The organism is Streptomyces mashuensis, from assembly GCF_014654785.1.
Classification (GTDB): domain Bacteria; phylum Actinomycetota; class Actinomycetes; order Streptomycetales; family Streptomycetaceae; genus Streptomyces; species Streptomyces mashuensis.
Window position 1 is genome coordinate 56,053 of sequence record NZ_BNBD01000003.1, and the last position, 55,293, is coordinate 111,345.

General features: G+C 71.3%; 59 protein-coding genes, 2 pseudogenes and 1 riboswitch (2 of these 62 cut by a window edge). Of the genes and pseudogenes, 28 read left to right on the plus strand and 33 right to left on the minus strand.

Annotated elements, in window-relative coordinates:
* Positions 1–2,276, plus strand: partial view of a heavy metal translocating P-type ATPase gene (locus IE305_RS09490; protein WP_190129061.1) — the 3' portion only. It extends 16 nt beyond the left edge of the window; only the last 2,276 of its 2,292 coding nucleotides appear in the window; its start codon lies off the left edge, out of view; it ends in the stop codon at positions 2,274–2,276.
* Positions 2,273–2,749, plus strand: coding sequence for a copper chaperone PCu(A)C (locus IE305_RS09495; protein WP_190129062.1), 477 nt, complete (start codon positions 2,273–2,275; stop codon positions 2,747–2,749). The genes IE305_RS09490 and IE305_RS09495 overlap by 4 nt, the downstream gene beginning before the upstream one ends.
* Before the next feature lie 66 nt (positions 2,750–2,815).
* Here IE305_RS09495 and IE305_RS09500 read toward each other — a convergent pair whose 3' ends face one another.
* The gene (locus IE305_RS09500; RefSeq protein ID WP_190129063.1) at positions 2,816–3,394 is read right to left on the minus strand and encodes a sigma-70 family RNA polymerase sigma factor; all 579 of its coding nucleotides are present in this window, start codon (positions 3,392–3,394) and stop codon (positions 2,816–2,818) included.
* A 61-nt stretch (positions 3,395–3,455) separates the two neighbouring features.
* Here IE305_RS09500 and IE305_RS09505 point away from each other — a divergent pair, with 61 nt between their 5' ends.
* The gene (locus tag IE305_RS09505; protein ID WP_190129064.1) at positions 3,456–3,632 is read left to right on the plus strand and encodes a zf-HC2 domain-containing protein; all 177 of its coding nucleotides are present in this window, start codon (positions 3,456–3,458) and stop codon (positions 3,630–3,632) included.
* A 174-nt stretch (positions 3,633–3,806) separates the two neighbouring features.
* On the opposite strand, the gene IE305_RS09510 is transcribed toward IE305_RS09505, so the two are convergent.
* Together IE305_RS09510 and IE305_RS09515 are read right to left on the minus strand one after the other, a co-directional pair.
* On the minus strand, positions 3,807–4,487 hold the full coding sequence (locus IE305_RS09510; protein WP_190129065.1) for a hypothetical protein: 681 nt from the start codon (positions 4,485–4,487) through the stop codon (positions 3,807–3,809).
* A gap of 278 nt (positions 4,488–4,765) precedes the next feature.
* A complete protein-coding gene (locus tag IE305_RS09515; protein ID WP_190129066.1) occupies positions 4,766–5,080 on the minus strand; it encodes a hypothetical protein in 315 nt (104 codons plus the stop codon).
* A gap of 98 nt (positions 5,081–5,178) precedes the next feature.
* Between IE305_RS09515 and IE305_RS09520 the strand changes: the two genes are divergently transcribed.
* From IE305_RS09520 to IE305_RS09530, 3 genes are all read left to right on the plus strand, one after another.
* Positions 5,179–6,450 carry a GAF domain-containing protein gene (locus IE305_RS09520; protein WP_190129067.1) on the plus strand — a complete coding sequence of 424 codons (1,272 nt, stop codon included), beginning with the start codon at positions 5,179–5,181 and terminating at the stop codon, positions 6,448–6,450.
* Between the two features lie 65 nt (positions 6,451–6,515).
* On the plus strand, positions 6,516–8,039 hold the full coding sequence (gene exaC, locus IE305_RS09525; protein WP_190129068.1) for an acetaldehyde dehydrogenase ExaC: 1,524 nt from the start codon (positions 6,516–6,518) through the stop codon (positions 8,037–8,039).
* 85 nt (positions 8,040–8,124) lie between these two features.
* Positions 8,125–8,445: a hypothetical protein gene (locus tag IE305_RS09530; RefSeq protein ID WP_190129069.1), complete on the plus strand. Its 321-nt coding sequence runs from the start codon at positions 8,125–8,127 to the stop codon at positions 8,443–8,445.
* A gap of 4 nt (positions 8,446–8,449) precedes the next feature.
* Here IE305_RS09530 and IE305_RS09535 read toward each other — a convergent pair whose 3' ends face one another.
* Positions 8,450–9,433, minus strand: coding sequence for a GlxA family transcriptional regulator (locus IE305_RS09535; protein WP_190129070.1), 984 nt, complete (start codon positions 9,431–9,433; stop codon positions 8,450–8,452).
* A 143-nt stretch (positions 9,434–9,576) separates the two neighbouring features.
* On the opposite strand from IE305_RS09535, the gene IE305_RS09540 reads away from it, so the two are divergent.
* The 4 genes from IE305_RS09540 to IE305_RS09555 all read left to right on the plus strand — a co-directional run bounded on the left by IE305_RS09540 (position 9,577) and on the right by IE305_RS09555 (position 12,669).
* Positions 9,577–10,437, plus strand: a complete 861-nt coding sequence (locus IE305_RS09540; RefSeq protein ID WP_373311553.1) for an NAD(P)-dependent oxidoreductase — start codon at positions 9,577–9,579, stop codon at positions 10,435–10,437.
* Complete coding sequence (locus tag IE305_RS09545) at positions 10,434–11,057, plus strand: maleylpyruvate isomerase N-terminal domain-containing protein (RefSeq protein ID WP_190129072.1); 624 nt, start codon at positions 10,434–10,436, stop codon at positions 11,055–11,057. Before IE305_RS09540 ends, IE305_RS09545 begins: the two co-directional genes overlap by 4 nt.
* Positions 11,058–11,282: 225 nt before the next feature.
* The gene (locus IE305_RS09550; protein ID WP_190129073.1) at positions 11,283–11,915 is read left to right on the plus strand and encodes a hypothetical protein; all 633 of its coding nucleotides are present in this window, start codon (positions 11,283–11,285) and stop codon (positions 11,913–11,915) included.
* 19 nt (positions 11,916–11,934) lie between these two features.
* A complete protein-coding gene (locus tag IE305_RS09555; protein ID WP_190129074.1) occupies positions 11,935–12,669 on the plus strand; it encodes a class F sortase in 735 nt (244 codons plus the stop codon).
* A 146-nt stretch (positions 12,670–12,815) separates the two neighbouring features.
* Here IE305_RS09555 and IE305_RS09560 read toward each other — a convergent pair whose 3' ends face one another.
* Positions 12,816–15,023 (minus strand): putative bifunctional diguanylate cyclase/phosphodiesterase, encoded by a 2,208-nt coding sequence (locus IE305_RS09560; RefSeq protein WP_190129075.1) that lies wholly within the window; start codon positions 15,021–15,023, stop codon positions 12,816–12,818.
* A 377-nt stretch (positions 15,024–15,400) separates the two neighbouring features.
* Positions 15,401–16,786, minus strand: coding sequence for a C39 family peptidase (locus IE305_RS09565; RefSeq protein WP_190129076.1), 1,386 nt, complete (start codon positions 16,784–16,786; stop codon positions 15,401–15,403).
* 295 nt (positions 16,787–17,081) lie between these two features.
* On the opposite strand from IE305_RS09565, the gene IE305_RS09570 reads away from it, so the two are divergent.
* Complete coding sequence (locus IE305_RS09570) at positions 17,082–17,648, plus strand: uridine kinase family protein (RefSeq protein ID WP_190129430.1); 567 nt, start codon at positions 17,082–17,084, stop codon at positions 17,646–17,648.
* 550 nt (positions 17,649–18,198) lie between these two features.
* Positions 18,199–20,145, plus strand: a complete 1,947-nt coding sequence (locus IE305_RS09575; RefSeq protein WP_190129077.1) for an AAA family ATPase — start codon at positions 18,199–18,201, stop codon at positions 20,143–20,145.
* A gap of 47 nt (positions 20,146–20,192) precedes the next feature.
* Here IE305_RS09575 and IE305_RS09580 read toward each other — a convergent pair whose 3' ends face one another.
* The 10 genes from IE305_RS09580 to ribD form a co-directional block, all read right to left on the minus strand.
* On the minus strand, positions 20,193–21,263 hold the full coding sequence (locus IE305_RS09580) for a hemolysin family protein (protein ID WP_190129078.1): 1,071 nt from the start codon (positions 21,261–21,263) through the stop codon (positions 20,193–20,195).
* A complete protein-coding gene (locus IE305_RS09585) occupies positions 21,260–22,600 on the minus strand; it encodes a hemolysin family protein (RefSeq protein ID WP_190129431.1) in 1,341 nt (446 codons plus the stop codon). Before IE305_RS09585 ends, IE305_RS09580 begins: the two co-directional genes overlap by 4 nt.
* Before the next feature lie 160 nt (positions 22,601–22,760).
* The gene (locus IE305_RS09590) at positions 22,761–23,225 is read right to left on the minus strand and encodes a PH domain-containing protein (protein ID WP_190129079.1); all 465 of its coding nucleotides are present in this window, start codon (positions 23,223–23,225) and stop codon (positions 22,761–22,763) included.
* Between the two features lie 38 nt (positions 23,226–23,263).
* Positions 23,264–24,112, minus strand: coding sequence for an ATP phosphoribosyltransferase (hisG, locus tag IE305_RS09595; RefSeq protein ID WP_190129080.1), 849 nt, complete (start codon positions 24,110–24,112; stop codon positions 23,264–23,266).
* Positions 24,113–24,175: 63 nt separating this feature from the next.
* Positions 24,176–24,445 (minus strand): phosphoribosyl-ATP diphosphatase, encoded by a 270-nt coding sequence (locus IE305_RS09600; RefSeq protein WP_190129081.1) that lies wholly within the window; start codon positions 24,443–24,445, stop codon positions 24,176–24,178.
* A gap of 32 nt (positions 24,446–24,477) precedes the next feature.
* Positions 24,478–24,963, minus strand: a complete 486-nt coding sequence (gene ribH / locus IE305_RS09605) for a 6,7-dimethyl-8-ribityllumazine synthase (RefSeq protein ID WP_190129082.1) — start codon at positions 24,961–24,963, stop codon at positions 24,478–24,480.
* A gap of 46 nt (positions 24,964–25,009) precedes the next feature.
* The gene (locus IE305_RS09610) at positions 25,010–26,305 is read right to left on the minus strand and encodes a bifunctional 3,4-dihydroxy-2-butanone-4-phosphate synthase/GTP cyclohydrolase II (protein WP_190129083.1); all 1,296 of its coding nucleotides are present in this window, start codon (positions 26,303–26,305) and stop codon (positions 25,010–25,012) included.
* Positions 26,302–26,955, minus strand: coding sequence for a nicotinamide mononucleotide transporter family protein (locus IE305_RS09615; RefSeq protein ID WP_190129084.1), 654 nt, complete (start codon positions 26,953–26,955; stop codon positions 26,302–26,304). The genes IE305_RS09610 and IE305_RS09615 overlap by 4 nt, the downstream gene beginning before the upstream one ends.
* A complete protein-coding gene (locus tag IE305_RS09620) occupies positions 26,952–27,563 on the minus strand; it encodes a riboflavin synthase (RefSeq protein ID WP_190129085.1) in 612 nt (203 codons plus the stop codon). The genes IE305_RS09615 and IE305_RS09620 overlap by 4 nt, the downstream gene beginning before the upstream one ends.
* Position 27,564: 1 nt before the next feature.
* Positions 27,565–28,680, minus strand: a complete 1,116-nt coding sequence (gene ribD / locus IE305_RS09625) for a bifunctional diaminohydroxyphosphoribosylaminopyrimidine deaminase/5-amino-6-(5-phosphoribosylamino)uracil reductase RibD (RefSeq protein WP_373311578.1) — start codon at positions 28,678–28,680, stop codon at positions 27,565–27,567.
* A 204-nt stretch (positions 28,681–28,884) separates the two neighbouring features.
* A riboswitch (FMN riboswitch) is annotated at positions 28,885–29,015 on the minus strand.
* 346 nt (positions 29,016–29,361) lie between these two features.
* Between ribD and IE305_RS09630 the strand changes: the two genes are divergently transcribed.
* Both IE305_RS09630 and IE305_RS09635 read left to right on the plus strand, forming a co-directional pair.
* Complete coding sequence (locus IE305_RS09630) at positions 29,362–31,740, plus strand: chitinase C-terminal domain-containing protein (RefSeq protein ID WP_229890772.1); 2,379 nt, start codon at positions 29,362–29,364, stop codon at positions 31,738–31,740.
* 54 nt (positions 31,741–31,794) lie between these two features.
* The gene (locus tag IE305_RS09635) at positions 31,795–33,018 is read left to right on the plus strand and encodes an MFS transporter (protein ID WP_190129087.1); all 1,224 of its coding nucleotides are present in this window, start codon (positions 31,795–31,797) and stop codon (positions 33,016–33,018) included.
* 91 nt (positions 33,019–33,109) lie between these two features.
* Here IE305_RS09635 and IE305_RS09640 read toward each other — a convergent pair whose 3' ends face one another.
* Entirely contained in the window at positions 33,110–33,856 is a 747-nt protein-coding gene (locus IE305_RS09640; RefSeq protein ID WP_190129088.1) for a hypothetical protein, read from the minus strand.
* A gap of 269 nt (positions 33,857–34,125) precedes the next feature.
* On the opposite strand from IE305_RS09640, the pseudogene IE305_RS09645 reads away from it, so the two are divergent.
* Positions 34,126–34,281 (plus strand): annotated as a pseudogene (locus IE305_RS09645) (nitrate reductase); the annotation flags it as partial.
* A 72-nt stretch (positions 34,282–34,353) separates the two neighbouring features.
* On the plus strand, positions 34,354–36,150 hold the full coding sequence (locus tag IE305_RS09650; RefSeq protein WP_190129089.1) for a recombinase family protein: 1,797 nt from the start codon (positions 34,354–34,356) through the stop codon (positions 36,148–36,150).
* Positions 36,151–36,359: 209 nt separating this feature from the next.
* Here IE305_RS09650 and IE305_RS09655 read toward each other — a convergent pair whose 3' ends face one another.
* The 14 genes and pseudogenes from IE305_RS09655 to IE305_RS09715 all read right to left on the minus strand — a co-directional run bounded on the left by IE305_RS09655 (position 36,360) and on the right by IE305_RS09715 (position 45,439).
* Positions 36,360–36,605 carry a hypothetical protein gene (locus IE305_RS09655; protein WP_190129090.1) on the minus strand — a complete coding sequence of 82 codons (246 nt, stop codon included), beginning with the start codon at positions 36,603–36,605 and terminating at the stop codon, positions 36,360–36,362.
* A gap of 2 nt (positions 36,606–36,607) precedes the next feature.
* On the minus strand, positions 36,608–36,790 hold the full coding sequence (locus IE305_RS09660; RefSeq protein WP_190129091.1) for a hypothetical protein: 183 nt from the start codon (positions 36,788–36,790) through the stop codon (positions 36,608–36,610).
* A gap of 15 nt (positions 36,791–36,805) precedes the next feature.
* Positions 36,806–38,614: a DNA polymerase gene (locus IE305_RS09665; protein ID WP_190129092.1), complete on the minus strand. Its 1,809-nt coding sequence runs from the start codon at positions 38,612–38,614 to the stop codon at positions 36,806–36,808.
* 99 nt (positions 38,615–38,713) lie between these two features.
* Positions 38,714–39,238 carry a hypothetical protein gene (locus IE305_RS09670; RefSeq protein ID WP_190129093.1) on the minus strand — a complete coding sequence of 175 codons (525 nt, stop codon included), beginning with the start codon at positions 39,236–39,238 and terminating at the stop codon, positions 38,714–38,716.
* The gene (locus IE305_RS09675) at positions 39,235–39,804 is read right to left on the minus strand and encodes a hypothetical protein (protein ID WP_190129094.1); all 570 of its coding nucleotides are present in this window, start codon (positions 39,802–39,804) and stop codon (positions 39,235–39,237) included. Before IE305_RS09675 ends, IE305_RS09670 begins: the two co-directional genes overlap by 4 nt.
* Positions 39,794–40,576, minus strand: a complete 783-nt coding sequence (locus IE305_RS09680) for a metallophosphoesterase (RefSeq protein WP_190129095.1) — start codon at positions 40,574–40,576, stop codon at positions 39,794–39,796. The genes IE305_RS09675 and IE305_RS09680 overlap by 11 nt, the downstream gene beginning before the upstream one ends.
* On the minus strand, positions 40,569–41,159 hold the full coding sequence (locus IE305_RS32915) for a DUF3310 domain-containing protein (RefSeq protein WP_229890773.1): 591 nt from the start codon (positions 41,157–41,159) through the stop codon (positions 40,569–40,571). The genes IE305_RS09680 and IE305_RS32915 overlap by 8 nt, the downstream gene beginning before the upstream one ends.
* Positions 41,156–41,836: a toprim domain-containing protein gene (locus IE305_RS09690; protein WP_229890774.1), complete on the minus strand. Its 681-nt coding sequence runs from the start codon at positions 41,834–41,836 to the stop codon at positions 41,156–41,158. The genes IE305_RS32915 and IE305_RS09690 overlap by 4 nt, the downstream gene beginning before the upstream one ends.
* Before the next feature lie 28 nt (positions 41,837–41,864).
* A pseudogene (locus IE305_RS33745) lies at positions 41,865–42,173 on the minus strand (CHC2 zinc finger domain-containing protein); the annotation flags it as partial.
* A 9-nt stretch (positions 42,174–42,182) separates the two neighbouring features.
* The gene (locus IE305_RS09695; protein WP_229890775.1) at positions 42,183–42,545 is read right to left on the minus strand and encodes a hypothetical protein; all 363 of its coding nucleotides are present in this window, start codon (positions 42,543–42,545) and stop codon (positions 42,183–42,185) included.
* A 97-nt stretch (positions 42,546–42,642) separates the two neighbouring features.
* Entirely contained in the window at positions 42,643–43,458 is an 816-nt protein-coding gene (locus IE305_RS09700; protein ID WP_190129096.1) for an AAA family ATPase, read from the minus strand.
* Positions 43,458–44,261: a BRO-N domain-containing protein gene (locus IE305_RS09705; RefSeq protein ID WP_190129097.1), complete on the minus strand. Its 804-nt coding sequence runs from the start codon at positions 44,259–44,261 to the stop codon at positions 43,458–43,460. The genes IE305_RS09700 and IE305_RS09705 overlap by 1 nt, the downstream gene beginning before the upstream one ends.
* A 75-nt stretch (positions 44,262–44,336) precedes the next feature.
* Positions 44,337–45,134, minus strand: coding sequence for a RecB family exonuclease (locus tag IE305_RS09710; RefSeq protein WP_229890776.1), 798 nt, complete (start codon positions 45,132–45,134; stop codon positions 44,337–44,339).
* The gene (locus IE305_RS09715) at positions 45,131–45,439 is read right to left on the minus strand and encodes a hypothetical protein (protein ID WP_190129098.1); all 309 of its coding nucleotides are present in this window, start codon (positions 45,437–45,439) and stop codon (positions 45,131–45,133) included. The genes IE305_RS09710 and IE305_RS09715 overlap by 4 nt, the downstream gene beginning before the upstream one ends.
* 333 nt (positions 45,440–45,772) lie before the next feature.
* Here IE305_RS09715 and IE305_RS09720 point away from each other — a divergent pair, with 333 nt between their 5' ends.
* Positions 45,773–46,786 carry a quinone oxidoreductase family protein gene (locus IE305_RS09720; protein WP_190129099.1) on the plus strand — a complete coding sequence of 338 codons (1,014 nt, stop codon included), beginning with the start codon at positions 45,773–45,775 and terminating at the stop codon, positions 46,784–46,786.
* 58 nt (positions 46,787–46,844) lie between these two features.
* On the opposite strand, the gene IE305_RS09725 is transcribed toward IE305_RS09720, so the two are convergent.
* The gene (locus IE305_RS09725; RefSeq protein WP_190129100.1) at positions 46,845–47,429 is read right to left on the minus strand and encodes a hypothetical protein; all 585 of its coding nucleotides are present in this window, start codon (positions 47,427–47,429) and stop codon (positions 46,845–46,847) included.
* Positions 47,430–47,893: 464 nt separating this feature from the next.
* On the opposite strand from IE305_RS09725, the gene IE305_RS09730 reads away from it, so the two are divergent.
* From IE305_RS09730 to IE305_RS09760, 7 genes are all read left to right on the plus strand, one after another.
* On the plus strand, positions 47,894–48,175 hold the full coding sequence (locus IE305_RS09730) for an HNH endonuclease (RefSeq protein WP_190129101.1): 282 nt from the start codon (positions 47,894–47,896) through the stop codon (positions 48,173–48,175).
* A gap of 39 nt (positions 48,176–48,214) precedes the next feature.
* Positions 48,215–48,388 carry a hypothetical protein gene (locus IE305_RS09735; RefSeq protein WP_190129102.1) on the plus strand — a complete coding sequence of 58 codons (174 nt, stop codon included), beginning with the start codon at positions 48,215–48,217 and terminating at the stop codon, positions 48,386–48,388.
* Positions 48,388–48,825, plus strand: a complete 438-nt coding sequence (locus IE305_RS09740) for a phage terminase small subunit (protein WP_444546159.1) — start codon at positions 48,388–48,390, stop codon at positions 48,823–48,825. The genes IE305_RS09735 and IE305_RS09740 overlap by 1 nt, the downstream gene beginning before the upstream one ends.
* Before the next feature lie 282 nt (positions 48,826–49,107).
* Entirely contained in the window at positions 49,108–50,451 is a 1,344-nt protein-coding gene (locus IE305_RS32920) for a terminase large subunit domain-containing protein (protein WP_229890777.1), read from the plus strand.
* A gap of 29 nt (positions 50,452–50,480) precedes the next feature.
* Complete coding sequence (locus IE305_RS09750) at positions 50,481–51,959, plus strand: phage portal protein (RefSeq protein ID WP_229890778.1); 1,479 nt, start codon at positions 50,481–50,483, stop codon at positions 51,957–51,959.
* A gap of 30 nt (positions 51,960–51,989) precedes the next feature.
* On the plus strand, positions 51,990–52,517 hold the full coding sequence (locus IE305_RS09755) for a hypothetical protein (RefSeq protein ID WP_190129104.1): 528 nt from the start codon (positions 51,990–51,992) through the stop codon (positions 52,515–52,517).
* A gap of 59 nt (positions 52,518–52,576) precedes the next feature.
* A complete protein-coding gene (locus tag IE305_RS09760) occupies positions 52,577–53,686 on the plus strand; it encodes a phage major capsid protein (RefSeq protein ID WP_190129105.1) in 1,110 nt (369 codons plus the stop codon).
* A gap of 80 nt (positions 53,687–53,766) precedes the next feature.
* On the opposite strand, the gene IE305_RS09765 is transcribed toward IE305_RS09760, so the two are convergent.
* The gene (locus IE305_RS09765) at positions 53,767–53,928 is read right to left on the minus strand and encodes a hypothetical protein (protein WP_229890779.1); all 162 of its coding nucleotides are present in this window, start codon (positions 53,926–53,928) and stop codon (positions 53,767–53,769) included.
* Positions 53,929–54,114: 186 nt separating this feature from the next.
* On the opposite strand from IE305_RS09765, the gene IE305_RS09770 reads away from it, so the two are divergent.
* The 4 genes in view from IE305_RS09770 to IE305_RS09785 are tightly spaced (each overlapping or abutting the next) and all read left to right on the plus strand, a layout consistent with a single transcriptional unit that may run on beyond the window.
* Positions 54,115–54,555: a head-tail connector protein gene (locus IE305_RS09770; RefSeq protein ID WP_229890780.1), complete on the plus strand. Its 441-nt coding sequence runs from the start codon at positions 54,115–54,117 to the stop codon at positions 54,553–54,555.
* On the plus strand, positions 54,552–54,884 hold the full coding sequence (locus IE305_RS09775; RefSeq protein WP_190129107.1) for a hypothetical protein: 333 nt from the start codon (positions 54,552–54,554) through the stop codon (positions 54,882–54,884). The genes IE305_RS09770 and IE305_RS09775 overlap by 4 nt, the downstream gene beginning before the upstream one ends.
* Positions 54,884–55,240 (plus strand): hypothetical protein, encoded by a 357-nt coding sequence (locus tag IE305_RS09780; RefSeq protein WP_190129108.1) that lies wholly within the window; start codon positions 54,884–54,886, stop codon positions 55,238–55,240. Before IE305_RS09775 ends, IE305_RS09780 begins: the two co-directional genes overlap by 1 nt.
* A protein-coding gene (locus IE305_RS09785) for a hypothetical protein (protein WP_190129109.1) crosses the window boundary here: on the plus strand, positions 55,237–55,293 show its beginning. It continues 327 nt past the right edge of the window; the window shows 57 of its 384 coding nt (coding positions 1–57); its start codon is at positions 55,237–55,239; its stop codon lies beyond the right edge, outside the window. The genes IE305_RS09780 and IE305_RS09785 overlap by 4 nt, the downstream gene beginning before the upstream one ends.

Below are 55,293 nucleotides of genomic sequence, written 5' to 3' on the forward strand. Positions count from 1 at the left end.
AGCAGCCGCAGCCCGCACTGACGACCACCGAACTGATCGTCGGCGGCATGACGTGCGCGGCCTGTGTGGCCCGCATCGAGAAGAAACTGGGCCGCCTGGACGGGGTGAGCGCGACCGTCAACCTGGCCACCGGCCGGGCCCGCGTCACGCATCCCGCGACGGTCGGCACGGCCGAGCTGGTGGCCGTGATCGAGGGCGCGGGCTTCACCGCGGCCCTGCCGGAGCCCGCCGCCGCGGACCGGCAGGAGGAGGCCGCGGACGCGGCGTCGCGGTCGGCCCTCGGGCGGCTGCTGGTGGTGGCGGTGCTGTCGGTACCGGTGCTGGTGCTGTCCATGGTGCCGGCCCTCCAGTTCCGCAACTGGCAGTGGCTGTGCTTCGTGCTGGCCTCGCCGGTGGCGGCGTGGGGCGCGTGGCCGTTCCACCGCAAGGCGCTGGCCGGCCTGCGGCACGGCGGCGCGACGATGGACACCCTCGTCTCCCTCGGCGTCCTCGCCTCGTACGGGTGGTCGGCGTACGCGCTGTTCCTCGGCGGGGCGGGCGACCCGGACATGAGGATGCCGTTCACGCTCGTGCCGTCGGCGACGGCGGGCGTCGCGGACGTGTACCTGGAGGCCGTCGTCGGCGTGCCCCTGTTCGTGCTGGCCGGGCGGCTGCTGGAGTCCCGCGCCCGGCACGGCACGGGCTCGGCGCTGCGCGCCCTGGCGTCGCTGGCGGCGAAGGACGTGTGCGTCCGGGACGACGACGGCACGGAACGCCGCGTACCGATCGGTGCGTTGAAGGTCGGCGACCGCTTCGTCGTCCGGCCGGGCGAGCGGGTCGCCACCGACGGCGTCGTGGTCTCGGGCAGCTCGGCGCTGGACCTGTCGCTGGTGACGGGCGAGAGCGCGCCCGTGGAGGCCGGGCCGGGCGCGACGGTGGTCGGCGGCGCGGTCAACTCCGGCGGCGTCCTGGTCGTACGGGCCGAGGCGGTCGGCGAGGACACGGCGCTGGCCCGGATCGCCCGGCTGGTCGAGGACGCGCAGGCGGGCAAGGCCCGGTTGCAGCGCGTCGCGGACACGGTGGCGGGCGTCTTCGTGCCCGCGGTGCTGGCGGTGGCGGTCACGGTCCTGGGCTTCTGGCTGGGCGCCGGCGCCTCGCCCCAGGCGGCGGTCACCGCGGCGGTGGCGGTCCTCGTGGTGGCGTGCCCCTGCGCACTGGGCCTGGCCACCCCCACGGCCCTGATCGCGGCCACGGGCCGCGGCGCGGGCCTCGGCATCCTGGTCAGCGGCCCCCGCGCCCTGGAGGGCCTGCGCCGCGTGGACACGGTGGTGCTGGACAAGACGGGCACGCTGACGACGGGCACCCTGACGGTGACCGGCGTGACGACGGCCCCGGACAGCCCCTACGAGGCGGAGGAGGCCCTGCGCCTGGCGGGCGCGGCCGAGTCCGGCTCGGAACACCCGGTGGGCCGCGCCCTCCACGCCCACGCGCTGCGCACGTCCGGCCCGCTGCCGGAGGCGGAGGACTTCACGGCGACGACGGGCGTGGGCGTCCGCGCCCGGGTCGACGGCCACGAGGTGGAGCTGGGCCGCCCGGCGGCGGACGAAACCGCCCTGCCCTCCGCGCTCCCCTCTGCCCTCGTCGACGCCCTCGCCCGGGCCGATGCCGCCGGTCACACCCCCGTCCTCCTCCGCGTCGACGGCCGTCCCTGCGCCGTCATCGCCCTCGGCGACACCCTCCGCACCGGCAGCTACCGCGCCGTCCACCACCTCAAGCGCCTCGGGCTGCGGCCCGTGCTCGCCACCGGTGACACCGACGCGGCCGCCCGGCACGTCGCCCGTGAGCTCGGCATCGCCGACGCCGACGTCCATCCCCGTTCGACGCCCGAGGACAAGGCCGCCCTGGTCCGCTCGCTCCGCGAGCGCGGTCACCGGGTCGCCGTCATCGGCGACGGCGTGAACGACACCGCCGCCCTCGCCGGTGCCGACCTCGGCATCGCCATGGGCGGCGGTACCGATGCGGCCATCGGCGCCGCCGACGTCACGCTCGTCCGCGAGGACATGGGCACCCTGGCCGACGCCGTGCGCCTGGCCCGCCGTACCACCGCGACCGTACGGGCCAATCTGGCCTGGGCCTTCGGCTACAACCTGGTCACCGTGCCGCTCGCGGCCGTCGGGCTGCTCAGCCCCATGGTCGCGGCGGCCGCAATGTCGGCCAGTTCGCTGCTCGTCGTCGGCAACAGCCTGCGGCTGCGCACCTGGCAGCCCCGCCGCGCCCCCCGAGGAGGCACCCGATGACCCCCGTCGCATCCGCGCTCCGCGCCGCTCTCGTCCCGGTCACCGCCGGCGCCGTCGCCCTCGCCGGCCTCACCGCCTGGACGGCCTCCGGCGCCGCCGGCCGCCCCGCGCACGTACGCGTGGACAACGGCCGCATGCTGCTCCCGTTCGGCGTGGACGACACCGCGGCGACGTTCCGGCTGCGCAACGACGGCGACGCCGACGACGAGCTCCTCGGCGTGGACGTGCCGTCCGCCGGCGGCGCCATGCTCAGCCGCACCGTCGTGGCCAACGGCGCCGGCTCGATGCGCATGGTGCACTCCGCGACCGTACCGGCGCACGGCACGCTGGAGATGTCGCCGCACGGCCTGGACGTGATGGTGTACCGGCCGCCGGACGTCCGCGTCGGCGACCGCGTCCCCGTCGTCCTGCGCTTCCGCGAGAGCGGCACGGTGCGCGTCGAGGCGGTCGTGGTGCGGCCGGGCACACGCTGAACCCGTACCGGAACGGCCGAGGGGCCACGGCGGACGTACCGCCGTGGCCCCTCGGCACACGCGTCGCTAGCCGGCCAGCGCCGGCACCCGCGCCGCCGCCCGTTCCGCGATCTCCAGCTGCCCGATCAGGGCCTCGCGCGCCCGCGCCACGCGCGACCGCACCGTCCCCACCGGGCAGCCCGCGACGACGGCGGCCTCCGCGTACGGCAGCCCCAGCATCTGGGTCAGCACGAACGCCTCACGGCGCTCGCACGGCAACCGGTCCAGCAGCTGCGAGAGCGCCACGCCCTCGTCGAAGCCCGGCACCTCGGCCGGCTGGGCCCGTTCGGCCGCCGACTGCCAGTCGTCGGTGTCGGACAGGCGCGGCCGCGCCGCCTGGAAGCGCAGCCGGTCCACGACCGTGCGGCGCGCGATGGCCAGCAGCCAGGTCCGGGCCGAGGAGCGGCCCTCGAAGCGCGGCAGCGAGCGCAGCGCGCGCAGGTACGTCTCCTGCACGAGGTCGTCGGCGCCCTGCGGGTCGCCGCTCAGCCGTGCCACGTACCGCCGCACGTCGTTCTGCGTGGCGCGGATGAATCGTTCCACCGCGTCCGCGTCACCGGTCCGGGCGGCCAGCGCCCAGGCGGTCACCGCCTCGTCGTCACGCACGGCGGCCCCCTCGGCGGGGGGCGGTGTGCCGGGCCGGCCCGGCGCCGGGGACGATGGCGGGGTGGAGTGCAGTGACGTCCGTACCGCCGTGTCCGCCCGCCTGGACGGCGAGGAGCTGCCGCCCGGGGTGCCCGGCGCGGTGCTCGTCGCGCACCTCGCGGGCTGCGGCGGCTGCCGCGACTGGCAGGAACGGGCGCGCCGGCTCAAGGCGCTGGCCGCGGTGCTGGACCTCGGCTGAGCACGGGGGTGTGAGGGCAGGGGTCATCGCCCTGGGTCCTTCCTGAAGTCCGGGACCCGCCGCGCCGCGGTGGCGGCCCGGCGTCCCGGTGACGTGTTCCGGCCTGGGTCGGTCGCCTCGGGCGGACACGTGCGCGGAAGACCCGGCGGAGGACCCGTGGGCGTGCCGGACGTGTCAGCAGAAGGCGACGACGCCGGCGGGCGGACCACGCCGGGCCAGGACGTACCCGTACAGCAGCTGCCGCAGCCGCTGCGCGGCGCGCGCGGCACCGGCGCGCACCCGGGGCGGGCCCCAGGGCGACGGGGCGGCCCGGAAGAGGAGCAGGAGGGGGGCGAACAGGCGGGCCGCGAGGGTCCGGCCGAGCCGGAACGCGGCTTGTTCGCCGCCGGACAGCCAGATGCCGCAGACGACGGCGACGAGGACGTGCGCGGACCACATGCCGAGCGCGCCGTGGCCGGCGTGGCCGGCCACGGACGTCATGCCGCCCATGTCGTGGGGGCCGGCCGCGCCGGGCATGAGCTGGGGTGGTGCGCCGCAGACGGCCGTGGACGGGGCGGACACCGGCGGAACACCGGGTGCCGCCGAGGCGACGGCCTGGGCGACCGAGAAGAAGAAGTGCAGCGCCGTCTGGGCGCCGACCGTGGCCAGCGTGACGAGCAGCGGCCCGCGCTCGCGGCCCGCCAGGAACCACGCACAGCTCGCCGTACCGCTCAGCGCCACCCCGACGGCCCACCACGGGACGTGGCTGCCGGACATCACGGCGTGGCCCAGGGCGGCGAGCAGCACGCACACCGCTGCGAACACTCCGGCTCGCAGCGCACGCGGTGCCTGACCGGCGGGCTGCCCTGTTCTCATGACGTGCACATCGTCGCACCCGCCCCGGGCGGGTCCACGACGGGGGCACCGGTGTGCTCGTACGACCGCCCACTCGGCGCACGGCTCCGCCCCGTACCGTCCGCCCGGCGGTACGGGGCGGCGGGTCGCCGGCTCGGGGGGAGTGACCGGCGACCCGGTCCCGTCGCGCCAGTGGGACTCGCATCACCGAGTCAAGCGCGCACGGCGGCCGGACGGGAGCGTGTGCGGGCCACGACCGCGGGTGCTCCGCTCACACCCCGTGTGAACCGGTTGCCCGCTTACTTCGCGGGGCGGGCGCGCCACCGTGCCGGGAGCCAGCCGGCGCTCGTCCGGTCGCCGAACCGGCTGCCGATGGCTCCCTTCACGACGGAGAGGGCGGCGGGTAAGGCGGCGATGGCGGCGGCCTTGATCGCGGAGATGCTGGTGAGGTCGAAGCCGTCGGCGAGAAGGAGGCCGACGAAGGTGGTGATGTAGGCGGCGAGGGTGCGCTCGGCGATGTCGAGCAGGATGTCGGTGCGGCGGGAGGGGCTGGAGGGCTTGGCGGCGCGCGCGGACTTGGAGGACCGGGAGGACCGGGACGAGCTGGTGGCCATGACGTCGATTCCGTTCGGGAGTTCCGGGAGAGACTGTGGGTGGCAGATTCGCGCGCATGTCGTATCCACCGCAAGCATGTGCGGTCCGGGAGGGTCACGTGGTCAATCCCTGGCTGGCGCTGACGGCCGGTGCCGACCCGGTCGCGCGTTCCCGCGCCGTCCGCGGGGCGCACGCGGAGTTCGTCGCGCGGCCGGGCCGCGACGTCAGCCCGCGCGTACGGGCCGTGGTCGCCGACTCGTGGCGGCGGTCGGCGGCGGTGCTGCCGGGCGCGGAGTTCACCGCGCCGGTCGAGCTGGCCGACGCCGAGCTGGACGGCTACCGCCGCGCCCACCCGCTGGCGCGCGCGTTGCCGCTCTTCCGCGAGCTGCTCGGGTCGATCGCGGACGACGGGGCGCACCTGCTGGCGGTGTGCGACGCGGCGGGCCGGCTGCTGTGGGTGGAGGGGCACGCGGGCATGCGGGGCCGGGCCGAGCACATGAACTTCGTGCCGGGCGCCCGCTGGGACGAGCGGCACGCGGGCACCAACGCACCCGGCACCGCACTGGCCCTGGACCACGCCGTGCAGATCTTCGCCACCGAGCACTACAACCGGCTGGCGCAGCGCTGGACGTGCGCGGCGGCGCCGGTGCACGACCCGTTCACGGGCCGGTTGCTGGGCGCCGTCGACATCACCGGCGGCGACCACCTGGCGGGCCCGCACAGCCTGGCGCTGGTGCAGGCGACGGCGCGGGCGGCCGAGGCGCAGCTGGCCGCGGAGCCGCCGGTACCCCCGGCCGTCCGGACGCTGACGGCGCTGGGGCGGGACGAGGCGGTGCTGGCGGCCGACGGACGGCGGCTGCGCCTGGGCCGGCGGCACAGCGAGATCGTGCTGCTGCTGGCCGGCCATCCGGACGGGCTGACCGGGGACCAGCTGGCGACGGCGCTGTACGGGGAGCGGTCGCTGCCGCCGGTGACGTTGCGGGCGGAGTTGTCGCGGCTGCGGCGGCTGGCAGGCGGGCTGCTGGCCTCGCGCCCGTACCGGCTGGCGGTGCCGGTGGAGACGGACGCAACGGCGGTGGAGCGGCTGCTGGCGGAGGGCGAGGTGCGGGAGGCGGTGCGCGCGTACGCGGGGCCGCTGCTGCCGTCCTCGGAGGCGCCGGGGGTGTGCCGGATGCGCCGGCTGCTGGAGGACCGGCTGCGCCGGGCCGTGCTGGGCAGCGGTGACGCGGGCGCGCTGCAACTGTGGGTGGACGCGCCGTGGGGCGAGGACGACCTGGAGGTGTGGGAGCGGCTGCTGGTGGTACTGCCGCGGGGCGCGGCGCACCGCGGGCGGGTGGCGGCGCGCACCGGGGAGCTGCGGGCAACGTTCGCGCAACCTGCGCGGGGCTAGCGTCCTGCCGTCGTGGCCGTCCCGCGCCGGAGGCGGGCGGCACTGGAGTGGACGGAAGGCCCGCCATGACCCGCTACGCCAGCCCCGGTTCGGCCGGGGCGATCGTCGGCTACCGGCCCCGGTACGACCACTGGATCGGCGGCGAGTACGTACCGCCCAAGCAGGGCCGGTACTTCGAGGACGTGAGCCCGGTGAACGGGCAGCCGTTCACGGAGGTCGCCCGGGGCACGGAGGAGGACGTGGAACGCGCCCTGGACGCGGCCCACGCGGCGGCGCCGGCGTGGGGCCGCACCTCGCCCGCCGAACGGGCGGCGGTGCTGGGCCGCATCGCGGACCGCATGGAGCAGAACCTGGAGGCGCTGGCGGTCGCCGAGTCCTGGGAGAACGGCAAACCGGTGCGGGAGACGCTGGCCGCGGACATCCCGCTGGCCGTCGACCACTTCCGCTACTTCGCGGCGGCCATCCGCGCCCAGGAGGGCGGCCTGGCGGAGCTGGACGAGGACACGGTCGCGTACCACTTCCACGAGCCGCTGGGCGTGGTGGCCCAGATCATCCCGTGGAACTTCCCGCTGCTGCTGGCGGCGTGGAAACTGGCACCGGCGCTGGCGGCCGGCAACGCGGTGGTCCTCAAACCGGCCGAGCAGACGCCGGCGTCGCTGCACGTGTGGCTGGACCTGGTGGCGGACCTGCTGCCGCCGGGCGTCCTCAACGTCGTCAACGGCTTCGGCCCGGAGGCCGGCCGCCCGCTGGCGCAGAGCCCGCGGGTGGCGAAGGTCTCGTTCACGGGCGAGACGACGACGGGCAAGCTGATCCTCGGGTACGCGGCGGAGACCCTGAAGCCGGTCACCCTGGAACTGGGCGGCAAGAGCCCGAACATCTTCTTCGACGACGTCTCGGCGGCCGACGACGACTTCCGCGACAAGGCCCTGGAGGGCTTCACCCTCTTCGCCCTCAACCAGGGCGAGGTCTGCACCTGCCCCTCCCGCGCCCTGATCCAGCGCGGCCACTACGACGCGTTCCTGGAAGCGGCGGTGGCCCGCACGGAGGCCATCGTCCCGGGCCACCCCCTGGACACCACCACCATGATCGGCGCACAGGCGTCGGCCGAACAACTCGACAAGATTCTCTCCTACTTCGGCATCGCCCGCAGCGAAGGAGCCCGCACCCTCACCGGCGGCACCCGGGCCCACCTCGGCGGCGAACTCGCCGACGGCTACTACATCGAGCCCACCATCCTCGAGGGCCACAACCGCATGCGGGTCTTCCAGGAGGAAATCTTCGGCCCGGTCGTCTCGGTCACCCCCTTCACCGACCTCGCCGACGCCATCGCCATCGCCAACGACACCCCGTACGGCCTCGGCGCCGGCGTCTGGACCCGCAACACCACCACCGCCTACCGAGCCGCCCGCTCCCTCCACGCCGGCCGCGTCTGGACGAACTGCTACCACACCTACCCGGCCCACGCCGCCTTCGGCGGCTACAAGGCCTCGGGCTTCGGCCGCGAGGGCCACAGCATGACGCTGAACCACTACCAGCAGACGAAGAACGTGCTGGTGAGTTATTCGGCTAAGAAGCTGGGGTTCTTCTAGGGGCGAGTGAGGGGCGCCGCCCGTTCCGGACGAGGACGCTCCCCTCAAGGGTTTCCAGGAACGCCCGATCGCCTGCACCGAGGCCATGTACGCCCTCGGCTGGGTGCTGCCCGAGCATGCGAGCGACCCACGGTGCACCGAACTCAGCGGTGGTCTTGCCGGCCACACCGAGTCGGGCACCTTCCGCATGCCGCGCGCCGAGGTCCGCCCCTGGCTCGCTTCGCTTTCCGGGGAGCGGAACAAGCCGGGCGGCTTGGACACCGACGGCGTGGTGGAACGGAAGGAAGGGCTCAGCCTCAGCGTCCTCCGGCCGCCGGGCAGTCTTGAGGCCGGCGAGGTGAGGGTGGATGTCCGCTGGGAAGGCGAGGACACCGCAGTCGTCACCTGCGAGACCTCCGGCCGCTGAGGACTCACCCGAACGCCCTCCGGTATTCCGTAGGTGTCACCCCCACCCGGGCCGTGAAGTGACGGCGGAGGTTGGCTCCTGTGCCCAGGCCGCTGCGTTCGGCGATCTGGTCCACGGGGAGGTCCGTGGCTTCCAGGAGTGACTGGGCGCGGGTGAGGCGTTGGTTGAGGAGCCATTGGAGGGGGGTGGTGCCGGTGGAGGCGTGGAGGCGGCGGAAGAAGGTGCGGGGGCTGAGGCCGGCGCGGCGGGCCAGGTCGGCGACTGTGAGGGGTTCGTCGAGGTGGGCCGTGGCCCAGGCGAGGACCGGGGCCAGGCCGTCGTCGTCGCGGACCGGGACCGTGAGGTCGACGAACTGGGCCTGGCCGCCCGGGCGGTGGGCCGGGACGACCATGCGGCGGGCCAGCTGGTTGGCCACATGCGCGCCCAGGTCGCGGCGGACGATGTGGAGGCACAGGTCCAGGCCGGCGGCCACGCCCGCGCTGGTGAGCACGGTGCCGTCGTCCACGTACAGCACGCTGTCGTCCACCTTGACCCGCGGGTAGCGGCGGGCCAGGTCGGCGGTGTGCTCCCAGTGCGCCGCCGCCCGGCGGCCGTCCAGGATGCCCGCCGCCGCCAGCGCGAACGCCCCGGTGCACAGGGACACCATGCGCGCCCCCGCGTCGGCCGCGCGCCGGAGTTCGCGCACCAGGGCCGGTGGCACCTCCTCCTCGCCCGTCACGCACGCGTCCGGCACCGACGTGACGATCACCGTGTCCGCGTCCGCCAGCGCGTCCCAGCCGTGCCGGGCCCGCAGCGCGAAGCCGTGGCCGGCCGGCACCGCGTCCGCGCCCGGGTGTTCCACGCACAGCCGCAGGTCGTACCAGCGATCGACCGGAAGCGGGTGCGGGATGCCGAACACCGCGCAGGCGATGCCCAGTTCGTACACGTCCCAGAGAGGTAAGTCCTGGTGGCCGAGGACGGCCACGGCCACGGTGCCCGGAGTGGTCATGCGCCGCAGCCTATCCGGCACCCATGGCAGGAATCGTTCGTGGATGGGCAATCCTGCCGGTGTTGGCTTGTCGTGGGCGGTGGAAGGGTGGGTCCTGTTCAGTCCGGACCTTCCTCCAACCTCCGCCAAGGAATATGCCTTTCATGTCGCACGTCACCGTTCTCGGCCTCGGCTCCATGGGGTCCGCCCTCGCCGGCTCCTTCCTCTCCGCCGGGCACCAGGTCACCGTCTGGAACCGCACCGCCGCCCGCGCCGAACCGCTCGTCGCGCGCGGCGCCGCAGCGGCCGCGACGGCCGGCGAGGCCGTCGCCGCCGCGCCGCTCGTCGTCGCCTGCGTGCTCGACTACGACGCGCTGCGCACCCTCCTGGCCGGCCACGAGGCCGCCCTCGCCGGGCGGACCCTGGTCAACCTCACCTCCGGCTCGCCGGAACAGGCCCGCGAGACGGCCGCCTGGGCGGCCGGGCACGGCATCGCGTACCTGGACGGCGCCATCATGAACACCCCGCCCCACATCGGCGCCCCCGGCACGATGCTGCTCTACAGCGGCGACCCCGCCGCGCTCGCCCGGCACCACGACACCCTCGCCGCCCTCGGCGACCCCGTCGACCTGGGCGAGGACGCCGGCCGTGCCGGTCTCTACGACACCGCGCTGCTCGGGCTGATGTGGGCCACGCTCGGCGGCTGGCTGCACGGCGTGGCGCTCGCCGCGGCGGACGGCGTGCCGGCGACGGAGTTCACGCCCGTCGCCAACCGCTGGCTGTCCGGCGCGGTCGCCGGGTTCCTCAGCGCGTACGCGCCGCAGACGGACGCCCGCAGCTACCCCGGCGACGACGCGACCCTCGACGTCCACCTCGCCGCCATGCAGCACCTGCTGCACGCCAGCCGCGACCGGGGGGTCGACACCGCGCTGCCGGAGCTGTTCGCCCGGCAGACGGAGCGGGCCATCGCCGCCGGGCACGGCGCGGACAGCTACGCCCGCCTCATCGAGGTCATCGCCAAGTGACCGCCCTCCGCACCACCACCGACTGGCCCCGGCTCGTCACCGAGGCCGCCGCCACGACGACCGCGCTGCTGGAACGGGCCGCCGGCGCCGACTGGACGGTCCGCCCGCAGGACAGCGAGTGGACCGCCCGGGACACGCTCGACCACCTCGCCCTCGGCGTGCTCGGCTACGCGGGCCTCCTCGTCGCCCGCCCCACCGACCGCTACATCACGCTGTTCGGCTCGCTCGACCCCGCCGCGCCCGTCCCGCACCGCCTGGAGGGGCTGCGGATCGCCGCGGCGCTGCTCGCGAGCACGGTGCGGGACGCGCCCGCGGACGTACGGGCGTGGCACCCGTGGGGGCACTCGGACGGCCCCGGCTTCGCCGCGATGGGCGTGGTCGAGCTGCTGGTGCACACCCACGACCTCGCCGGCACGTTCGGACTGCGGTGGTCGCCGCCCGACGCCCTGGCCGCCCCGGCCGTCGCCCGGCTCTTCCCGGACGCGCCGCAGGGGCACGCGCCCGGCACCACCTTGCTCTGGTGCACGGGACGCGTGGCGCTCCCCGGCCACCCGCGGCGCCCCGCGGGCGCCTGGTCCTGGGACGGGCGCGTCCGCCCGGAGCCACCGGCCGGCCACTGACGATTTGTCGGCAATTGCGGGGGCCACGGGGGTGCTCCCGCACCAGTCGGCAGGCAGGCCGACGGGCAGCGTGGCGGGCAGTGCGCGGACCGGCCGGCGGGGCCGTCGGACGGAGTGCGGATCATCCGTGTGGCGCAGGCCGGTTACCGAATGGAGCAATACGGCTACCCACCGGATGCTCCGTCCGGAGCGCGGGGTGAACCTCGGAGCAAGGAGGTACATCCAATGAAGTCAATTCGTACCGCACTGTGCGGCACGCTGACGGCCGTTGCCGTCTGCGCGGCTCCGGCCGCGTACGCCCTCGACAGCTCCGTCGTTCCCGTCAAGGCCGAGAGCCGTCTGGTCCCCATGTCGGGCAGCTGCGACGGCTGGGACCACGACGACTGCGACGACCACGGCCGCGACCACGGCCGGGAGCACGGGCGCGACCACGACCGCGACCACGGCGACCGGGACCACGGCGACCGTGACCACGGGCGCGAGCACGGCCGCGACCACGGCGACCGCGACCGCGACCACGGCCGGGAGCACGGGCGCGACCACGACCGGGACCACGACCACGGGCGCGAGCACGGCCGTGACCACGACCGCGACCGCGACCACGGCCGCGAGCACGGGCGCGACCACGACCGCGACCACGGTGGCTGGGACCGCGACCGCGACCACGGCCGGGAGCACGGTCGTGAGCACGGCCGCCCGCACGGTCCGGCACACGCCGGTGGTGGCGCCACCTCGCAGGCCGCTGCGGGTGACGCCGCTTCCCTGGAGACCCCCGCGCTCGCCGTCGCCGGCGCCACGCTGGGTCTCGCCGGTGGCCTGATCTGGTACCGCCGCCGCGCCGCTGCGGCCAAGCAGTGACGGGAAGCGAACCGGCGACATGTCAGAAGAGCGCACAGGCGGTGTCAACCGTCTGCTGACAGGGGCGGCCTGGGTGGCGATGCTGCTGGCCCTCTGGCTGTGGGGCCACGACATCACGGTGGACGAGCCGATATCCGCGGCTCCGAAGACCGGTGACGTCGCCGCCGCGCGCCGACCCCCTGCGCCCGGCCTGCCCCCGGCGATCGAACCGTTGCCGGGGGCCGGCCCCAAGACCCTGATCATCAAGTCGATGGGGCTGGAGGCGCCGGTCGAGGCGCACGGCCTCGACGCGCAGGGCGGCCCCGAGCCGCCGCCGTACGAGCGGCCCAACAGCGTCGCCTGGTGGCAGGACGGGCCCGCGCCCGGCAGCACCGGCGCGGCCGTGCTCACCGGGCACGTGGACACCAAGCAGTCGCCCGCCGTCTTCGTCGAGCTGCGCACCATCAAGCGCGGCGCGACCATCAGCGTCGTCCGGACGGACGGCTCCACGGCCGACTTCACCGTCGAGGACGTGTCGCTCGTCGACCGCAAGCACTTCGACGACCAGAAGGTGTACGCGCCCCGCGAGGAGGACCGCGCGGAGCTGCGTCTCATCACGTGCGGCGGCGACTACGACCGTGCCAAGCACCTGTACACCGCGAACGTGGTGGTCTCCGCCTACCTCACGGGCGCGCGCCAGGTGCCCGTCCCCGCGCCTGCGCCCACCCCGGCCGACGGCGGCTCCGGGGGCGGCGGGTCCGACGCGGACGCCTGACCCCGCGCGGCCCGGTGGCCCGAACTCCTGACCGACCGGTCCGCAGGTGACGTCCCGGCGCCCTTCCGGCGCCATGGTTGGCCGGAATCCACCCGGGAAGCCCGACATCCCGGTCGGTTTGTTTTCCTCACCCGTTCACGGCGTCTTCACGGCGCCGGCGACGCCGCGTCCGCCAGGGAGAGGGCATGCAGCCGCTCCGGCGGGCCGGGGCGCGCGTAGTACCAGCCCTGCGCCGTGTCGCAGCCGAGTAAACGCAAGTGGTCGGCCTGGGCGCCGGTTTCCACGCCCTCCACCGTGACCGACAGGTCCAGGGTGTGGGCGAGCGAGACGATCCCCTCCACGATCTTCACGTCCACCGGGTCGGCGGGCGCGCACTGCATGCCGCGGGTGAAGGAGCGGTCGAGCTTGAGCGTGCTGACCGGCATCCGGCGCAGGTAGGAGAGGTTGGAGTAGCCGGTGCCGAAGTCGTCGAGGGCTATGTCGACGCCCAGGTCGGCCAGTTGCCGCAGGGGCCGCAGCTCGGCCTCGTCCGCGCCGATGAGGGCGTTCTCGGTGACCTCCAGGCAGAGCGCCGACGGGTCGAGACCGGCGTTGTCCAGGACGGCGACGATGTCGGCGACCAGCGAGGGGTGGCGCAGCTGGGACGGCGAGAGGTTGACGTTCACGCGCATCGGGCCGTCGTGCGCCGCCGCCCCCTCGCACCGCCAGGAACGGGCCTGCCGGGCGGCCTCCTCCAGCACCCAGCGGCCGAGCGGCACGATGAGGCCGGTGCTCTCGGCGAGCGGGATGAACTGGTCGGGGCCCAGCACCCCGTGGGCCGGGTGCAGCCAGCGGACCAGCGCCTCGGCGCCCCGCACCGTGCCGTCGGAGAGCCGCACCAGGGGCTGGTACTCGATGAAGAACTCGCCGTTGTCCAGGGCCGTGGGCAGGCAGTTGGTGAGGCTGTGGCGGGCGATGACGCGGGCGTCGGTGTCGGCGTCGGCGAGCTCGTAGCGGTTCCCGCCGGCGGCCTTGGCCCGGTACATGGTGATGTCGGCGCTGCGCAGCACCTCCGCCGCGCCCAGTTCGCCGCGCGCGCCCTCGACGACGCCGATGCTGGCCCGTACGGACAGGTCGCGGCCGTCCAGCCGGACGGGTTCGGCGAGGGCGGCGAGCATCCGGCGGGCCAGGGCCGTGACGTGGGCCTGGGCGGAGGGGCCGGTGATGCCGGTGACGAGGGCCACGAACTCGTCGCCGCCGAGGCGGGCGACGAGTTCACCGGGGGCGGTGGCGCAGCCGCGCAGCCGGTCCGCGACGGCGACGAGCAGCTGGTCGCCGACGGTGTGGCCCAGGCTGTCGTTGACGGACTTGAAGCCGTCGAGGTCCAGGTAGACCAGCCCGAACCGGCCACCGGCGGACTCCTCCGGGCCCCCCTCCTCCCCGCCGTCCGGCGCCAGCGCCCGGTCGAGCCGTTCGAAGAACAGGGCCCGGTTGGGCAGGCCGGTGAGGGCGTCGTGAGTGGCCTCGTAGCGGAGCCGCTCGTGCAGCCGGCGCCGCTCGGTGATGTCCTCCATCATCGCGAGCTGGTACCGCGGTTCGCCGGAGGCGTCGCGCAGCAGGGAGACGGACATGTCGGTCCACAGGACGCTGCCGTCGCTGCGGTAGTAGGGCTTCTCGACGCGGTAGCGGTCGCGTTCGCCGCGGACGAGCTCCCGGTACAGGACCCAGAAGTCGGCGGAGTCGTCGGGGTGCACGAGTTCGCCGACGTTGCGGCCGGCGAGCATGCTGCCGGGGTCGCCGAACATGCGCTTGAGGGCATCGTTGACGCGCAGGATGCGGCCCTCGACGTCGGCGATGCCCACGCCGACGCTGGTGCTGCCGAAGACCGCGCGGAAGCGCTGCTCGCTGTGGTGCAGGGCCTCTTCGCACTCGGCGTGCGCGGCCAGCGCGGCGCCGGCCACGGCCTCCTGCTCGGCGAGGGTGTACGCGCGCAGGGCGCGGGCGAACCCGGAGGCGACGGCGTGCTGGAGCCGGGCGCACCGGGCGCGGCTCTCCTCGGCGGGCAGGGCGGGTTCGGGCGGGCAGTAGAGCACGAGGTAGGACTCGATGACGCCGAGGGTCTGGGCCAGCGCCTCGGGGTCGGTGCACTGCGCGCGGACGAGCGCCTCGCCGACGCGGGCGCCGGGCTTGGGGTCGAAGGGGCGGGCGCGGAGGGCGTCGCGGAGCGTCCGGGCCAGAGGTATGAGGTACCGCTCGAACTCGGCCCGCGTCATCGTCGTGGCCGGCATCGCCGGGTGGACCGCGCGGCTCCAGATGGCGGCGAAGCGCCGCAGCCGGTCGTCCCCCGGGGCGGTGCCGGGGGTGGTTGCCGCCATGGCGGCATACGAAACCGGGATGGCGGTTTGATTCACAGGCAGCATTCTGCCACCGAACCGCGCGGTCACGGCTGCCGCCCCACCCCGGCCGGACGGGCCGCGCGCACGGTGCCCTCGGGGCCGCCCCGGTCTGGACGCTCCATCAAGACTGTGTCTCCAGCTCATCGCAGGGGTGTTGAGCAGAGGCTACTGATCGTTCGTTCGAAGGGAAGCGGCAAGCGGAGATGGATGATCCGCATTCGGCCACCGCTGCCCCACCCTCCCCCTCCGCCCCGGACAAATGATCACATGATTCCCCATGTAACGACACGCAGATACCGGGTGCAGTGGCGCGCACGCCCGGCGCACCGCCGTCGCGCGCGCCACCTGTCACACGGTCAGCGCACGCCCACCGAGGCGAGCGCCCGGGCCTGGCGGAGCGTCGGACGCACGGGGAAGTACAGGTAGCAGACGCCCCCGCTGCCGCTGCTCACCTTCCCCTGGGCGTTGTACCGCTTGGTCCGCAGCCAGACGTTCTCGAACTGGCGCCGCCGGTAGACCCGTTCGACCGCCGCGTCCGAGGGGCTCGCCGGGTCGTGCACCACCACGTCGCCGCCGTCCGTGAAGCCGGTGACGCACATGAGGTGCCCGGCCGTGCCGTAGCCGGCCCCCTCCAGTTCGGAGGCGAGGAAGGACTGCGAGGTGATGACGGGGATGCCGGCCCGCACCAGCCGCTCCGCGTCGTTCAGCGAGCGCAGCCGCGTGACCACGCCCTGGAGGTCGTGGTACGTGGCGGCGTACGCGGCGTTGAAGGGCCAGTTGCCGCAGCCCTGGTACTGGTGGTCGTACGTGTACCGGGCCGCGTGGCACACCTGCGGGTCGGCGTACGCGGGGTTCACCCAGGCCAGGTCCTCGGCGGTGGGCCTGCGGCCCCAGTACTCGACGGCCATCTGCGAGGAGGTCGGGCTGCACCACGCCTCTCCCCCGTTGTCGTACTCGGGGTACTGGCCCTTGTGGATCTCCTGCGAGTAGCGGGGCACCCGCAGCCGGTGGCCGGCGCCCTCCCCCGGCCGGGAGGCGGGCACCTCGAAGCGGTCGGGGATGTCGGAGGCCATCGCGCCCAGCCGCCACACGGTGGGCGTGAGCCCGCTGCCGGGCCGCCGGTACAGGGTGAGCCGCAGCTCGTACGCCGTGATGCGGAGCCCGCTCGCGCGGTCGTCGACGGCGAGGGTGTCGGTGGAGACGCTGCTCCTGCCGTCGCCCTGTCCGTCGACGGAGGTGCGCCGGATGTCGCCGGGCGCGTCGCCCGAGGTCCAGCGCCCCATCACGTACCAGGGGCTGGAGGCGCCGTCGCCGTACCGGACGCGCACCTCGGCCTGGAGCCAGGTGCCGGCGGGGGTGCGGGCGTTCCAGGAGACGACCACCTCCGTGGCGGGCGCGGGCAGGGTGTGGACGGGCGACCGCCAGGTGGCGTACTCCCACACGGCCGTGACGTGGGAGTGCGGGTCGGCGTACGTGTACGTGCCGATGGGCTCGCCGACGACCAGGCCGGGCCGGGCGCCGCCGACCACCCGGGTGCCGGCGCCCTTCCCGCCGGACCACTGCGGGAACGTGGTCCAGGCCCGGTGGTCGACGCTGCCGCCGCCGGCCGGCGCGCCGCCGCGGTTGCCTCGGCCGGGGGACGCCGCGGCGGGCGAGGCGGCGGAGACGAGGGGCGAGGCCGCCGCCGTGACGGCGAGGGCGGCGGTCAGCACGGTGCGGCGCGGTGTGGGTCTGCTGGACATGACGGGGATCCCCCAGTCGTGGTGGACGGTGCGTGGGGTACGGCCCGGCGGGGACCGGGCCGGCGGGACCACTCTCGCGGCTGCGGACGGCCCACGGCCAGTGATGCCCGCGCGGCGCGCCCGCGATACCGCCGGGAGCACCTTCCAGGGGCACGTACGGCCCGGCGCGCCCGGCCGCCGGCGGTCTGCCTAGGGTGGTCCGGTGACCGACCCCTCGACCGACCCCTCGACCGACCCCCCGCACGACACCCCCTCCCCCGGCGGCCCCTCCCCCGGCCCGTCCGGGCTCGGCGGCCTGGCGCGGCGGCTGCGGGCACTGCCGCCGTCGCTGGGCCCGGTGCGGCTGGTGGCCGTGGACGGGCACGCCGGCTCGGGCAAGAGCACGTTCGCCGGACGGCTGGCCGCCGCGCTGGGCGGCGCGCCGGTGCTGCACCTGGACGACCTGGCCACCCACGAGGAGCTGTTCGCCTGGACGGACCGGCTGCGCACGTGGGTGCTGGAGCCGCTCGCGCAGGGGACGACCGCCCGCTACCGCGTCTACGACTGGGTGGCGCGGGCGTTCGCGACGACGGAGACCGCGCTGCCGCCGGCGCCGGTGGTGATCGTGGAGGGCGTGGGTGCCGGCCGCCGGGAGCTGCGGCCGCATCTGGCGTGCCTGCTGTGGATGGAGGTGACGCCGGAGGACTCCTGGGACAGGGGTCAACTCCGCGACGGCCCGGGCCTGGCGGATTTCTGGGACGGCTGGAAGCGTGCGGAGCGCGCCCACTTCGCCGCTAACCCCTCCCGTCCGTTCGCGGAACTCCTGGTACGGCAGTGCCCCGAGGGGTACGAGTTGCTTCCGGGGCCCGGGAAGAAGGGCTGACCGGCCCCTGGCACTCACCCTGCGTGAACGCCGCGCCGGCGACGGCCCGGGCGGCGGGGTACGTTCCCCGCCGAGTGCCCCAACTCGGCTTGACCGATGGGCGGTACAGGACTTACGTTCTCAATGCGCGGCCGGAGAAGGCCGCTTGCAGTCGCGAAGCCCCCGGTTGTTCCCCCGTGATCGGGGGCTTCGTACTGCCCGCCCCGGACCCCTTCGGGCGCTTTGTCCCCCGGCCGGACGGAGCGCGCGCCGAGCCGTCGTCACCCACCGTCACCGCTCTCCGGATCGCTTTCCGTTCCGCCCCCGGCGCACGTCACGGCCGCGCTCTGCGCCCCCGCACCCTTCGGCCGACACCGATGACGCCGGTACGATGCGAGACGGTGCACCGTCGGCGCGGGAGGGCCCACCCCGCGGCAGGCGCGCCGGTACGGCACCACCGCACTGGTTCACTGCTCAACTCCCGTCCACAGCACATCAGTTCGTAAAGGGAGCGGCCGACGCGCCGCCCGGCGGCACGGCACGCTACGGGGGCAGGTTTGTGGGGGACGTGATGGATCTCGGCATGCAGGGCCCACCCGCCCCGGCCGATCTCGCCTGGCTGCGCGCCGTCGACGCCTACACCATGGGCGCGTACACCGAGGCCGAGAAGGAGTTCCGCGCCGCCGTCCGGGCCGACCCCGGCATGGCCGACGCCTGGCTCGGCCTGCACGCGCTGCGCGCCGAGACCACCACCGCGCTGCTGCGCATGTACCGGCACCGCGACCGCTTCGGCGAGCAGCGCGCCCGCCACCGGCGCCCCCTCAACTCCTGGTACTGGCTGGGCTGGTGGGTCCAGCCGGTCCTGGAGACCGGGCGCGACCTGCTGCTCGCCCACGCCTCCCACTGGCTGGACGGCCGGCACGTCCCCGAGCTCGACCGCGCCCTCGCCGGCTGCCCGCCGGCCGAGACCGACCCCCAGGTCCGCTTCCTGCACGCCTGCCGCGCCTACCTGGTCAAGGACTGGGAGCTGCTGGTCCGGCACACCGACCCGCTCCTGGACGACCCCCTGCTGGGCATCGAGGCGGGCCTGTTCGGCGGCATGGCCCGGGTCCGCCTGGAGATGTACGGGCAGGCCGAACCACTGCTGGCCACCGCGCTGATGCGGTGCCGCAGCGAGCAGCCGCAGCGCAAGGAGCTGCGCTACTGGCTGGCCCGCGCGCACGAGGGCACCGGGCGCAGCGCCGCCGCCCTGCCGCTGTACCGCGCGGTGCACCGGGTCGACCCCACGTTCATGGACACCTCGGCGCGGCTGACCGCCATCGCCGACGGCGACGTGCTGGGCGAGGAGCCGCCCGACCTGGCGTCCGTGCCGCTGGGCGGCGCGGCCGCCCCCGAGCCGCCGGCCGCGCCGCCGCCCGCCCCGGCCTCCTCCGCCGCCCCCGACCCGGAGCCGGACGGCGGCCGGGCCGGCAGCGAGTCCCTCGACGTCCTCACCGGCACCGAGCCCGAGGCGGCGGGCAGCTCGCCCGTGGAGGCGGACGGGGTGCGGGAGAAGCACCGGGTGCCGGCGCAGGGCGGCCCGCCGCCGCTGCCCGGCCGCTCCGACCCCGTCCTGCTGGCCGAGGCACTGGCGGAGCTGGAGCGCATGGTGGGCCTGGAGCCCGTGAAGCGGCAGGTCCGGGCGCTGTCGGCACAGCTGCACATGGCCCGGCTGCGCGCCGGCCAGGGGCTGCCCGTCCAGCCCCCCAAGCGCCACTTCGTCTTCTCCGGCCCCTCCGGCACCGGCAAGACCACCGTGGCCCGCATCCTGGGCCGGGTGTTCTACGCCCTGGGCCTGCTCGGCGGCGACCACCTGGTGGAGGCCCAGCGGGCCGACCTGGTGGGCGAGTTCCTCGGCCAGACGGCCGTCAAGGCGAACGAGCTGATCGACTCGGCGCTGGGCGGCGTGCTCTTCGTCGACGAGGCGTACTCGCTCTCCAACTCCGGCTACAGCAAGGGCGACGCGTACGGCGACGAGGCGCTCCAGGTGCTCCTCAAGCGCGCCGAGGACAACCGCGACCGGCTCGTGGTCATTCTCGCCGGCTACCCCGAGGGCATGGACCGGCTGCTGGCCGCCAACCCCGGCCTGCACTCGCGCTTCACGACGCGGGTCGACTTCCCCAGCTACCGGCCCGCCGAGCTGACCAGCATCGGCGAGGTGCTGGCGGCGGAGAACGGGGACGTGTGGGACGAGGAGGCGCTGGAGGAGCTGCGCAGCATCAGCGACCACGTGGTGGAGCAGGGCTGGATCGACGAGCTGGGCAACGGGCGGTTCCTGCGGACGCTGTACGAGAAGAGTTGTGCGTACCGGGACCTGCGGTTGTCGCAGTACGCGGCGGTGCCGACGCGGGAGGACCTGGCCACGTTGCGGCTGCCGGACCTCATGCAGGCGTACGGCGAGGTCCTCTCCGGCCCGGGCTGGACGACGCCGCGCCGCCCCCAGGGCGAGACGCGGGACCCGCAGGACCCGGCGCCGTAGGAGAGGCCGCACGAAGGAGGGGCCCGGTGTCCGGGCCCCTCCGCGGTTCAGCTCGCGACCGTCTCCCGCTCGCGCGGGACCGGGACCACCCGGTGGGACGGGTCGCGCACCTCGCCGACCAGCATCTCCAGGACGTCCTCCAGGGCCACGAGGCCCAGGACGCGGCCCGAGCGGTCGGCGACGGCCGCCAGGTGGGCGGCGGCGCGGCGCATCACCGTCAGCGCGTCGTCCAGCGGCAGCTCGGCCCGGACGGTCTGGACGCGGCGCCACACCCGCTGCGGCACCGCACGGTCCCGCTCCTCCAGGTCCAGGACGTCCTTGACGTGCAGGTAGCCCATGAACGCACCGGTGCCCGGGGCGCATATGGGGAAGCGGGAGTAGCCGGTGCGCACGGTGAGCTCCTCGACCTGCCGGGGCGTCACCGACGGGTCGACGGTCACCAGCGTCGCCGGGTCGAGCAGGACCTCCGTGACCGGGCGGCTGCCCAGGCCCAGCGCGTCCTCCAGCCGCTCCTGCTCCTCCGGCTCCAGGAGGCCCGCCTGGCGGGAGTCCTCGACCAGGCGGTTGAGCTGCTCGCTGGTGAAGACGGACTCCACCTCGTCCTTGGGCTCGACGTGGAAGAGCCGCAGCACGCCCGCGGCGCAGGCGCCCAGCAGCCGGGTGACCGGCCGGCACAGCCGGGCGAAGGTCACCAGGCCGGGGCCCAGCCACAGCGCGGCCCGGTCGGGCGCCGACATGGCCAGGTTCTTGGGCACCATCTCGCCGATGACCAGGTGCAGGAAGACCACGAGGGCCAGCGCGACGACGTAGCCCAGCGGGTGCACGAGCCCCTCGGGCAGCCGTACGGCGTGGAAGACGGGCTCCAGGAGCGCGGCCACGGTGGGCTCGGCGACGGCGCCCAGGGTCAGCGAGCAGACGGTGATGCCGAACTGGGCCGCCGCCATCATCTGCGGCAGGTTCTCCAGTCCGGTCAGGACGGTACGGGCGCGCGCCGAGCCCTCGGCCGCCCGGGGCTCGATCTGGCTGCGGCGTACGGAGACGAGCGCGAACTCGGCGCCCACGAAGAAGCCGTTGGCCAGCACCAGCAGCACGGCGAACAGCAGCTGCACCAGGCTCATCGGGCCTCCACCGCCCCCACCGGGACGGCGGCGGTCCGGACGATGCGGACCCGCTCGGCGCGGTGGTGCCCCACCTGGCGCACCGAGAGCCGCCAGCCGGGCAGCTCCGCGGCGTCGCCGGCGGCGGGGATGCGGCCCAGCAGGTCGGCGACGAGGCCGGCCACGGTCTCGTAGGGCCCGTCGGGCACCTCCAGGCCGATGCGGCGCAGCGCGTCGACGCGGCAGCCGCCGTCGGCCTCCCACGCCGGCCGGCCGTCCTCCGGTGCCACCGGGGCGAGCTCGGGGCGGGCGGCGTCGGCGTCGTCGTGCTCGTCGCGGACCTCGCCGACGAGTTCCTCGACGATGTCCTCCAGGGTGACGACCCCGGCCGTGCCGCCGTACTCGTCGACGACGACGGCCATCGGCTGCTCGCTGCGCAGCCGCTCCAGGAGCGGGCGCACGGGCAGGCTGCCCGGGACGAGCAGCGGGGCGACCGCGATGCGGCCGACGGGGGTGCGCAGCCGGTCGGCGACGGGCACGGCCAGTGCGTCCTTGAGGTGGACCATGCCGATGACCTCGTCCAGGCGCTCCCGGTAGACGGGGAAGCGGGAGAGGCCGGTGGCGCGGGTGAGGTTGAGGACGTCCTCGGCGGTGGCCGTGGACTGCAGGGCGCTGACCTTGACCCGGGGGGTCATCACGTGCTGGGCGGTCAGGTCGCCGAGGGAGAGGGTGCGGACGAAGAGGTCGGCCGTGTCGGGTTCCAGGGCGCCGGCCCGGGCGGAGTGCCGGGCGAGGGACACCAGTTCGCCGGGGGTGCGGGCGGAGGCCAGCTCCTCGGCCGGCTCCACGCCCAGGGCGCGGACGAGCCGGTTGGCGACGGTGTTGAGCAGCGTGATCACGGGCCGGAAGAAGTGGGCGAACCGGCTCTGCGCGCCGGCCACGAACCGGGCCACCTGGAGCGGCCGGGAGACCGCCCAGTTCTTCGGCACGAGCTCGCCGACGACCATCTGGACGGCCGAGGCCAGCAGCATGCCGGTGATCACGGCGACGCCGGGGGCAGCACCGGCGGGCAGCCCGGCGAAGGTCAGCGGCCCGGTCAGCAGCCGGCCCAGGGCGGGCTCGGCGAGCATGCCGACCACCAAGGAGGTGATGGTGATGCCCAGTTGGGTGCCGGAGAGCTGGAACGACAGCTCACGCAGGGAGGCGACGACGGTGCGGGCCCGGCGGTCGCCCTCGGCGGCGGCCCGCTCGGCGTCCGGCTTGTCGACGGTCACCAGGCCGAACTCGGCGGCGACGAAGAAGCCGTTCGCCAGGATGAGGAGGAAGGCTGCCGCGAGCAGCAGCAGGGACACGGTGATGGTCATGACGCCGCCTCGCACACGGGGGCGGCGCAGGTACTACAGGACGGTCCGTCCATTGCCGGAGTACGTCACTCCTCGGTTCGCAGGTGCCCCTGGGGGGGCCGGGCACGGGTGTGTCCGTGGCACCAGGGTAATCAAGGAACCGTGAAGACCGCCGTCAGGTGGCCGACCGCCCGGTGCCGTGCGCGTCGACCAGGGCCCGCAGGGCGCGGGCGTCGGCGATGGCGCGCTGCTTGGCGATGCCGGTCTGGATGCCCATGGCGGCCAGCGTGGTGCCGTCCGAGAGGTCGAGGTACACCCAGGCGTCGCCGGCCCGCAGGTTGACCCGGACGATCTGGGCCCAGGCCAGGCGGCGCTTGGTCGTCAGGTTCACCACCGTCACCCCGTCCGGGGCGGCGACCACCTTGGGGCGGCTGAGCAGGGCGAGGACGCCCAGGCCCAGCAGCCCGGTGCTGATGAAGCTGATCCGGTCCCCCGTGGTGAACGACTCCAGCAGCAGCGACAGGGCGGTGAGCACGACCAGCAGTACGGTGCCGATGGTCAGCAGCACCACGCGGGTGCCGGTCGGCCGGAAGGTGACGGGCAGCTCGGGCAGGCCGGTCGCCGGCACGGGGGCGGACACGTGCGTCTCTCCAGGTGGTTCGGGCGGCGGGGCGCCGGTCAGAGGCGGCAGGCGTGGATGCCGGTGGTGAGGATGGCGCGGGCGCCGAGGTCGTACAGCTCGTCCATGATGCGCTGGGCGTCCTGCGCCGGCACCATGGAGCGGACCGCGACCCAGCCCTCGTGGTGCAGCGGGGAGACGGTGGGCGACTCCAGGCCGGGGGTGAGGGCGACGGCGCGCTCCACGTGCTCGACCCGGATGTCGTAGTCCATCATCACGTACCGGCGGGCCACCAGGACGCCCTGCATACGGCGGAGGAACTGCCGCACCTTGGGGTCGTCGGCGGGGGCGCCCTCGCGGCGGATGACGACGGCCTCGGAGCGCAGGATCGGCTCGCCGAAGATCTCCAGGCCGGCGTTGCGCAGGGTGGTGCCGGTCTCGACGACGTCGGCGATGACCTCGGCGACGCCCAGCTGGATGGCGGTCTCCACCGCGCCGTCGAGGCGGACGACGGAGGCGTCCACGCCGTTGTCGGCGAGGTGCTGGGTGACCAGGCCGGCGAAGGAGGTGGCGATGGTCATGCCGGTGAGGTCGCCGACGTCCTTGGCGGTGCCGGGCCGGGCGGCGTAGCGGAAGGTGGAGCCGGCGAACCCCAGCTGCATGATCTCCTCGGCCTCGGAGCCGGAGTCGAGCAGCAGGTCGCGGCCGGTGATGCCGATGTCGAGCCGGCCGGAGCCCACGTAGACGGCGATGTCGCGGGGGCGGAGGAAGAAGAACTCCACCTCGTTCTCGGCGTCCACCAGGACCAGTTCCCTGCGGTCCTTGCGCTGGCGGTAGCCGGCCTCATGGAGCATCGCCGACGCAGGCTCGGAGAGAGAACCCTTGTTGGGAACGGCGATGCGCAGCATGAGGCGGTGTCCTTCGTGCGGTATGTACGGTTTTTAGGGGATTGAACTGACGGAGGCGTTCCGTCAGAGATGAGCGTATACGTCGTCGAGGGAGATCCCCCGGGCCACCATCATCACCTGAAGGTGGTACAGCAGCTGGGAGATCTCCTCGGCGGTGGCCTCGGCGCCCTCGTACTCGGCGGCCATCCAGACCTCCGCCGCCTCCTCGACGACCTTCTTGCCGATGGCATGGACGCCCTTGCCCACCAGCTCGGCCGTACGGGAGGTGGCGGGGTCGCCGGTTGCCTTCTGCTGGAGCTCGGCGAAGAGCTCCTCGAACGTCTTCCTGTCCATGGTGGTCCTACCCTACGGGGTCGGACCGCCCGTCACTGCCCGGGATGGGTCACCGAACGGAGGAGGACGGCCGTGGAGACGGCTGCGGTGACGGCCTCGTGGCCCTTGTCCTCGGCCGAGCCCTCCAGGCCGGCGCGGTCCAGGGCCTGCTCCTCGGTGTCGCAGGTGAGCACGCCGAAGCCGACCGGCACGCCCGTGTCGACGGAGACCTGGGTGAGGCCCTGGGTGACGCCCTGGCAGACGTAGTCGAAGTGCGGGGTGCCGCCGCGGATGACGACGCCCAGGGCGACGACCGCGTGGTAGCCGCGGCCGGCCAGCACCCGGGCGGCGACCGGCAGCTCCCAGCTGCCGGGGACGCGCAGCAGGGTGGGCTCGTCGATGCCCAGCTCGTGCAGGGCGCGCAGGGCGCCGTCGACGAGGCCGTCCATGACCTTCTCGTGCCACTGGGCGGCGATCACGGCCACCCGCAGGTCCTGGCAGTTCTTCACACTCAGCTGGGGCGCGCCCTTGCCGCTCACGTCGTCGTCTCCTCGGTGGTTTCCGTAGCTCTGGTGCTCACTGGTGTCACTGGTTGCCGCAGGCCGAGACGCGCTCGGTGTCCAGCCAGGGCAGGTCGTGGCCCATGCGGTCGCGCTTGGTCCGCAGGTAGCGCAGGTTGTGCTCGCCGGCCTGGACGGGCATGGGCTCGCGGCCGGTGACCGTCAGGCCGTGCCGGACCAGCGCGGCGGTCTTGTCGGGGTTGTTGGTCATCAGCCGCAGCGAGCGGACCCCCAGGTCGGTGAGGATCTGCGCGCCGGCGGCGTAGTCCCGGGCGTCGGCCGGCAGGCCCAGTTCCAGGTTGGCGTCCAGCGTGTCGCGGCCGTCCTCCTGGAGCTCGTAGGCGCGCAGCTTGGGCAGCAGCCCGATGCCGCGGCCCTCGTGGCCGCGCAGGTAGAGGACGACGCCACGGCCCTCGGTGCTGATCCGGTCGAGGGACGCGCGCAGCTGGGGGCCGCAGTCGCAGCGCAGCGAGCCGAACACGTCGCCGGTCAGGCACTCGGAGTGGACGCGGACGAGGACGTCCTCGCCGTCGCCGAGGTCGCCGGCGACCAGGGCGATGTGCTCGACGCCGTCGACGGTGGAGCGGTAGCCGAAGGCCCGGAACTCGCCGGTGGCGGTGGGCAGCCGGGTCTCGGCCTCGCGCCGGACGGTGGGCTCGGCGGAGCGGCGGTAGGCGATGAGGTCCTCGATGGAGATGATCGACAGGCCGTGCTTACGGGCGAAGGGCACCAGTTCGGGCAGGCGCAGCATGGCGCCGTCCTCGCCGGCGATCTCCACGATGGCGGCGGCCGGGTGCAGCCCGGCCAGCCGGGCGAGGTCGACACCGGCCTCGGTGTGGCCGTTGCGGGTCAGGACGCCGCCGGGCCGGGCGCGCAGCGGGAAGACGTGGCCGGGGCGGACGAAGTCGCCGGGCGCGGCGGCCGGGTCGGCGAGCAGCCGGATGGTGGTGGCGCGGTCGGCGGCGGAGATGCCGGTGTCGACGCCGTGCGCGCCGGTGGCGTCCACGGAGATCGTGAAGGCGGTGCGCATGGACTCGGTGTTGCGGTCGACCATCTGCGGCAGGTCCAGCCGGGTGAGGTCGGCGTCCTCCATGGGGACGCAGATGAGGCCGCGGCACTCGCTCATCATGAACGCCACGATCTCGGTGGTGATCTTCTCGGCGGCGACGACGAGGTCGCCCTCGTTCTCGCGGTCCGCGTCGTCGACGACGACCACGGGGCGGCCGGCGGCGATGTCGGCGACGGCCCGCTCGACGGGGTCGAGCGCCAGCACCCCGGCGTCGGCGCCGTCCGTCTCGTACCAGCTCTGCACAGCGGTCATGCCGCCACTCCTTCCGGGACGGCCGCAGTCCCCGTACGGGAACGCAGCCACCAGTCGCGCATGCCCCACAGGACGAGGGCGAAGTAGATCACGTAGACGAGGCCGGAGAACGCCAGGCCGCTGCTGAACGCGAGGGGCACGCCCACCACGTCGACGAGCAGCCAGGCGAACCAGAACTCCACCAGCCCGCGGGCCTGGGCGACCATCGCGGCGAGGGTGCCGACGAAGATGTACGCGTCCGGCCAGGGGTTCCAGGACAGCTGGGGCACGGCGGTGAAGAGCAGGCCGACCGCGAGGGTGCCGGCGGCGGTGCCGGCCACCAGCAGGCCGCGTTCGGTCCAGGTGGCGAACCGGACGGCGAGGGAGCCGTCCTGGGCCTCCCGGCGGCCGCGGTTCCACTGCCGCCAGCCCCATGCGGCGACGACCACGACCAGCAGCTGCTTGCCGACGCCGCCGCTGAGGTGGGCGGAGGCGTAGGCGGCGATGAGGACGAGGCCGGAGAGCAGCTGGGCCGGCCAGGTGAGGATGGAGCGGCGCCAGCCGAGGGCGAGGGCCGCCAGGCCGATGGTGTTGCCCACCATGTCGGACCATATGACGTGCTGGCCGAGGACGGAGAACGCCTCGCCGTTGAGCCACTGGAGGGCGTTCATGCGGCCTTCTCCTCGCCGCCGCGGGCGCCGAGCAGCCGCTCGACGTACTTGGCGAGGACGTCCACCTCGAGGTTGACCGGGTCGCCGGCCTGCTTGAGGCCGAGGGTGGTCAGCGCCAGGGTGGTGGGGATGAGGCTGACGGTGAAGCTGTCGTCCGCGGCCTCGACGACGGTGAGGCTGACGCCGTCGACGGTGATGGAGCCCTTCTCCACGACGTAGCGGGCCAGCCCGTCGGGGAGGGCGATGCGGACGATCTCCCAGTGCTCGCCGGGCACGCGTTCGACGATGGTGCCGGTGCCGTCGACGTGGCCCTGGACGAGGTGGCCGCCGAGGCGTCCGCCCAGCGCCATGGGGCGTTCGAGGTTGACGCGGGAGCCGGGGACGAGCGCGCCGAGGCCGGAGCGCTTCAGGGTCTCGGCCATGACGTCGGCGGTGAACTCGCCGTCGGCGGTGTCCACGACGGTGAGGCAGACGCCGTTGACGGCGATGGAGTCGCCGTGCTTGGCGTCCTGGGTGACGACAGGGCCGCGGAGCCGGAAGCGAGCGGAGTCGCCGAGGTCGTCGATGGTGACGACCTCTCCCAGTTCTTCGACGATTCCGGTGAACACGTCAGTTCTCCTTGGCGGTGGCGAGGGCGGGCGCGGTCGCGGGGACGGGCCGGGGGACGGTGGGCAGGGGCGTGGCGGTGACGCGGAGGTCGGGGCCGAGCCGGGTGACGTCAGTGACGTCGAGGCGGAGGGCGCCGGCGATGGTGCCGATGCCGGCGTCGCCGAGGGCGGCGGGCCCGGCGCCCAGCAGGGCGGGGGCGAGGTAGCCGACGACGCGGTCGACGACGCCGGCCGCGAGGAAGGCGCCGGCGAGGGTGGGGCCGCCCTCCAGGAGGAGGGACCGCACGTCGCGGGCGTGCAGGGCGTCGAGCAGGGCGGGGATCGACAGGCCCGCCGCGGTCCGGGGCAGCCGGAGCACGTCGGTGCCGGGCAGGTGCGTGGTGTCGGCGTCCTCGGCGACGGCCACCAGGGTGGGGGCCGCGTCGTCCAGGACGCGGGCGCCGGGACGGACGGTCGCGTGGGTGTCGACGACGACCCGCAGCGGCTGGACGGCTCCGTCCCGGCCGCGGACGGCCAGGTGCGGGTCGTCGGCGCGCAGGGTGCCGGAGCCGACGACGACGGCGTCGGCCTCGGCGCGCAGCCGGTGGACGTCGGCGCGGGACTCGGCGGAGGTGATCCAGCGGCTGGTGCCGTCGGCGGCGGCGCTGCGGCCGTCGAGGGTGGCGGCGTACTTCCACACCACGAAGGGGCGGCGGCGCAGCACCGAGGTGAGCCAGGCGGCGTTGCCGGCGGCGGCCTCGTCGGCGAGCAGTCCGCCCTCGGCGTGGACGCCGGCGGCGGCGAGGGTGCCGGCGCCGCCGCCGGCGACGGGGTTGGGGTCGGCCACGGCGTACACGACGCGGGCGATGCCGGCGTCGATGAGCGCGCGGGCGCAGGGGCCCGTGCGGCCGGTGTGGTTGCAGGGTTCGAGGGTGACGACGGCGGTGCCGCCGCGCACGTCGTGGCCGGCCTCCGCGGCGGCGCGCAGGGCGGCGATCTCGGCGTGCGGGCCGCCGGCACGCAGGTGCCAGCCCTCGCCGGCGGTGCGGCCGTGTGCGTCGAGGACGACGCAGCCGACGACGGGGTTGGGGCTGGTCGAGCCGAGGCCGCGGGCGGCGAGCGCAATGGCTCGGCGCATCGCGTCGGCTTCGGTCGCGGTGGCCACCGGGGTCCTCCTGCCTGGTCGGGCATGGACTCCGGGGCGGTCGTACGGGACGACGACGAGAGCGGGTGCGCCGTCGCGGCGGCACCGGGACGGGTGGGTCGAGGGGGCGGCCGGCCGGCGGGGTCGCCGGGGCCGCCGCTCCGGGACCACCCCTCGGGGTGTGCCGGTACGGGCCCGCCGCGCACTGCCTCCCATCCGGACTTTAACCGTCGGTCCAGGAATTTCACCTGGTCAACCGGCCGCTGGCTGCGGCCGGGTCGCGGACTGTAACCGCCGGTTCGGACTTTCACCGACCCCGGAGTGCGCTTGCGTGTACTGGTGTCCTGCGCGGGCTCGCGCAGGGCGTCTGGTGCCTGACCTGCGCTTTTCTCGGAAATGCGCTGGTCCGGCCTGTCCGAGCGTACGCCGGGGCGCGCCGCGGTGTCCATGGGGGCTTGACAGAGTGCGCCGTCTCACACCCGTGCCGCCCGGGGCCGGGGAGGCGAGGGGCGCCCCGTCACCGTATTGGTCCGGACTATTGACGCACTGGTCTAGTCCTCTTAACCTCTGCCACACCTCCGAGGAGCACGGCCCGCCGGAACGCGCGAACCGCGGGCCACAGCACGACGCACACCCCCCACCGCTCGCACGAGCCCCCACTGGAGGACCCCGATCGTGTTGTTCCGCATACCCTCACGCACCCCCTCCCCCAGACCGTCCCGCAGACGGGCCGCCGTCCTCGCCTCGGCCGGCGCCGCCGTGGCCGGGCTGGTCGCCGGCACCCTCTCGGCGACCGCCGCGCCCGCGCAGGCCGAGGACCACGCCGCCTGCCGGCCCGACGGCCTCTACACCACCCCGGGCGTCGACGTCCCCTACTGTTCGGTCTACGACACCGCCGGCCGCGAGAAGATGGGCGACGGCCACCAGCGACGCGTCATCGGCTACTTCACCGGCTGGCGCACCGGCAAGGACGGCACCCCCGCCTACCTCGCCCCGGACATCCCCTGGGACAAGGTCACCCACCTCAACTACGCCTTCGCGCACGTCGGCCCCGACGACCGCATGTCCGTCGGCAAGGACGGCCCGGACAACCCCGCCACCGGCATGACGTGGCCGGGCGTCAAGGGCGCCGAAATGGACCCGGCCCTGCCCTACAAGGGCCACTTCAACCTGCTCACGAAGTACAAGAAGCAGCACCCCTCCGTGAAGACGCTGATCTCGGTCGGCGGCTGGGCCGAGACCGGCGGCTACCTCGACGAGAACGGCAAGCGCGTCGACTCCGGCGGCTTCTACAGGACGGCGACCAACGCCGACGGCTCCGTCAACCAGGCCGGCATCGACACCTTCGCCGACTCGGCCGTCGCCTTCCTGCGCACCTACGGCTTCAACGGCGTCGACATCGACTACGAGTACCCGACGTCGATGAAGGACGCCGGCAACCCCAAGGACTGGGCGCTCGCCAACGCCCGCCGAGGCGGCCTCAACCAGGGCTACGCGGCCCTGCTGAAGACCCTGCGCGAGAAGCTCGACCGGGCCGGTGCCGCCGACGGCACCCACTACCTGCTGTCGGTGGCCGCGCCCTCCTCCGGCTACCTGCTGCGCGGCATGGAGACGTACCAGAGCACCCGCTACCTCGACTACGTCAACGTCATGTCGTACGACCTGCACGGCGCCTGGAACGAGTTCGTCGGGCCCAACGCCGCGCTCTACGACGACGGCAAGGACGCCGAGCTCGCCAAGTGGGGCGTCTACACCGCGCCCCAGTACGGCGGCATCGGCTACCTCAACGGCGACTGGGCGTACCACTACTTCCGCGGTGCCCTGCCCGCCGGGCGGATCAACCTCGGCCTGCCGTACTACACGCGCGGCTGGAAGAACGTGACGGGCGGCACCGACGGGCTGTGGGGCACCGCGAAGGCCACGTCCTGCCCGGCCGGCTCCGGCCTCACCTCCTGCGGCGACGGCGCCGTCGGCATCGACAACCTCTGGCACGACAAGGACGACGACGGCAAGGAGTCGCCCGCCGGCTCCAACCCCATGTGGCACGCCAAGAACCTGGAGAAGGGCCTCGTCGGCGACTACGCCGGCGCCTACGGCTTCCCCGCCGGCACGAAACTGACCGGCACCTACACCCGCCACTACGACTCCACGCTCGTCGCCCCCTGGCTGTGGAACGCGGAGAAGAAGGTGTTCCTCTCCACCGAGGACGAGCAGTCGGTCAAGGCCAAGGCGCAGTACGTCGTGGACAAGGGCCTGGGCGGCACGATGATCTGGGAGCTGGCCGGCGACTACGGCTGGGACGCGGCCAAGGGCCAGTACGGGCCCGGTGACACCCTCACCACCGCCCTGTACGACGCGTACAAGGCGGCCCCCGCCTACGGGGCCCGGCGGGCCACCACCGCCCTGCCGGACAAGGCGGTCGACGTCCGCGTGGACCTCACCGGCTTCCCGCTGGGCGACTCCAACTACCCCATCGGCCCCAAGGTCCGCATCACCAACAACACCAGGGCCACCATCCCCGGCGGCGCCGAGTTCCAGTTCGACTACGCCACCTCCGCGCCCGGCACCGCCAAGGACCAGTCGGGCTGGGGCCTGACGGTGATCCGCAGCGACCACACGGCCCCGACGAACGTGGGCGGCCTCAAGGGCGACTACCACCGGGCGTCCGTGAAGCTGCCGTCCTCCCAGCCGCTCGCGCCGGGCGCGACCACCTCCTTCGACCTCGTCTACTACCTGCCGGTGTCCACGCCCTCCAACTGGACCGTGAGCTTCGGCGGCAGCACCTACGCCCTGGCCGGCGACCTGGCCCGGGGCACCACCGTGGTCGAGCCGGGCGGCGGCACCACCCCCGCCCCGACCCCCACCGGCACCCCCACCGGCACGCCCACCGGCGGCAGTTGCACGGCTCCGGCATGGGACCGGGCCGCGGCGTACTCCGGCGGGGCGACCGTCTCGTGGAAGTCCCGCACCTGGAAGGCCAAGTGGTGGACGCAAGGTGAGGAGCCCGGCACCACCGGCCAGTGGGGGGTGTGGCAGGACCAGGGCGCCTGCTGATGGACTGGGTCCCCCGCACGGGCCCGTAGGGGCCGATGCCGAGGAGGGGGCAGCATGGGCACCAGCAGGGAGCAGGCCGGCCGCGGCGACCCGTCGCCGCGCCGGGCACGCGCCGCCGTCGCCGCGGTCTTCACCGTCCACGGCGCCGTCACCGGCGGCTTCGCCACCCGCATCCCCTGGCTCCAGGAACACCTCGGCATCGGCTCCGGCACGCTCGGCCTGGCCCTCGCCTTCCCCGCGGCGGGGGCCGCGCTCGCCATGCCGCTCGCCGGGCGTGTGACGCGGCGGCTGGGCTCGCGGGCCGCCCTGCGCCTGCTGCTCGTGCTGTGGTGCGCGTCCCTGGCGCTGCCCCCGCTCGCCCCCGGGCCCGGCACGCTGTGCGTGGCGCTCGCGGTGTACGGGGCCACGTCGGGGATGGCCGACGTGGCCATGAACGCGCTGGGCGTGCGGACCGAGGAGCTGCTGGGCCGCCCGGTCATGTCGGGGCTGCACGGCATGTGGAGCGTGGGGGCGCTGGCGGGTTCGGCGGCCGGTACGGTCGCGGCGCACGCCGGCACGGACGCCCGCGTCCACCTGGGGGCGGCCGCCGGGGTGCTGGCGCTGCTGGGCGCGGTGGCGTGCCGGTACGTGTGGGACGCGCCGGCGCCCGAGGAGGCGCACCGGGAGCGCCCGGGCCGGCGCGGCGGGTGGGCGGTGCCGCGGTCGGCGCTGGTGATCGGCGCGGTCGGCTTCTGCGCGGTGTTCGCGGAGGGGGCGAGCCTGGACTGGTCGGCGGTCTACCTGCGCGACGTGGTGGGCTCGGCCCCGGGCGTGGCGGCCGGCTGCACGACGGCGTTCGCGTGCACGATGGCGGTCGCCCGGCTGGCCGGTGACGCGGCCGTGCGCCGGTTCGGCACGGTACGCACCGTACGGGCCGGGGGCGTGCTGGCGACGGCGGGCGGGGCGCTGGTGGTGCGGGCCGGTTCGCCGGTGCCGGTGCTGGTGGGCTTCGGCCTGCTGGGGCTGGGCATCGCGGTGGTGGTGCCGCTGGCCTTCGCGGCGGCGGGGCGCAGTGGCCCCGACCCCAGCCGGTCGATCGCGGCGGTGGCCACGATCACGTACACCTCCGGCCTGGTGGCACCGACGGTGATCGGCCAGGTCGCGGACGCCACGTCGCTGGTGGTGTCGTTCGGGCTGGTGACGGCCTGTGCGGCGGGCCTGGTGGCGGGCGCGGGCGTGCTGCGGGCGCCGGAGCGCCGGGCCGCCGGGGTGCCGGCGGATCCGGCCGTCCGGCGCTGAAGGGGCGCGGGAACGCCGCCGCGGGCCGTGGTCCGGCCCGGAGGGGGCGGCCACGGCCCGCGGTGGAGGGGAACCGTCAGGCGCGCGGTGTTCAGATCACGATGGCCCAGCCGTGGTGGCCGCCGTGGCCACCCCGGTTGCAGTCGTCGTGGCCCCGGCCACCGTGCCGGTCCCACTTGCTGTCGCAGTCGTCCCACTTGCGGTGGTGGCCGCCGCCCCAGCTGTCGCAGTCGTTGTGACCGCCCCAGCCGCCGTGGTGCCACTTGCCGATAAAGATGCCGCCCCAGTTCCAGCCGCCCCAGCCGCCCCAGTTGCCCCAACCGCCGCCGTGGCCGCCGTGACGGCCGCGGTCGCAGTCGTCGTGGTGGCGGCCGCGGTCGCGGTCGCAGTCGTCGTGGTGACGGCGGCCGTGGCCGCGGTCGCGGTCGCAGTCGTCGCGGTGGCGACGGCCGTGGTCGCGGTCACGGTCGCGGCCGTGGTCCCGGCCGCGGTCGCAGTCCCGGTCCCGGTCGCGGCCGTGCTCGCGGCCGTGGTCCCGGTCGCGGTCGCGGTCCCGGCCGTGCTCACGGCCGTGGTCGCGGTCCCGGTCGCGGCCGTGGTCGCGGCCGTGCTCGCGACCGTGGTCGCGGTCCCGGTCGCGGCCGTGGTCCCGGCCGTGCTCACGACCGTGGTCGCGGCGGTGGTCGCGGTCGCGGTCGCCGTCGTGGTCGTCGTCCCAGCTCACGGTCTGGTTGCCGGACGCGATCTGCGGCGCGGCCGAGGCCACCCCAGCAGCCGGAACAATGGTGGCGGCGGCGATGATCGCGGCGGCCGCGGTGCGGCCGACGTGGTTGCGCATGGTGTCTCCTGAATTGCAGGAATTCGGACACCAGAGACATACCTCGCATGAACTGATAAACATCTGAGGTCCGCGGCCATACAGCCCTACGAGGCGTTTATTGCGCCGATCGCAGCAACTCGCGGCGACAGGACGAACTCCTTCCGGTGACGCCCGCGCGGCGCGGACCACTTTCCCGGGCGGCTTAGCATGGTCCGGATCATCACGGCCGGACAAAACCGGCCAAGATCGGCATCGAGCGAACGAACACAGGAACAAAGGGGAGATTCATGGGCCTCGGCGTGCGCTGGACCCTGCACGGTGACGGGCGCACCCCGGCGCCCGGGGCCGTGGTCCGTCCCGACGAACGGCTGTCGTGGCCGCGCACCGTGGGCCTGGGCGCCCAGCACGTGGTGGCCATGTTCGGCGCGTCGTTCGTCGCTCCGGGAGTACATCACTGACTTCTGTCCCTGGGGTAGAGGACTTTCGTCCCGGAGCTATGGGTGCAATGGACACCTATGTTCGAGGACGTGCACATCATGGCCCCTGCTCCCGCTCCCCTACGCCTGCGCCCCGCGCAGGACGAGAGCATCCCCGAGACTTTTAGGCGCAAGAAGCGCGGCATCATCTACGTCCGCGTCTCCACCGCCAGGCCCGACATGATCAGCCCTGAGCTCCAGGTCGATGCTGGACTCAAGCTTGCGGCCGCAAACGATGTCGAGCTGGTCATGGATCCGATCATGGACCTCGGCGAATCCGGCCGCGGCTTCGAAGATCGCGAGATCGGCCGGATCAAGGAGATGGCCAAGAACAAAGAGTTCGACGTGCTGATCCTATGGATCTGGTCGCGCTTCGGCCGGAACCTCAAGGAGTCCCTTCAGCACCTGGACGACCTGCTGGCGTACGGCATCGAGGTCAGGGCCGCGCACGAGGACTTCGACGGTAAGACGACGATCGGTCGTTTTGCTATCGCCCAGATGCTCAACATCGCCGAGCTGGAGTCCAACCAGAAGTCGGACATGTGGAAGGCGGCGATCGAGCGTCGGAAGATCCGGGGCCTTCCGCACGGCTCAGCGGCACGGGGCAAGTTTGGGTATTACCGCTGCGACACCTGCCCTCCGCCGGAGCGAGGCAAAGAGGTCGACAAGTGCCCGAAGTGCAAGGAAGGGGTTCTCAAGCTCGACCCCGTGACGGCGCCGATCTTGGCCAAGCTCTACCTGGACTACGTGGCCGGCGTCTCCGTGCGCAGCATGGTTTTGTGGTTGCGCAAGAAGAAGATCGTCAACTGGACCGGCCGTGAGATCGACGCGGGAGACCTCTACTCGATCTTGGATACCGGCTTCGGACTCGGCTACGTTCGGTACTCGCTGCCCGAAGAGATGTTCGTGGTGATCACCCGCGAGGACGGGTCCACCAGGACCAAGCGGAAGAGCGCACACCGCGACGTCACCGCGTACTTGTACTACCGGGGCAAGCATCAGGCCGTCTTCGAGGACGAAGTCGAGTGTGAGCGCATTTGGGATGCGTACGTCGAAAGGCGCCTCAAGGGCAAGAGCAGCGACGACAAGGGTCACCAGCACGCGGCGAAGTACCAGGTCTCCGGCATGCTCACCTGCTCGGGATGCGGATTCTCCATGCACTCGATGCTGCGGGCGAAGAAGGTGCAGAGGCCATGGGTGGACGGGAAGCCGGACCCTCGCGACGTGCTCTTTCGGTGCACGCGTCAGATGAAGTTCAGGGACTGCCCTGGCGGAGGTGTGTACGTCACCCTCGAAACGGCGGAGCAGTCGGCCTTGGCGTTCCTCAACCGGCAGGCCGCCGGTGACCCGGCGGGGGCTGAGAGTCTGCCTGTGCGAATGGCCGAGATTCAAGCCAAGGGCAACACCGACGTCTCATACGAGTTGAAGCGGCTGGACGAGATCAAGGCTGCCCTGGCGGCGATTCGCCAGAAGGAGGACAAGCTCACGGACTCCGTGCTGGACGAGCTGATCAGCAAGGAGGCCGCTCGGCGGAGGCGCGCGGAGTACGAAACGCAGAAGAGCGCCCTCCGTGAGGAGAGCGCCCTTCTGGAGAAGAAGATCAAGGAGAGGCCGAAGATCATCGCCAGGCCGGAGGCGGCGGCAGTCGCCTCAGCGATGGAGGTGTACGCGGTAGCCGAGCCAGCGGATCAGCGGCTGGTCCTGCGGGCTTTGATTCGTGAGATACGGGTCCACCGTGGTCGGAACCCGGAGACGAAGTGCACGGTGTGGCCGCTGTGGGTGGCGCCGCCATCGAAGCCGGCACTGGAGGCAAAGGATCTTGAGACGGCCGCCTAGTCGTCGGCGAGCTGGTCTGCGTACTTGATCGTCAGTTCTGCGATGGTTTGCCAGAAGTCGTCCAGGCAGTCTTCCTGGGTTCGGACGACGGTGCTGCGGTCCATTCGGGGCTTCCTTGTGGGGCCCTCTCCGTCCGGGGAGGGCCCCTTCGTCCTGTGTGGCGGGTGGTGCCCGGCTCCTCATCGGTCGGCTCAGGCCGGGGGATTAATTCATTCGGGGAGGTCTTCCCCTTCGTCGGCGACGTCGGACGCCATCGCCATCTCCGCGGCCCAAAAGTCGCCGGCCATCTTCTGCGCGAGGCGGTGCGGCACTCCGTGGCCCTGGGCCTCCTGGTAGACGACGCCCGTCAGGCGTGCCGTCAGTACGGCGAGCACGCCGCGCTGTTCGAGGTGATCGCGCTGGAGGTCGTAGGCGAGGCCGTCGACGATCTGCTGGAAGGGGTCCTGCTCGGTCATGGTCAGCCCTCGTTTCCGGGTCGTACGGGCTCGACGACGTCCAGGAACTCACCGAGCATGATGCGGTGGATGGGGCCGCGGGTTTCATGCCGCAGGCAGGTCTCGACAGCAGCGATGACGGCTTCGAGTTCGTCGGAGTCGAGAGTGATCTGGACGAGGTCGTCGCCCAGGTAGGTCGCGTACAAGCTGTTCCTTGTTCGTTAGTGCTTGGTGTCGCCGTTGTAGAGGTCGCCCCAGGACCTGCCGGCGATCTCAGCTTCGGCGGGGATGAGGAGCCCCTTGTAGGTGAACTCCATGAGCCGGGCCGTCTCGTAAGCCAGTTCCTCGGCTCGGTCTTCGGGGAACGCGAAGAGGATTTCGTCGTGGATAGGGAGCTTGACCCACTTCGAGTAGCCGTGCCGGTCGAGCTCGATCATGGCGCGCGCTGTGATGTCTCGACAGGACGACTGGATCCGGTAGTTCAAGGCCGAGTACGGTCTCGCTCGGTCGACGGGGAGCCTCCGGCCAGTCGCCGTCCATATGTAGCCGTGCCGGCGAGCATGGCGTTGCAGCTGTTCGGAGAACCGCTTGACCGCCGGGTAGGTCTCCTCGAAGCCGTGGATGACTTCCCGGGCCTTGGCGACGGTGATGCCGCAGGTCTCGGCGATGTTCTTGGGACCGCTGCCGTAGACGTAGGCGAAGTTCACCGTCTTGCCAATGCCACGGGGCACCCCGGAGGCGTCCGCCGTTATCTGGTGCAGGTCGAGGTCGTCCTGGAACGCCTTGAGCATGGTCTCGTCGCCGCTGTCGGCGGCGAGAAACCGCAGCTCCATGTTGCTGTAGTCGGTCGAAACGATCACGAAGCCCTCTTCCGCCTCGAAGGCCCCGCGCACGTACCCCGAGCCCTTGGGGAAGGTCTGGGCGGGGATGCTGCCGCTGATGCTCATGCGCGCAGTCCGGGCGCCGACGGTGTTCACGCTGGCGTGCACCTTGCCGTCGGGACCGATGCCGGCCAGCGCTCGGTCGAACCACGTCGCCCGCCACTTTGCGGACTTCTTGGCCTCCTTTACCGCGTGGGCCAGGGGGTGATCGATGGCGGTGAGGACGGCGTCGTCCATCGCGATGTTGCCCTTGGCGGTCTTCTTCGTCAGCCGCACACCGAGGTTGGTGAACGCCTCGACGAGCTGACGGTTGGAGCCCACGTTCTCGACCCCGTACGTCCGCGCCGTCGCCTCGGCGTCGCGCTGGGCCTCGGTCAGCTCGGCGGCCCGGTTCTCGACATAGGCCCGGTTGACCGGCAGGCCGTTACGCTCGTACTTGGCGGCGATGTGTGCCGTGCGGTGCTCCCACGAGATCAGCCCCTTCCGCCGTGACCGCTCCGGCACCTTCGGCATGAGGACCTTGAAGAGCCGGGCGGCCAAGACGGGATCCATGCCGGCGTAGAGGTTGAAACCGTGGTGCTTGAGCGGCACCGCCCGCCACACCTCGTCCTTCTTGACCTTCAGCTCACGGGCGATGACGTTCATCGAGGACTTGACCTCGTCGGCGACCCTGGGGCACAGGTAGTGCCGCGTGAGCTCTACGAGTTTGTGCCCAGGTCCCCCGTCGGCGACCGTCCGTGGATCGGCCAGGTGGGCGATCAACTTCGTGTCCCAGGAGCGCGGAGCCAGCTCCTCCATGGCGATGCCGAGACACTGCTCGACCACGTGGAGGTCGAAGGACGCGTTGTGGGCGACAAGGCGCTCGGCCGTCCGGAGCGCCCACCGAGCCGCTTCGGCGAAGTGCCCCTCAGGCCCGTCACTTTCGACCGGTAGGACGTAGGATTCGTGCTCGGTTCCGAACTGCGCGAGGCGCAGGTGGAACGCGCCGGCACTCGCCTGCCACCAGTCGAGCCCGGTGGTCTCGGTGTCCCAGGCGATGAGCGCTCGGTGGTCCTTGATGAACCGCCGGAAGGCCGGGAGGTCTTCCGGTGTCTCCACGACGTGGATGCGCACCGGTTCGTGCTTGATCTTGTAGTCGATGAGCCGCAAGGCTTGTTCCCTTTGTTCTTACTCGGCCCTGCGGGCGGGGAGGGGGCGGCGGTCCCACCCCCTCCGCGGGTTACCGGTCAAGTTTGAGGGCTGAAAAAATCAGCCTTTGACCTCAAAGAGCCCGGACTTCTTGTTGAGCCAGCTCGGCTCGCACTTGTCCGATTCATCGCGGGAGTTGCAGAAGTACGCCTGCCACGTGCCCTTGGCTACATGGGTGCGGCCGTGCGGGCAGTCGGTTACGCCCTGGTGCTCGGCGTCGCTCTTGGGCTGCACCTTGCCGCCCTCGAAGCGCTTCGGGGTCGGCTTGGCCGCGGAGCCCTTGAACTGCTGGCGGGTGTACTCGGCCGCGTTCGTCGCGAGGTCGATGACGCCGTGCTGCCGGAGCGCGTGCATCAACTCGACGGCGCGGCGAGCGGTTTCGTCGGCGGTGCCGCCGTAGATGGTCGGCGTGATCCACTCGCCATCGAAGGAGGCGCTGGCCTTGAAGGTGAGGCCGATCTTGTAGGGGTTCATCGCGGTGGGGATCACGCGCGTCTCCTCGGATGCGTTGACTGCCGGGGTCTTCGTCGGAGGCTCGGCCGTCGGCTCGTCCCAGGGGCTGACGTCGGCGAAGGGGTCGTTCATTCGGTGTTCTTTCGCGTGCGGATGTGGCGGTTCATGGCTTGTGTGAGGGCGTCGACGGCTCTGTTGGCGGCCTTGCGTTCGGCCTCGTCCCTGGGGGGCAGGCCGTAGACGTAGACCCTCATGGCGAGGTCCTGGTACCGCAGGGACAGCTTCTTGAGGCCGGCCGTCGCGTCGATGCGGGCGCTGACGAGGTTGTCGGAGACCTTGCACCGGAGGAGGTCGTCCCGCTTGCCCAACATGCCCGCCAGCTCGTCGTCGGTGTAGAGGAACGAGCGGAGCGCGGCGCGGGCCTCGTCGGGGGTGTAGAAGTAGGTGTCGTCCATCAGGTCGTAGTGGGCGCGCTCTCGCGAGGCGTACCTCACCCCGGCCGTCCAGAAGATCTTGCGGAGCAGGGCTTCGTCGCCGTAGGCCGACTCGATGTGCCTGCGCTCTTCGAGGGCGTGGACGAGGATTTCCTGCTTGACGTCGTCGGCTTCGACGACGCACCACTTCTCGGCGATCTGGTGGGCGACCCGGCCGGCGAGGTCGGCGAGGTAGCCCCAGTCCAGTTCGACGTCAGGCTGCATCGGCGCCCCCCGGAAGGTACTGGTACCCGCCGTAGGTGAACTGGTTCTGCTCGTCCAGGTAGACGACCTCGGGCTTGAAGTGGTCTCCGGAGAAGTGCAGGACGCCAAATGCCTTCTGCCAGTTGCCGGGCGCGCCCTTGAGGTAATCGGCGCAGTCCTCCCGCATGACGTTGCCGACTTCGACGCCCCAGACGGTTCTGGGGCTGCCGATTCCGGTGGTCCACGGGATGGCTGCCGCGCGGTGAGTGTGGCCCATGACGACGGACTTGCCCCAGCGCTTCGCGGCTCCGAGGGCCGTGGCGCCGGCGTCCTGGCGAAGGCCGATGCGTCCGAGGTGGCCGTGGGTGGTGATCACGTCGGGGCCGACCTCGTAGAAGTCGGGGAGCCGCCGCACCTCGTGCTCGGCGAAGCGGAGCAGGTTCTCCATGCGGAAGTGGTCGGAGGCACCGAGACCGGGGGCACGGGACTCCAGATACTTCCGCGGTCGGAGGTCGTGGTTGCCCTCGTGGAATCCGAAGGGGCCGTCGAAGACGTCGCGGACCGGGACGATGAAGTTCCTGCGGAGGTCGTCTGCCTCCTGCTCGACGCTGCCCTCGTACTCGGCCCGGCTGCCGGCGGACCAGCGGCTGGGGGCCTCGAAGTCGCAGGCGTCTCCGATCTGGATGACCTCGTCGGGCTCGACGTCGGCGATGAACGCCACGATGGCGTCGAGGGCCTGCTGGTCGTGCTTGGGCGCCTGGATGTCGGGCACCACCACCACGGTTCTATCCATTGCGCTGCTCCTCCAGGGCGATCTTGTGGTCCAGGTACCAGCGGGCCTTCTTGAGGTCCTGGAGGCTGGGGGTGTCCGGCTTGAGGCCGTAGCGCCAGAGGTACTTGACGACGTTGCCGAGCAGGAAGTCGAGGTGCTGGGTCACCTGGATGCACTCGATGCCGGAGGGGTGCGAGGTGTAGTGGTCGGGGCGGTTGACGTGGTCGGTCGGAGGTGTGGTGACGGCTGCCTGCATGAGGGCTTGGTCCTTCGGGGGGGCGGGGACGTGGGGCAGGCCGGCTGTCTCGCGCAGCAGGCGTTCGCCCGGAGAACGGCGGGAGGTCGGGGCGCCGACCGCGGCTTCGACGGCCGCCGGGGGGCGGTCGGCGGGCGGGCGTTCGATCAGCTCCAGCTCGCCTCCGGCGAAGCAGAGCTGCGCGCCTCCGTCGTCGAGTTCGACGTCGTACGGGTAGGGCTGGCTTTCGGGGGCGTAGGTCGCGACGACCTGACCGGTCCGGTTCTTGCTCAGCTCGGCTATCGGGTTGGGCGGGTCGGTCGCCTCGGGGGGTAGAACGCGGACCCGGTCGCCTACCTCAAAGATCAAACGCCGACCCTTTCTCGGAATGCTGCTGTGCCGCGCTGGTTGATGAACTTGTTGACGTCGAGGCCGTCGGGCATCGCGCAGGGGATGCCGTTCTCCAGGATTTCGGACATCTTGTCGGCGAAGTTACGGCCGGCCTCGTCGCCGTCGCCGAGCACGAAGGTCTTGTCGAATCCCTTGAAGGCGGGGGTGAAGTGTTCCTTCCAGGCGCTCACCCCGGGCACTCCGGCTGCCGGGAGTCCGGCCAGTTCACTGGACATGGCATCCAACTCTCCCTCCGTAAGGCCGACATGTGGGCTGGGGTTGATGAGGGCGGCCGTGTTGAACAGCCGGGGCGGGTCTCCGGGAAGGCCCAGGTACTTGCCGTGCCCCTCGTGCACTTCCTTCTCGCGCCACTGGCCGTCGGGCTCCTTGGTGCACGCGTCGGTGATGCAGCGGAAGCGGATCGTTGCCACGCTGTGGATCCCGCCGGCCGGGCGGAGGTAGGGAATCGCCAGGCGGCCGGCATAGCGCTCATGGCCGGTGGCTGCCGAAGCGACGTAGCCCAGCTTGAAGCGGCTGGCCACCTCCCCCAAACCGCGGTGGTCGACGTACTCCTGGGCGGGGCTGCCGGGGAACGCTTCCGCGTACCGCTTCGCCGCCTCGACCAAATCGCTCTGACGCGAGGTCGATTGACTCACGAAAGCTCAGTCCTTCTTCTCGCTGTATGACGTCCCACGAGTCCTCGGTGAGGGCACAGGCAAAGCAGTGCCACTTTCCCTTGGCCGTGTTGACGGCGGCGCTCGGGTTGGTTTCCGTGTGGATCGGGCAGAGGATCTTCTGCCAGCCTTCGGCGGCCCTGAGCGTGATGTGCGGGTAGTAGTGCTGGAAGACGTCAGCTATCGCGGGCTTCGCGCGCATCCTCGCCGGCCTTGCGGACTGTGACGGGGAATTCGTAGCGGCGGTGGGAGGAGACCCAGCTTTGGTGGTTCCCGCGCCACTCGCGGGACCGGAGGACAGTCGCCTTGACGTGGCCATTGTTCTCGATCACTTGCTGTTCTTCCGTATGTCTCGTTCGACCTGGAGTTGGCGCTTCAGGTCGTAGTTCTCTTTCAGGAGCTTGACGAGTCGCCAAGCAGGAAGGACTGAGTAGGCGTACTTGGCTTGCTTCATACGGGCCTTGATGACGACGGCGCCGTTTTCGGCATTGGGGTGCGCCTTGATCTCGCGCTCCAGCTCCTTCATGAAGCCGGCGAGGTCGAAGCGCTGAACGTTCTTCAGCTCCCACACCCATGCGACCGGGCCCATGCGGATGTCGCCCCGGTCGTTGACGCCGTAGACGGAGCCGTGTCGCTCGATGTGCGCGGCGACTTCCGGGAATTCGGCGAACTCGACGAGCAGTTCGTCCACGAACTCTCGCTCGAAGCGGTAGCCCTTTGCTTTATTCTTTGACCCTGCGCTTTTGATAATACCCACCCTTGAGTTACCGGTCAAGTTTGAGATAAGACTAAAAGGCGTGATCGACATCACGGAGGCGGATGTTCGACTGGTTGAATTCGAGGGCTGCGTACGTTTCCCCCGAGCTGTCCTCTCGCCCCTCCCGGTTCTTGACCACGCTGACGTTGAGCGTCCTCCCGGACATGCCGTCAACCTCCTTGTGCATGGTCAAGATGAGCGAAGGAACTCGGCTGATCTTTCCTCGCAGTCCGCTCTGCGGAATGGGCTTGAGGCCGTCTGAATATTCGCCGACAACGTGATGCATCGCCATCACGTGGGCGTGGGTCTCACGCGCCATCTCTGCCAGGTAATCGCAGAGACCTTCCAGGCCGAACGTGTAGGACTCCGCGCTGTCCGCCGCGCCGGCATCGACGTTGCTCAGGTTGTCGAGGACCACGAGGTGCGGGTAAATCCCGAAGACCTCGCGAAAACACTCGAGCAGCAGCTCCAGCGTGGCGGGGGTGGGTCGGGCCTCGAAGTTGAAGCGGATCCACCAACGCTGGGCCAGCGCCGGGGCGTACTCCGCGAAGTCCCCCTCGTGCAGCTTGCGCTTGATGACCTTGCTGTCGTCGCCCGTGATGATGGCCGTCGCTCTGCTGAGCTGCGTCGCGGCCGTGGAGTCCGCGGAGAAGTACAGGCAGGGGACGTTCGACTGGACCGCGAAGTTGACGGCCAGGACGGACTTGCCAGTGCCTCCGGCCGCGGCCACCACGGAGAGCTCGCCCCTGCGGAGCTCAGCCTCCAGGCGGGTCAGGCCCTTGAAAGGGTTCGGCAGCGGCTCGCCGGCGGCGCCCCGGACCCGCACCGATTGAGAGAGGGAGTACATCAGGCGGCGAACCCCAGGTCGCGTAGGGCCGCGAGGACGACGTCCCGCGGACCGAAGAGGAAGCCGAGCTGGCCCTCCTCCACGACGACGGTCGGTTCGAGGGTCCGAACCGCGCCGTCCTCAGCGGGCTGCCCATCCCTGCGGATCTTCGCGGGGCTCCAGGTGCCGCAGGTGGTCTGGGTTCGCCCCGCCGCGGTTCCGATGACGTCCGGGCACCGGTACCAGACGTAGAGGTCGCCGTTCTCGTCCCGTCGGCTCTTCGACTGGCGGCGCACCATCTCTCCGTGCTGGCACCGGATCGAGGCGTCCGCGAACTGCTGGAGGGTGACGCCCTTGGTGCTCTTCAGCTCGGCGATGACCTCCAGCCCGGTGGGCCCCACGGCTTCGGCGAACGTCTCCTTCATCCGCTCCTGGTGGAACGAAAGGTCGGCGTCACCGCGCCGGATTGCGGGCAGCAGCCCGCTGGTGATCCATCGCCGGAACGGTTCGGCCTGCGGTTTGTCGCTGCGGAGGATGAGCTCGTACAGGCCGGCCTCGGTCAGGAAGGTGAGGCCCTGCTTGGGGTTCCGGCCGAAGAAGCCCTTCGGGATAGTGGGGGTCTGGCCCCCACTAACGGCGTCGTCGCAGGTCAGAACGATGGTGTTGTCCGGGTGCAGTCGCCGGTAGGCGTCCTGGTGGTACTGGATGCCGAGCACCCGGCAGCAGTCGGGTCCGGCGAAGAGGACTTCGTCGTCCATGATCAGGCAGCGGATGGGCTGCCCGCCCTCGGGGAACGTCGTTACGGTGAGCTGAATGCCGTTCACTGCGATCCGATCTAAGTTACCGGTCAAGCACGAGTCGAAAAAATAGACCCTCGAAGGGCCCTGGCTTTGCGATTTCTATTTTAGGTTACCGGACAAGTTTGACTTAAAAAAACAGGCGTGGGATACGTCACAGAATCGGCACTGGAATCCGGGCTGCGGCGGGAAGTCGCCTGCCTTCACGCCGGCATCCATCGCGACGAATCGCTCAGCGACCTGCTCCTCGGTGATGGCGTCCATTTTGAGCGGACGGCTGAGGCCGCCGTTCTTCGCCAGGTACCAGTCGGCCTTGTTGACCTCGACGTCGTACGCCTTGCGCAGGGCAACGGTGTACACCTCCAGCTGGAACCGGGACTTCGTGGTACCGGTCTTCCAGTCGCGCGGCCGGAGCGCGCCGTCCGGGTCCTGGACGACTTGGTCGATGTATCCGCGGACGTTCACTCCGCCGAGCTCGACCAGGAAGTACAGCTCGAGCGCCGGCTTGTCCTCGGGGGTCTTCCACGTTTCGGTGGGATGCGCCTCGGCCCAGTCGACGTAGGCGCGCACTTGATCTTGGCCCAGGCGGTACCGCCTCTCGATGTCGGCGCCCCCGGGCAGGCCGGCGGCCAGCCACCTGTCGGTGTCCGGCTCCCGTTCCAGGCCCGCGTTGACCAGCGCGCTGTACCGGTCGCTGAAGAGCTGCACGGCCTGGTCGGCCGGCATAGTGCGCTCCGACAGCTCATACGCCTCTACCGCAGCGTGGAAGGCAGTGCCGTGGTGCGACCATGCTGCGGGCCGCGGGGGCACTCGCTCGACCCGCTGTAGGTAGTACCTCCAGCCGCACTGCTCGTACTGCTGCGCCTGCGAGACGCTGCGGGGCTGAGTTTCGATGCTCAAGCTGCTCCATCCATTGTGCGGACAATCAACCGGTGGGTGTGCCACGTGCTTCCTGGCAGAGCGGGGTGGGGGCACGACACGTACTCGAAGGTTATGGCGTTCTCAGTGAGTGAAAGGTCCCGCTCCTGCTCGAAGACCGCGAGTTCTTCCATGTCGTCCTCGTCGGCAAGGTCTGAGGTGAAGACGCGGTAGCACGCGGTCTCGTCGAACCGGGCCTCCGTGATCAGGATGCCGGTGGTCAAAAGGACGAGACGGTACTCAAGGAACGGCAGGTCTGCGAACGAGATCAAGTTGTCGTCCAGCACGACTCGGCGGCGCTGCACGACGGATGCTTGCGGCATCGGCTGTCCCCCCTTGGACGAGGGAGGCGAAAATGATCAACCTCCCAATTTCGGGTTACCGGTCAACCGCGATCTTACACACGGCCGCGCACCCCCGACCAAGGGGTGCCGCTTCCGGCCGACTCCCCATAATGGCTGCGCCGGCGGTCGAAGATCATTTAGAGTTGATCATGCATGCATGACGCAACTGATCAAGAATCGGAGGCCGCTTTACCCGTCCATGAAGATCCTTTTAACCTCCCGGGGAAACCCGGATAAGCTTCGCATCAGGTAACACAAGAGCATGTGGAGTTGTCGATGCGAGCCATCGTGGTGGAGAGGCCGGGCGATCTTGGGGCGCTCCGGTTGGCAGACGTCCCAGAGCCCACTCCGGTGCTAGGCCACGAGCTCGTGACGGTGACGCGGGCCGGCGTGAACTTCGCGGACATCTCCATGCGGGAGAACGGGCACCTGCTGCCCGTGGAATACCCCTTCATCCCTGGTTGCGAGCTCGTGGGCATCGCGCCGGACGGCCGCCGGGTCGTCGCCTTGGTGAGCAGCGGCGCGTACGCGGAGAAGGCCCTCGTCCCCTCGAACCTCACCTGGGACGTACCGGACTACATCACGGACGATCAGGCGTGCGCCCTAGCGTTGTGGGGCCAGTCGGCCTGGCACATGTTGTTCACCAGGCTCCAGGTGAAGCTCGGCGAGACGATCCTGATCCCGGCCGCGGCAGGGGGGCTCGGCTCCCTGGCGCTTCAGCTTGCCCTCGGCGGCGGGCGGAAGGTGATCGCGCTGGAGAACGGCGAGCACCGCAAGCGGATCGTCCGGGACCTCGGTGCGCACGCCGTTGTGGACACCTCCACCACCGACGACCTGACCGAGCGCATCCTCGACGCCGCCGGCGGGCCGGTTGACGCGGCCATGGCTGTCGCGGGGAGCCCGACCCTCATGCCCACGCTGGAAGCGCTGGCGCCGCTGGGCAGGATGACCGTTTTCGGCTGCGGCGCACGCAAGGAGGAGCCGAGGCTGCTCAACGCGCTGGTCAGCGGCTCGCGGACGGTCAGCGGCTTCTGGCTCCCGAACCTATTCTCCGACCCCAAGCACCCGTACCCCCTGATGGCGTCGATGGAGCAGCTGTTCCGGGACACGAAGGACGGGCGCATCAAGCCCATCATCGGCGTGGTTCACAGCCTGGAGAGCGCCGTGTGGGCCCATATGGCAGTGGAGGAAGGCCGCACCTGCCGCACCGCAGGCAAGATCATGCTCGACCCCACCGAGGGTGTTCAGCACGCCACCAGGCCCGCCGACCAACCGTTCGTCGGCTGGTAACCCCCCGAGCAACGGAGAGAGCCGTCACCCTGCTGGGGTGGCGGCTCTCTGCATGAATTTATTCTCCCTGCGCTTCGACCTCGGCGACGGCCTCTTTCACCGCGGCCTTCTCGTCTTTCCCCTCGGCGACCTTGGCGATGGCCAGTTCGAGCGCCAGTTGCTCCTTCTTCTCCTCCACCGGGCTCTTGATCGTTATCAAGCGGAGGTCTTCCTCGCCGGTTGGCAGCTCCTTGCCCGCCGGCCACCGGAAGAACAGCCCACCGTCGCGTTCCGTTCGCTCGACCCACTTGAAGCCGTCGGGCGACGCCGGGTCGTAGTCGAGGACTTCGCCAGGGAAGCGGCGGGCGATGCCCGCGGCCCACTTCCTCTGCTGCTGAGTGAGCGTGGTGTCCATCATCCGGCGGCGCATGAGAGCTTTGACCCGCTTGGACTCGTATTTCCTGTGATGCGCCCCATCCGCCATCTCCCAGGGGATGAGGGAAGCGACCTTTGCCGCCGGGGTCTCGGTCATGTAACCGGACATCGCGATGGACACGGCCTGCTTGGAGACGCCGTAGATCCTGGCGATCTGCACCTGGTCCAGCTTCTCCTTGTAGTAGAGGTCGAGCAAAACCTCTACCGACGGCAGGATCTCGAAAGGCACGGGTCCTCCGGGTGGACAGTCTCCGGTCGCCCCGGGCTGCTGTGAGATCTGCAACGCTAGCGGCGGGGCGGGGTACCGGTCAACTTTGAGATCACGCGCACAACAACCTTGAGGTGTCAGGCACACGCCACCTGTGACCTACATCTCACTTCCGGATCTCGGCGTCCGAAACGCTTCTCCGGACACCGACATTAATAGTGAGACCGAGTGAAACGAGGTCGAACGCTGAAACAGGTAATTCAGCACTGAAGTAGAAGATCATTGAATGCTTCTCCCTGTTGATCTCCTGTTTGATCGAGCAAGTCTCTCCAGTCAGAGATCCAGAGAGAACGGAGCCCCGGAGCCAGATACGCAACCTCCGGGGCTCCAGGGTTCACCGGCACGGTGCATCCCCAATTCGCGCCACGGAGGTGCACCCCATACCCAGAGCCAAACAGATCTGTCTGGTGGCCGGCTGCATCTCCGTGGCTCAGCACACCGGCCGCTGCGCAAGCCACAGGCGTCCCCACAACTGGAACACCTGCGTCTCGGCACGCAACAGGAACCGTCCCGGCGACGCCGCCTCCCGGCGGTCCCGCGCTCTGGCCCGCGACCGCTTCACCTGCCAGGGCTGCGGGAGTCGGCAGCAGCTGGAGGTGGACCACATCCTGCCCGTCGCCCGTGGCGGCACCTGGGCCCTGGAGAACCTTCGCACCCTGTGCCGGCCCTGCCACCGAACGAAGACCTACGAGGACCGCACCGGTTGAGCCGGTGCATTCATTAATTCATTCAGCTGGAGACTCGTCATGTCCGCCGACTGCGACGGCCTGTGCCGCCCCTGCACCTGCCCCTTCCCGCCGACCACACCGCGCCAGCCCCTGCGGGCGGCACAGACCCGGCGGTGGCACCGCGAGGCGCAGTCCGAGCTGGACGACCTGGCGGAGTTCCACGACATCAACCCCAAGGCGGTGAAGCTGTAGTGGTAGCTCGCCGCGGACCGGCTCCGAAGCCGAACGCGATCCGCAGGAACACCTCACACGCGCTGGGCACGCACCCGTTGACCGCAGCTCCCGCTGAAGGTCGCGAGTTGCCGAAGTCGCTCGGCATCCAGACCGCCGGCGCCCGCCGCTTCTGGAAGACCTGGTCCTCGTCGCCACAGACCCAGCACTGGGCCGAAACCGACTGGGCCGAACTCGAGATCGCGGTGAAGCTGGCGGACGCCTTCTTCCTCGGCGACACCCGAGTCGCCGGCGAGCTCCGCCAGCGCGTCGGCCGGTGGGGCGCGACGGTCGAGGACAGGGCCCGCCTTCGCATGAGCCTCGACCAGCAGGCACGCGAAGAGCACGAAGACGTACAGCAAGCCCCGCGGGGCGTCACGAGCATCGACCGGTACCGGCAGGCGTTCACCGCCTCGTAGGTCAGTGAGGGGGGCGTGTGCCGCAGACCGGCAACATCCCCCAGCGGATGCCCGAACGGACCCTTGCTTGGGAGATCCTGGGATGGGCCGAGCGCTACATCGTCCAGCCGGACGGCGAACGTGCCGGTTCTCCCTGGCGGTTCAGCGACGAGCAGATACGATTCCTCGCCCACTGGTTCGCGGTTGACGAGAACGGGAGGTGGGTCTACTCCTCGGGGTGCCTGCGGCGCTCCAAGGGGTGGTTAGTGGGGTAAAAGCCCGCTTCTGGCGGCTTTGTGCATCGTGGAGTTCATCGGCCCCTGCCGCTTCTCCCACTGGGCCGCCGAGGGCGAGGCGTGCGCCTCCTGCGGCGGCGTTCCGCACACCGGGCCGGAGCTCCACCCGATCGGCAAGCCGGTCCCTCTGCCGCTGGTGAACCTGGCCGCCACGAGCATCGACCAGACGGCGAACGTCTACGACGCGATCCGCGGCATGCTCGCAGAGAGCCCGGCCGAGAAGGAGTTCGCGCTCGACATCGGCAAGACCCTCGTCCAGTTCAAGAGCGGCCGACCCGGTTCTATCCGCCCGGTCACCGCCAGCTCCCGCGGCCTGGAGGGCGCCCGGCAGACGTTCGTATGCCTGGACGAATCGCACCATCTTGTCGAGTCGAACCAAGGCATACACGTATACGACGTGTTGGACAGAAATGTCCGCAAGACGGCAGGCGCCGGCAGCAGGTTGCTGGAGTCGACGAACGCGTACTCGCCGAGCGAGGGCAGCGTCGCCCAACGGACCCACGAGGCGCACCTCGCCGGGTCGAAGGGCCTGCTGTACGACTGCCTCGAAGCACCCCCGGGGATCGACCTCAAGGACGCCGATGCCCTGCGGGCCGGCCTGGTCGAGGCGTACGGCGACTCGTCGTGGGTCGACATCGACGGCCTGGTGGAGGCCATCCAGGACCCCCGGACCTCCGAGGCGAACGCCAGGCGGTTCTACCTGGACGAGATCTTCTCCTCCGACGGCTCATGGATGGACAAGTCCGTCTGGGACGCGTGCGTCGACCACTCCGACCCCATCAAGCCGGGCGACAAGATCAGCATCGGTTTCGACGGAAGCCTCTTCAACGATTCGTCAGGTGTTGTCGGCTGCCGACTCCGGGACGGCCGGCTCTTCGTCATCGACGTCTGGGAGAAGCCCGAGAAGGCCCCTCCGGACTGGGAGATTGACGTCCTCGCGGTCGAGGCCGCCATCCACCGCGCATTCGCGACCTACGACGTCGCTTGGGCGTACTGCGACCCCCCGTTCTTCCAGGAAGCCATCGGTAGGTGGGCCTTGACGTTCGGCGACGACCGTGTCTTCGAATATTGGACCAACCGGCCGACCCGGATGTGCGAGGCCATCGAAAGGTTCCACTCGGCCGCGGCGGTCGGCGATTTGAGCCACGACGGAGACCCGCGTCTTACCCGGCACGTCCTGAACGCGGTGACGAGAGAGGTTCCCCAGGGAACTCTCATCCAGAAAGACAGTCCGAGATCACGACGCAAAATCGACCTTGCGGTGTGCGCCATCCTGGCATTTGAGGGACGGGCAGACGCCATTGCTGACGGTCGACTGCACAGCCATCGCAGGCGAGTTGTTGGGTTCTGAGTAAGGCCCCATGCGCAGAAAGGGGCCTTATGACTGCCACCACGGGTGGCGCCGTCAACGTCGACGGACGACCACAGACTCCGCAGCAGTGGATGGACTTCCTCTACTCCAAGCTCCAGTCACGGGTGGGCCTCTTCAAGAAGTACGGTGCCTATTACGATGGCGATCACCAGAGGATGCTCTTCGCACAGGCGAAGTACAAGAATGCGTTCGCCGGCGTCTTCGAGCAGTGGAACGACAATTTTTGCGGCCTGATCGCGGACAGCGTCAACGAGCGCCTAGCCATCGACGGATTCCGCATGACGGACGAACCGGTTGCTGACAAAGCAGCCCGCGAAATCTGGCAGCGGAACTTCCTGGACGCCGAATCGAGTTCGGCTCACCTGGACGCGATGATCCAGGGCACGGCTTACGCGGTGGTCTGGGCCGACGAGGACGGCGAGCCGGTCATCAGTATCGAGTCGGCCGAGACGACCGTCGTGCAGTACAAGCCCGGCAGCCGCCGGGAGCTCGAAGCCGGCGCGAAGTTCTTCTACGACGACTGGGGCCGCGCGCACTGTACGTTGTGGCTCCCGGACGGCGTTCACAAGGGCAACCCGGAGGGCCTGACCTTCACGGTCACCGAGTCGGAGCCCAACCCGCTCCAGGTCGTGCCCGTGGTACCGATCACCAACCGCAGCCGCTTGGTCGGCGAGCCGGTGTCGGACCTGGCGACCGTCATCCCCCTGGCTGACGCGATCAATAAGGTGACCGCGGACGCTCTGGTGGCGTCTGAGTATGCGGCCTGGCCTCAGCGTTGGGTCAGCGGTCTTGAGATCGTCGAGGACGCCAACGGCACCCCTGTCGAGCCCTTTCAGGTCGCTGTCGACAAACTGCTGCAAGCAGAGGACCCGAACACCAAGTGGGGTCAGTTCGAGGCTGCCGACCTCTCGAATTACGTCGACTTGATCAACATGCTCGTCCAGCACATGGCGAGTATCAGTAGAATTCCTTTCCATTACTTCCTGCTCAACGGCGGCCAGGCACCGAGCGGCGAGGCTATCACTTCAGCCGAGGCCGGCCTGATATCCAAAACCCGCGAGAGAATGCTTCACTTCGGCGAGTCGTGGGAGAAGGTGATGCGGCTGGCGTTCCTCGTCAAACATGACAAGGCACGGGCCGAAGCCTGGGACGCCGAAGTCATGTGGCGCGACCCGGAACACCGTACAGAAGCACAGCATATTGACGCCCTCCTCAAGCTCAAGATGCTCGACGTCCCCAAAAAGCAGCTCTGGGCCGACGCCGGTTATACGCCCCAGCAGATCGAGCGGTTCGATGCGATGCTGGAGGAGGAAGCCAAGACCGACATGGAGCGTGTGGACAAATACCAGACCCAGACGGAGAAGGCCGCGCTCCATACCCCCGCCGGCAAGCCCGGAGAGGCCGAGAAGGCCGCCAAGGCGGCACCGCAGGGCAATGCCGGAAACGCCGCCCGCAAGAGCAAGTCCGCATACGCGAAGGCGGCTTAGCCTGTTCGACGACTCCGGAGGAACAATCCCATGACTGACACCCCCCACCCTGCCGACTCCACCGCGAGCCAGCCGACCGGCGCGGCTGATGTCGCTTCGCTGGAGGCGGAGCTCGGCACGCTGCGGTCGCGGTACCAGGCGCTTTCCGCGGAGCTGGACACAGTCCGGCAGACCAGTGCGGCGGACGCGGAGGCGGCGGTCACCGCGGCCCGCCAGGAAGGCCGGACAGCGGCGATGGCGGAGATCAACCACCAGCTCGTACACGCCGAGCTCCGGGCGCACGCCGCGGCGGTCGGCGTCGAGCTGCCCGCCCAGGACTTCCTCCGGCTAGACGCCTTCGTCGGGGAGGACGGCGCACCGGATACGGCCCGCATCGGTGACTTCGTCTCTTCGCTCCCCGCCGCGCGGACGCCGGCCTTCGCCCAGGGCCTGGGTCTGGGCCGCCAGGGCGGCTCGGCTGCCGACCAACTGACTCGGGAAGACCTGTCCCGCATGTCGCCTCGCGAGATCAACGAGGCCCGAGCGGCGGGCAAGTTGAACGCCCTTCTTTACGCGTAGCCCCGACCCCTTTTTTGCTTTGACCGACCGCCCACGGGCGGCCTTTTGCACGGAGATTTATGGCTTTTGAGACACAGGCCGGGAACAACCCTGGAGCGGGCAAGCTCCAGACGACCGCGGGGCACTTCATCCCCGAAGTCTGGACGGCGCAGCTCCTCCAGGACCTCGAAGAGTCCCTGATCCTCGGCTCGGCCGAGATCACGAATCGCAGCTTCGAGGGGGAGTTCCGGCGCGAGGGCGACGTTGTCCGTATCCCCCACTTCGTGGACGTCGTCCAGGACAAGGGCATGGTCCGGGCGTACGGGGAGATCGGCGACCGGGATCACGCCGCTCTTGAGTACATCAAGATGACCGTCGGCAAGGGATCGTCGTTCCACATCGAGATCGACAAGCTCCACCAGCTCCAAACCAAGGGCGGCGTGGAACTGATGTCCGAGCTGGTCCGCCAGCGCGGCCGGCAGGCCGCCGTCGTCATCGACCGCGTGCTTGCCCAGACCATCACCGCGGCCATTGACGGCAAGGACCTCAACGGCGTCGAGCTGAAGACCGACGGCACCCCCGTCGAGGGCCAGGCCCCGGGCCAGCTACACGGCAAGATCGACACGATCAGCTACAACGACCTCGGTGCCCGCGAGGCGGAGTACATCGGCCCGTACGACTACGTCGTCCGGATGCTGGAGAACCTGGACCTCAAGGGAGCCCCCGGCGCGCGGTTCCTCTTCATCTCGCCGCGCCTGCGGTCGCTGCTGCTGCGCGACCCCAAGTTCATCGACGCCTCGCACTTCGGCGGCGGCGCGGTCATGCCGTCCGGCGTCATCGGCAGCATCCTCGGCATCCCCGTGCGCGTGTCCAACACCCTGGGCAAGGAGCGGCCGGCCGACAACAAGCTCGTCAAGGGCCGCCGTCACGACGCCTTCGGCAGCATCGACATGTTCATGGGCAGCACCGCGGCGACCAGCCTGGTGGTCCCCTTCGCGGAGATGGCCGCCTACCAGCCGGAGCGGTCCTTCACCGCCGCGATCAAGTCCCGCATCATCTACGACGCCAAGATCATTAGGCCCGAGCAGCTGCTGGTGGCTACGGGCGTCGAGAAGGCAGTGGCCGACCACAACACGAAGGCCGACCAGAAGCGGCGCCTCACACAGGCTGACTTCGCCCCGGCCGCGTAACTGTTGCCCGTCACTCCCCTCTGCATCATGGTGCGGCTCGGCCGGGATTTCACTCCCGGCCGAACCACCGCATCGGTCACCTAGCTGTTGCGGCTGATGTAGGCGACGGCGGTCATGCCCGCCGTGAAGGTCGCCACCAAGGCCCCGCCACCGACACCCACGGCGGGCACCGGCTGCATCCCGAGCGCCACCATGAAGATGCCGGCCAAGAGGCCGAGGATGACGGACGTCTGGAAGACCATGATGACTGCGTAGACGCGGTGGTTACTGCCGCATCCCGGCTGCGTAGAACTCAAGGTAGCTCCAATTCAGACGGCAGGTCGCCAGTCGACCTGTTAGTTCCACCTCTGAGCGAGGCGGGTGAAGTGTTTTCACCGCAGAACTGCCTTTCTGAATCGGGTTTTTGACGCAGGCGAATACCAGGACTGGTGGGCTTCCAGGATCTGGTGGAGTCTGGCGCTCGCCTGCACCGAACACGATACCGGATTGAGCGAACGAGACAGCTAGACACAGGAGTTGCCGCCATACCCACCACGGTCGAAGACGTAGCCGTACGACTCGGACGCCCCATCGACGCCGAGGAACGAGCAAGAGTCGAGGCGTTCATCGATGACGCCTCCGCCTTGGTCCAGGACTACTGCGGCGGCCGGTACGACGAAGACGCCCCGGGCATCCGCGCCGTCATCTGCTCGGAGGTGATCCGGTGGCTGGCGATGCAGCCGGGCGTCCTGAGCGAACGGACCGGCGACGTAGAGGTGACGTACGGGGCGGCGGCGTCCGCCCAGGCCCTGTCGCCGGCCTCCCGGGCCGCGCTGAAGCGGTACCGCCCGAAGCTCGGCTCGATCTCTCTGACGAGGTGGGGCCCGTGATGCTTCCCGACCACGTCGAGGTGCACCGCGCCCCACTGGTGGAATCCGCCTACACGCGCAAGCGGGACTGGGCCCTGCCGCCCGAGCGGACACGGCACTGGTCGGGGCGGGCCTCCGTCCAGCCGGACCGTTCCTTCGAGGTTCGCAGCCCGGCCCGCGAGACGGCGCAGCGGCGGCTGCGCGTCTACCTGCCCGCCGGGGCAACGGTGGAGTCGGCGGATCGGCTCCTGATCGGGGGGCGCTGGTACGAGGTGGACGGTGCCCCGATGGTGTGGGGTACCGGCGGCCTGCGACACGTCAGGGTCAACGCCTGGGAGGTGGAGCACTGATGGGAGCTCGAGCACGGGTGGAACTCAACACCACGTGGGAGCGGGAACTGCTCCGCTCCCACGGTGTGCGCAACGCGGTGACACTCCACACCGAGACGGTCAAGACCGTGGCTCAGGGCCTGGCGCCGCGCGGCAGCAGGACGAAGAACAACTGGAACGCGATCCGGAACAACCTCGCGGCGGTCGTCGCCCTAGACGCCACCGGGTGGCGCGGCAACGTCGTGGTCGAGGAGGACCGCCGGGTGTTCCACGCGCTGTGGCACGACCTTGACGGCGGCTGGAAGGACCGCAAGGGCGGCCGGCACCGCGGCAACCGCTTCCTGAAGCGCGCCCTGGAACGAGCGAGGGACGAGTGAGACAGGACCCTGTCGGGCTGTTGGTCCGGTACCTGCGGACGGTGCCGGAGTTC

What these genes read in the sequence shown, in the direction of transcription:
- hisG (WP_190129080.1), bottom strand. Translation starts at nt 24,112, where the DNA reads ATGCTGCGCATCGCCGTTCCCAACAAGGGTTCTCTCTCCGAGCCTGCG.
- IE305_RS09540 (WP_373311553.1), top strand. Translation starts at nt 9,577, where the DNA reads ATGTCGCACGTCACCGTTCTCGGCCTCGGCTCCATGGGGTCCGCCCTC.
- IE305_RS09530 (WP_190129069.1), top strand. Translation starts at nt 8,125, where the DNA reads ATGTACGCCCTCGGCTGGGTGCTGCCCGAGCATGCGAGCGACCCACGG.
- IE305_RS09560 (WP_190129075.1), bottom strand. Translation starts at nt 15,023, where the DNA reads ATGGCGGCAACCACCCCCGGCACCGCCCCGGGGGACGACCGGCTGCGG.
- IE305_RS09650 (WP_190129089.1), top strand. Translation starts at nt 34,354, where the DNA reads ATGTTCGAGGACGTGCACATCATGGCCCCTGCTCCCGCTCCCCTACGC.
- IE305_RS09515 (WP_190129066.1), bottom strand. Translation starts at nt 5,080, where the DNA reads ATGGCCACCAGCTCGTCCCGGTCCTCCCGGTCCTCCAAGTCCGCGCGC.
- IE305_RS09495 (WP_190129062.1), top strand. Translation starts at nt 2,273, where the DNA reads ATGACCCCCGTCGCATCCGCGCTCCGCGCCGCTCTCGTCCCGGTCACC.
- IE305_RS09635 (WP_190129087.1), top strand. Translation starts at nt 31,795, where the DNA reads ATGGGCACCAGCAGGGAGCAGGCCGGCCGCGGCGACCCGTCGCCGCGC.
- IE305_RS09575 (WP_190129077.1), top strand. Translation starts at nt 18,199, where the DNA reads ATGGATCTCGGCATGCAGGGCCCACCCGCCCCGGCCGATCTCGCCTGG.
- IE305_RS09655 (WP_190129090.1), bottom strand. Translation starts at nt 36,605, where the DNA reads ATGACCGAGCAGGACCCCTTCCAGCAGATCGTCGACGGCCTCGCCTAC.
- exaC (WP_190129068.1), top strand. Translation starts at nt 6,516, where the DNA reads ATGACCCGCTACGCCAGCCCCGGTTCGGCCGGGGCGATCGTCGGCTAC.
- IE305_RS09735 (WP_190129102.1), top strand. Translation starts at nt 48,215, where the DNA reads ATGTCCGCCGACTGCGACGGCCTGTGCCGCCCCTGCACCTGCCCCTTC.
- IE305_RS09670 (WP_190129093.1), bottom strand. Translation starts at nt 39,238, where the DNA reads ATGAACGACCCCTTCGCCGACGTCAGCCCCTGGGACGAGCCGACGGCC.
- IE305_RS09750 (WP_229890778.1), top strand. Translation starts at nt 50,481, where the DNA reads ATGACTGCCACCACGGGTGGCGCCGTCAACGTCGACGGACGACCACAG.
- ribD (WP_373311578.1), bottom strand. Translation starts at nt 28,680, where the DNA reads ATGCGCCGAGCCATTGCGCTCGCCGCCCGCGGCCTCGGCTCGACCAGC.
- IE305_RS09565 (WP_190129076.1), bottom strand. Translation starts at nt 16,786, where the DNA reads ATGTCCAGCAGACCCACACCGCGCCGCACCGTGCTGACCGCCGCCCTC.
- IE305_RS09765 (WP_229890779.1), bottom strand. Translation starts at nt 53,928, where the DNA reads ATGGTCTTCCAGACGTCCGTCATCCTCGGCCTCTTGGCCGGCATCTTC.
- IE305_RS09535 (WP_190129070.1), bottom strand. Translation starts at nt 9,433, where the DNA reads ATGACCACTCCGGGCACCGTGGCCGTGGCCGTCCTCGGCCACCAGGAC.
- IE305_RS09720 (WP_190129099.1), top strand. Translation starts at nt 45,773, where the DNA reads ATGCGAGCCATCGTGGTGGAGAGGCCGGGCGATCTTGGGGCGCTCCGG.
- IE305_RS09615 (WP_190129084.1), bottom strand. Translation starts at nt 26,955, where the DNA reads ATGAACGCCCTCCAGTGGCTCAACGGCGAGGCGTTCTCCGTCCTCGGC.
- IE305_RS09755 (WP_190129104.1), top strand. Translation starts at nt 51,990, where the DNA reads ATGACTGACACCCCCCACCCTGCCGACTCCACCGCGAGCCAGCCGACC.
- IE305_RS09675 (WP_190129094.1), bottom strand. Translation starts at nt 39,804, where the DNA reads ATGCAGCCTGACGTCGAACTGGACTGGGGCTACCTCGCCGACCTCGCC.
- IE305_RS09600 (WP_190129081.1), bottom strand. Translation starts at nt 24,445, where the DNA reads ATGGACAGGAAGACGTTCGAGGAGCTCTTCGCCGAGCTCCAGCAGAAG.
- IE305_RS09610 (WP_190129083.1), bottom strand. Translation starts at nt 26,305, where the DNA reads ATGACCGCTGTGCAGAGCTGGTACGAGACGGACGGCGCCGACGCCGGG.
- IE305_RS09580 (WP_190129078.1), bottom strand. Translation starts at nt 21,263, where the DNA reads ATGAGCCTGGTGCAGCTGCTGTTCGCCGTGCTGCTGGTGCTGGCCAAC.
- IE305_RS09780 (WP_190129108.1), top strand. Translation starts at nt 54,884, where the DNA reads ATGGGAGCTCGAGCACGGGTGGAACTCAACACCACGTGGGAGCGGGAA.
- IE305_RS09555 (WP_190129074.1), top strand. Translation starts at nt 11,935, where the DNA reads ATGTCAGAAGAGCGCACAGGCGGTGTCAACCGTCTGCTGACAGGGGCG.
- IE305_RS09510 (WP_190129065.1), bottom strand. Translation starts at nt 4,487, where the DNA reads ATGAGAACAGGGCAGCCCGCCGGTCAGGCACCGCGTGCGCTGCGAGCC.
- IE305_RS09700 (WP_190129096.1), bottom strand. Translation starts at nt 43,458, where the DNA reads ATGTACTCCCTCTCTCAATCGGTGCGGGTCCGGGGCGCCGCCGGCGAG.
- IE305_RS09640 (WP_190129088.1), bottom strand. Translation starts at nt 33,856, where the DNA reads ATGCGCAACCACGTCGGCCGCACCGCGGCCGCCGCGATCATCGCCGCC.
- IE305_RS09550 (WP_190129073.1), top strand. Translation starts at nt 11,283, where the DNA reads ATGAAGTCAATTCGTACCGCACTGTGCGGCACGCTGACGGCCGTTGCC.
- IE305_RS09760 (WP_190129105.1), top strand. Translation starts at nt 52,577, where the DNA reads ATGGCTTTTGAGACACAGGCCGGGAACAACCCTGGAGCGGGCAAGCTC.
- IE305_RS09680 (WP_190129095.1), bottom strand. Translation starts at nt 40,576, where the DNA reads ATGGATAGAACCGTGGTGGTGGTGCCCGACATCCAGGCGCCCAAGCAC.